Source organism: Pseudomonas sp. HAR-UPW-AIA-41, from assembly GCF_002304225.1.
Classification (GTDB): Bacteria; Pseudomonadota; Gammaproteobacteria; order Pseudomonadales; family Pseudomonadaceae; genus Aquipseudomonas.
Window position 1 is genome coordinate 55,931 of sequence record NZ_NSLB01000008.1, and the last position, 56,746, is coordinate 112,676.

48 protein-coding genes and 3 pseudogenes (2 of these 51 cut by a window edge) are annotated in these 56,746 nt (G+C 61.7%); 28 read left to right on the plus strand and 23 right to left on the minus strand.

Features of this window, described 5'->3' with window-relative positions; genetic code table 11:
* Nucleotides 1-31 carry the 3' end of a hypothetical protein gene (locus CK486_RS18110; protein ID WP_176481722.1) on the plus strand. It extends 143 nt beyond the left edge of the window, so 31 of the gene's 174 nt are visible here — the last part of the coding sequence; its start codon lies off the left edge, out of view; it ends in the stop codon at nt 29-31.
* Nucleotides 32-110: 79 nt separating this feature from the next.
* Entirely contained in the window at nt 111-1,847 is a 1,737-nt protein-coding gene (gene cptA, locus CK486_RS14700) for a phosphoethanolamine transferase CptA (RefSeq protein ID WP_095941064.1), read from the plus strand.
* A gap of 55 nt (nt 1,848-1,902) precedes the next feature.
* Here the strand turns inward: cptA and CK486_RS14705 are convergent, their stop codons facing one another.
* Entirely contained in the window at nt 1,903-2,298 is a 396-nt protein-coding gene (locus CK486_RS14705; protein WP_095941128.1) for a YkgJ family cysteine cluster protein, read from the minus strand.
* 214 nt (nt 2,299-2,512) lie between these two features.
* Here CK486_RS14705 and CK486_RS14710 point away from each other — a divergent pair.
* From CK486_RS14710 to CK486_RS14740, 7 genes and pseudogenes are all read left to right on the plus strand, one after another.
* Nucleotides 2,513-6,162, plus strand: a pseudogene (locus CK486_RS14710) (DUF2339 domain-containing protein).
* The gene (locus CK486_RS14715) at nt 6,159-7,514 is read left to right on the plus strand and encodes a DUF3999 domain-containing protein (protein ID WP_095941065.1); all 1,356 of its coding nucleotides are present in this window, start codon (nt 6,159-6,161) and stop codon (nt 7,512-7,514) included. Before CK486_RS14710 ends, CK486_RS14715 begins: the two are co-directional and overlap by 4 nt.
* A 137-nt stretch (nt 7,515-7,651) precedes the next feature.
* Nucleotides 7,652-9,319, plus strand: coding sequence for a histidine kinase N-terminal 7TM domain-containing protein (locus CK486_RS14720; protein ID WP_095941066.1), 1,668 nt, complete (start codon nt 7,652-7,654; stop codon nt 9,317-9,319).
* Nucleotides 9,320-9,402: 83 nt separating this feature from the next.
* Nucleotides 9,403-10,410: a class 1 fructose-bisphosphatase gene (locus CK486_RS14725; RefSeq protein WP_095941067.1), complete on the plus strand. Its 1,008-nt coding sequence runs from the start codon at nt 9,403-9,405 to the stop codon at nt 10,408-10,410.
* Between the two features lie 100 nt (nt 10,411-10,510).
* Complete coding sequence (locus CK486_RS14730) at nt 10,511-12,433, plus strand: autotransporter domain-containing protein (protein WP_095941068.1); 1,923 nt, start codon at nt 10,511-10,513, stop codon at nt 12,431-12,433.
* A 65-nt stretch (nt 12,434-12,498) separates the two neighbouring features.
* Nucleotides 12,499-12,750 (plus strand): outer membrane protein assembly factor BamE, encoded by a 252-nt coding sequence (bamE, locus tag CK486_RS14735; RefSeq protein ID WP_095941069.1) that lies wholly within the window; start codon nt 12,499-12,501, stop codon nt 12,748-12,750.
* On the plus strand, nt 12,750-13,283 hold the full coding sequence (locus CK486_RS14740; protein ID WP_095941129.1) for a lipocalin family protein: 534 nt from the start codon (nt 12,750-12,752) through the stop codon (nt 13,281-13,283). Before bamE ends, CK486_RS14740 begins: the two co-directional genes overlap by 1 nt.
* 13 nt (nt 13,284-13,296) lie before the next feature.
* On the opposite strand, the gene CK486_RS14745 is transcribed toward CK486_RS14740, so the two are convergent.
* Entirely contained in the window at nt 13,297-13,728 is a 432-nt protein-coding gene (locus CK486_RS14745; protein WP_256574433.1) for a hypothetical protein, read from the minus strand.
* Nucleotides 13,729-13,805: 77 nt separating this feature from the next.
* On the opposite strand from CK486_RS14745, the gene pip reads away from it, so the two are divergent.
* Nucleotides 13,806-14,777: a prolyl aminopeptidase gene (gene pip, locus CK486_RS14750; RefSeq protein ID WP_095941070.1), complete on the plus strand. Its 972-nt coding sequence runs from the start codon at nt 13,806-13,808 to the stop codon at nt 14,775-14,777.
* Nucleotides 14,774-15,211: a D-aminoacyl-tRNA deacylase gene (gene dtd / locus CK486_RS14755; RefSeq protein ID WP_095941071.1), complete on the plus strand. Its 438-nt coding sequence runs from the start codon at nt 14,774-14,776 to the stop codon at nt 15,209-15,211. Before pip ends, dtd begins: the two co-directional genes overlap by 4 nt.
* Before the next feature lie 21 nt (nt 15,212-15,232).
* Here the strand turns inward: dtd and CK486_RS14760 are convergent, their stop codons facing one another.
* From CK486_RS14760 to ubiE, 10 genes are all read right to left on the minus strand, one after another.
* Nucleotides 15,233-17,038: a diguanylate cyclase gene (locus CK486_RS14760; protein ID WP_095941072.1), complete on the minus strand. Its 1,806-nt coding sequence runs from the start codon at nt 17,036-17,038 to the stop codon at nt 15,233-15,235.
* A gap of 158 nt (nt 17,039-17,196) precedes the next feature.
* Nucleotides 17,197-17,904 carry a 16S rRNA (uracil(1498)-N(3))-methyltransferase gene (locus CK486_RS14765; RefSeq protein ID WP_095941073.1) on the minus strand — a complete coding sequence of 236 codons (708 nt, stop codon included), beginning with the start codon at nt 17,902-17,904 and terminating at the stop codon, nt 17,197-17,199.
* On the minus strand, nt 17,901-18,686 hold the full coding sequence (gene tatC / locus CK486_RS14770; protein ID WP_095941074.1) for a twin-arginine translocase subunit TatC: 786 nt from the start codon (nt 18,684-18,686) through the stop codon (nt 17,901-17,903). The genes CK486_RS14765 and tatC overlap by 4 nt, the downstream gene beginning before the upstream one ends.
* Nucleotides 18,683-19,003, minus strand: a complete 321-nt coding sequence (gene tatB / locus CK486_RS14775; protein ID WP_095941075.1) for a Sec-independent protein translocase protein TatB — start codon at nt 19,001-19,003, stop codon at nt 18,683-18,685. The genes tatC and tatB overlap by 4 nt, the downstream gene beginning before the upstream one ends.
* A 9-nt stretch (nt 19,004-19,012) precedes the next feature.
* Complete coding sequence (locus tag CK486_RS14780; RefSeq protein WP_095941076.1) at nt 19,013-19,279, minus strand: twin-arginine translocase TatA/TatE family subunit; 267 nt, start codon at nt 19,277-19,279, stop codon at nt 19,013-19,015.
* Between the two features lie 22 nt (nt 19,280-19,301).
* The gene (locus CK486_RS14785; protein WP_095941131.1) at nt 19,302-19,634 is read right to left on the minus strand and encodes a phosphoribosyl-ATP diphosphatase; all 333 of its coding nucleotides are present in this window, start codon (nt 19,632-19,634) and stop codon (nt 19,302-19,304) included.
* A 7-nt stretch (nt 19,635-19,641) separates the two neighbouring features.
* Nucleotides 19,642-20,043 (minus strand): phosphoribosyl-AMP cyclohydrolase, encoded by a 402-nt coding sequence (hisI, locus tag CK486_RS14790; protein ID WP_095941077.1) that lies wholly within the window; start codon nt 20,041-20,043, stop codon nt 19,642-19,644.
* Nucleotides 20,044-20,119: 76 nt separating this feature from the next.
* Nucleotides 20,120-21,709 (minus strand): ubiquinone biosynthesis regulatory protein kinase UbiB, encoded by a 1,590-nt coding sequence (gene ubiB, locus CK486_RS14795; protein ID WP_095941078.1) that lies wholly within the window; start codon nt 21,707-21,709, stop codon nt 20,120-20,122.
* Nucleotides 21,706-22,323, minus strand: coding sequence for an SCP2 domain-containing protein (locus CK486_RS14800; RefSeq protein WP_095941079.1), 618 nt, complete (start codon nt 22,321-22,323; stop codon nt 21,706-21,708). The genes ubiB and CK486_RS14800 overlap by 4 nt, the downstream gene beginning before the upstream one ends.
* A gap of 10 nt (nt 22,324-22,333) precedes the next feature.
* Nucleotides 22,334-23,104 carry a bifunctional demethylmenaquinone methyltransferase/2-methoxy-6-polyprenyl-1,4-benzoquinol methylase UbiE gene (gene ubiE / locus CK486_RS14805; RefSeq protein ID WP_095941080.1) on the minus strand — a complete coding sequence of 257 codons (771 nt, stop codon included), beginning with the start codon at nt 23,102-23,104 and terminating at the stop codon, nt 22,334-22,336.
* A 136-nt stretch (nt 23,105-23,240) separates the two neighbouring features.
* Here ubiE and CK486_RS14810 point away from each other — a divergent pair, with 136 nt between their 5' ends.
* The 3 genes and pseudogenes from CK486_RS14810 to CK486_RS14820 form a co-directional block, all read left to right on the plus strand.
* Nucleotides 23,241-23,519 carry a polyhydroxyalkanoic acid system family protein gene (locus tag CK486_RS14810; RefSeq protein WP_073624939.1) on the plus strand — a complete coding sequence of 93 codons (279 nt, stop codon included), beginning with the start codon at nt 23,241-23,243 and terminating at the stop codon, nt 23,517-23,519.
* A gap of 108 nt (nt 23,520-23,627) precedes the next feature.
* Nucleotides 23,628-24,038, plus strand: a complete 411-nt coding sequence (locus CK486_RS14815) for a phasin family protein (protein WP_095941081.1) — start codon at nt 23,628-23,630, stop codon at nt 24,036-24,038.
* A gap of 10 nt (nt 24,039-24,048) precedes the next feature.
* Nucleotides 24,049-24,735: pseudogene (locus CK486_RS14820) on the plus strand (phasin family protein); the annotation flags it as partial.
* 64 nt (nt 24,736-24,799) lie between these two features.
* On the opposite strand, the pseudogene CK486_RS14825 reads toward CK486_RS14820, so the two are convergent.
* From CK486_RS14825 to hslV, 7 genes and pseudogenes are all read right to left on the minus strand, one after another.
* Nucleotides 24,800-25,413: pseudogene (locus CK486_RS14825) on the minus strand (TetR/AcrR family transcriptional regulator).
* 74 nt (nt 25,414-25,487) lie between these two features.
* On the minus strand, nt 25,488-27,170 hold the full coding sequence (gene phaC, locus CK486_RS14830; protein ID WP_095941083.1) for a class II poly(R)-hydroxyalkanoic acid synthase: 1,683 nt from the start codon (nt 27,168-27,170) through the stop codon (nt 25,488-25,490).
* A gap of 192 nt (nt 27,171-27,362) precedes the next feature.
* Nucleotides 27,363-28,220: a poly(3-hydroxyalkanoate) depolymerase gene (gene phaZ / locus CK486_RS14835; protein ID WP_095941084.1), complete on the minus strand. Its 858-nt coding sequence runs from the start codon at nt 28,218-28,220 to the stop codon at nt 27,363-27,365.
* A gap of 152 nt (nt 28,221-28,372) precedes the next feature.
* On the minus strand, nt 28,373-30,049 hold the full coding sequence (phaC, locus tag CK486_RS14840; RefSeq protein ID WP_095941085.1) for a class II poly(R)-hydroxyalkanoic acid synthase: 1,677 nt from the start codon (nt 30,047-30,049) through the stop codon (nt 28,373-28,375).
* Nucleotides 30,050-30,339: 290 nt separating this feature from the next.
* Nucleotides 30,340-30,714 carry a gamma-butyrobetaine hydroxylase-like domain-containing protein gene (locus CK486_RS14845; protein ID WP_095941086.1) on the minus strand — a complete coding sequence of 125 codons (375 nt, stop codon included), beginning with the start codon at nt 30,712-30,714 and terminating at the stop codon, nt 30,340-30,342.
* A 40-nt stretch (nt 30,715-30,754) separates the two neighbouring features.
* Complete coding sequence (gene hslU, locus CK486_RS14850) at nt 30,755-32,092, minus strand: ATP-dependent protease ATPase subunit HslU (protein WP_095941087.1); 1,338 nt, start codon at nt 32,090-32,092, stop codon at nt 30,755-30,757.
* 23 nt (nt 32,093-32,115) lie between these two features.
* Nucleotides 32,116-32,652 carry an ATP-dependent protease subunit HslV gene (hslV, locus tag CK486_RS14855; RefSeq protein ID WP_095941088.1) on the minus strand — a complete coding sequence of 179 codons (537 nt, stop codon included), beginning with the start codon at nt 32,650-32,652 and terminating at the stop codon, nt 32,116-32,118.
* 212 nt (nt 32,653-32,864) lie between these two features.
* Between hslV and CK486_RS14860 the strand changes: the two genes are divergently transcribed.
* Nucleotides 32,865-33,824, plus strand: a complete 960-nt coding sequence (locus tag CK486_RS14860) for an NYN domain-containing protein (RefSeq protein ID WP_095941132.1) — start codon at nt 32,865-32,867, stop codon at nt 33,822-33,824.
* 34 nt (nt 33,825-33,858) lie between these two features.
* Here CK486_RS14860 and CK486_RS14865 read toward each other — a convergent pair whose 3' ends face one another.
* The 3 genes from CK486_RS14865 to CK486_RS14875 form a co-directional block, all read right to left on the minus strand.
* Nucleotides 33,859-34,593, minus strand: a complete 735-nt coding sequence (locus CK486_RS14865) for an SPOR domain-containing protein (RefSeq protein ID WP_095941089.1) — start codon at nt 34,591-34,593, stop codon at nt 33,859-33,861.
* Entirely contained in the window at nt 34,594-36,333 is a 1,740-nt protein-coding gene (gene argS, locus CK486_RS14870; RefSeq protein ID WP_095941090.1) for an arginine--tRNA ligase, read from the minus strand.
* A gap of 91 nt (nt 36,334-36,424) precedes the next feature.
* Complete coding sequence (locus tag CK486_RS14875; protein WP_095941091.1) at nt 36,425-38,644, minus strand: primosomal protein N'; 2,220 nt, start codon at nt 38,642-38,644, stop codon at nt 36,425-36,427.
* A 165-nt stretch (nt 38,645-38,809) separates the two neighbouring features.
* Here CK486_RS14875 and rpmE point away from each other — a divergent pair, with 165 nt between their 5' ends.
* From rpmE to CK486_RS14895, 4 genes are all read left to right on the plus strand, one after another.
* Nucleotides 38,810-39,022: a 50S ribosomal protein L31 gene (gene rpmE, locus CK486_RS14880; protein WP_095941092.1), complete on the plus strand. Its 213-nt coding sequence runs from the start codon at nt 38,810-38,812 to the stop codon at nt 39,020-39,022.
* Between the two features lie 22 nt (nt 39,023-39,044).
* Nucleotides 39,045-39,845 carry a thermonuclease family protein gene (locus tag CK486_RS14885; protein ID WP_095941093.1) on the plus strand — a complete coding sequence of 267 codons (801 nt, stop codon included), beginning with the start codon at nt 39,045-39,047 and terminating at the stop codon, nt 39,843-39,845.
* Nucleotides 39,842-41,269, plus strand: a complete 1,428-nt coding sequence (locus CK486_RS14890) for a M48 family metalloprotease (RefSeq protein WP_371915506.1) — start codon at nt 39,842-39,844, stop codon at nt 41,267-41,269. Before CK486_RS14885 ends, CK486_RS14890 begins: the two co-directional genes overlap by 4 nt.
* A gap of 87 nt (nt 41,270-41,356) precedes the next feature.
* Entirely contained in the window at nt 41,357-42,625 is a 1,269-nt protein-coding gene (locus CK486_RS14895) for a malic enzyme-like NAD(P)-binding protein (protein ID WP_095941094.1), read from the plus strand.
* A gap of 58 nt (nt 42,626-42,683) precedes the next feature.
* Here CK486_RS14895 and CK486_RS14900 read toward each other — a convergent pair whose 3' ends face one another.
* Nucleotides 42,684-45,098, minus strand: coding sequence for a penicillin-binding protein 1A (locus CK486_RS14900; protein WP_095941095.1), 2,415 nt, complete (start codon nt 45,096-45,098; stop codon nt 42,684-42,686).
* Between the two features lie 181 nt (nt 45,099-45,279).
* Here CK486_RS14900 and CK486_RS14905 point away from each other — a divergent pair, with 181 nt between their 5' ends.
* From CK486_RS14905 to gltB, 9 genes are all read left to right on the plus strand, one after another.
* Nucleotides 45,280-46,341, plus strand: coding sequence for a pilus assembly protein PilM (locus CK486_RS14905; protein ID WP_095941096.1), 1,062 nt, complete (start codon nt 45,280-45,282; stop codon nt 46,339-46,341).
* The gene (locus CK486_RS14910; RefSeq protein ID WP_095941097.1) at nt 46,341-46,925 is read left to right on the plus strand and encodes a PilN domain-containing protein; all 585 of its coding nucleotides are present in this window, start codon (nt 46,341-46,343) and stop codon (nt 46,923-46,925) included. The genes CK486_RS14905 and CK486_RS14910 overlap by 1 nt, the downstream gene beginning before the upstream one ends.
* A complete protein-coding gene (pilO, locus tag CK486_RS14915; RefSeq protein WP_095941098.1) occupies nt 46,922-47,551 on the plus strand; it encodes a type 4a pilus biogenesis protein PilO in 630 nt (209 codons plus the stop codon). Before CK486_RS14910 ends, pilO begins: the two co-directional genes overlap by 4 nt.
* On the plus strand, nt 47,548-48,069 hold the full coding sequence (gene pilP, locus CK486_RS14920) for a type 4a pilus biogenesis lipoprotein PilP (RefSeq protein ID WP_095941099.1): 522 nt from the start codon (nt 47,548-47,550) through the stop codon (nt 48,067-48,069). The genes pilO and pilP overlap by 4 nt, the downstream gene beginning before the upstream one ends.
* Before the next feature lie 54 nt (nt 48,070-48,123).
* Nucleotides 48,124-50,217: a type IV pilus secretin PilQ gene (pilQ, locus tag CK486_RS14925; RefSeq protein ID WP_095941134.1), complete on the plus strand. Its 2,094-nt coding sequence runs from the start codon at nt 48,124-48,126 to the stop codon at nt 50,215-50,217.
* Between the two features lie 4 nt (nt 50,218-50,221).
* On the plus strand, nt 50,222-50,740 hold the full coding sequence (gene aroK / locus CK486_RS14930) for a shikimate kinase AroK (protein WP_095941100.1): 519 nt from the start codon (nt 50,222-50,224) through the stop codon (nt 50,738-50,740).
* Between the two features lie 52 nt (nt 50,741-50,792).
* Complete coding sequence (aroB, locus tag CK486_RS14935; RefSeq protein WP_095941101.1) at nt 50,793-51,890, plus strand: 3-dehydroquinate synthase; 1,098 nt, start codon at nt 50,793-50,795, stop codon at nt 51,888-51,890.
* A gap of 14 nt (nt 51,891-51,904) precedes the next feature.
* Entirely contained in the window at nt 51,905-53,527 is a 1,623-nt protein-coding gene (locus CK486_RS14940) for an AAA family ATPase (protein ID WP_095941102.1), read from the plus strand.
* Nucleotides 53,528-53,733: 206 nt separating this feature from the next.
* Nucleotides 53,734-56,746: the 5' portion of a glutamate synthase large subunit gene (gene gltB, locus CK486_RS14945; protein ID WP_095941103.1), read on the plus strand. Its footprint extends 1,433 nt past the window's final position; 3,013 of the gene's 4,446 nt are visible here — the first part of the coding sequence; the start codon lies at nt 53,734-53,736; its stop codon lies beyond the right edge, outside the window.

A 56,746-nucleotide genomic window follows, 5' to 3' on the forward strand; every position in this document is an offset into this window, starting at 1 on the left:
GGCCCATGAGGCGTTATGTCGCACCTGTTAAGAATGGCTTAATGCGGCCTTGACGAAGATTTCACAGGTACTTGGGCATAAAGCATTCATCTACTTCAGGTGAAATCGTTATGTCGGCAGTACAAGCGCGTGAGGCGGGCAAGAAAATCGACTGGGCCGGTATCGGCTGGATGTTCCTGTTCTTCTGGTATTTCTCCGGTGTGACCCACCTGATGATCAAGCTCAGCGACAGCGCCGGCTTCAGCGGCCTGCGCCAGTCGATCATCATGAGCCTGATCTGGCTGGCGCCGCTGCTGCTGTTCCCGGCCCGCACCCGCCTGCTCGGCGGCGTGCTCGGGGTTGTCTTGTGGCTGGCCTCGTTGCCGGCCTTCGGTTATTTCCTGGTGTACGGTCAGGAATTCTCGCAAAGCGTGATCTTCATTCTCTTCGAGTCCAATGTGGCCGAGGGCAGTGAATACCTGGCGCAATACTTCAGCTGGTGGATGCCTCTGGCCTATCTGGCCTATGCCTTTGGTGCCTGGTGGCTGTGGCGCAGGCTGCGCCCGGTGTACCTGGGTGAGCGGGCCCGTGTGCTGGTGCCGGCGGTGCTGGTGCTGAGTGTGCTGGGTTATCCGCTGGGCAAGGAGTATGTGCAGAAGGACAGCTGGGGTGAGGCTGTCGAGCACCTGCAGACGCGTATGGAGCCGGCAGTGCCCTGGCAGCTGGTGATGGGCTATGAAAAGTATCAGCAGCAACTGAGCGAAATGCAGCGGTTGCTGGCCAGCAACGCCGCGGTCGCCCCGTTGCGCAATCTGCAGGATCTGGCGGGAGACAAGCCAAGGACGCTGGTGCTGGTCATCGGTGAGTCGACCAACCGTCAGCGCATGAGCCTGTACGGCTATCAGCGGCCGACCACTCCGGAGCTGGATACCCTGCGCGACCAGCTGGATATCTTCGACAACGTGGTGACGCCACGGCCTTACACCATCGAAGCGTTGCAGCAGGTGCTGACCTTTGCCGATCAGCAGAGCCCGGATGCCTACCTGACCACGCCATCCCTGCTGAACATGATGAAGCAGGCCGGTTACAAGACCTTCTGGATCACCAACCAGCAGACCCTGACCGAGCGCAACACCATGCTCACCACCTTCTCCAAGCAGGCGGATGAGCAGGTCTATCTCAATCAGAACCGCAACCAGAATGCCCGTCAGTACGACGGGGATGTGCTGGAGCCGTTCGCCAGGGCGCTGGCCGACAATGCGCCGCGCAAGCTGATCGTGGTGCACCTGCTGGGCACCCATATGAGCTATCGCTTCCGCTATCCGGAGGAGTTCGAGCGCTTCACCACGGCGGAAGGGGCTCCGCAAAACGTCACCCGCCATCAGCTGCCGACCTACAACAGCTATGACAATGCCGTGCTGTACAACGATTTTGTGGTGGGCAGTCTGATCAAGACCTATGCAGAGACCGACCCCAATGGCTTCCTGGTCTACCTGGCCGATCATGGTGAAGCCGTGTTCGATGCGCCGGCAGCAACGGTGCTGGGGCGTAACGAGGCCAGCCCGACCTCGCCGATGTACACCGTGCCGTTCATCGTCTGGCGTTCGCCGCAGTGGCGTGCCGATGATCCCCGTGAACTGCAGGGCGCGCGCAGTCGCCCCTACAGCAGCGAGCACTTCATTCACACCTTTGCTGATCTGGCGCGCATCCGCTTCGATGAGCTGGACCTGAGCAAGAGCCTGACCAGCCAGCAGTTCGAGCCGCGCCCGTTGCTGATCGGTAATCCGACGGTGCCCAGAAGCATGATCGATTTCAGCCTGATCCAGCCGAAGAAGGCGGTGGACGACAAGAAGGTTGCGCAGAACTAGGGCGTCTTGAACCGCGCAGGTGGGGGAGGCCGCAGGGCTGACCCCGCCGGCGGCCTCAGGCTTTTGGCTTGTAGGCGCAGTAGCCGGGGCGCGGGCCGACGCGCGGATGGTTGCGACAGGTATCCGGGCGCTGGTCGTAGATGGTGCACAGGCGTGTCTTGCGGTCCAGGTACAGGCAATCGTTGTTGCTCAGGCGGGTGAGCGTGAAAATGCCCGTCTTCTGATTGAAGCGCTCGACTATCCCGTCTTTTTGCAGGCGCTTGGCGATGTTCTTCGCCGGCTCGTCCTTCTCGAACGCATCCACCACGCCGATGCGGATCAGGTCGCTCAGACGCACCTCCACCGGCAGGGTGCAGCAGGTGGAGTGGCAGCTGTAGCACATGTCCTTGTTGTAGCGCGCCCAGGTATCGAGTCGGTCGATATCGGCGGCGGGGATCAGGTTGTTCTTCATCATCGGTCTTTTCTCGGCGCGGCCCGCAGCGCGTGGCGGGCGCGCGATGATAGCGGCTGGCGGGCATTTGTGAACCGCTGGGCGCTGTGTGGTAGGGATATGTGCCGCACGGATCTGTTGCCGGCGTCTCTGTTGACAGAGGCCGGGCTGGATATACTCGGCGTGGGTATGACTGTCACGGATGCAATCGCCCCCGGGCGCGAGGGAAGCACGCATGCAATGGATCTTCATGGTGGTGGGTCTGCTGGTCGGGGGTGTGGCCGGTGAGTCGCTCACCGGCGCCCTGCTCGGCGGGGTCTGTGGCCTGGCGCTGGGGCAGGCTCTGCGTCTGCAGATGCTGGCGGCAGACAATCAGCGCCTGCAAGATGAGCTCAAAGGCTTTGCCGAACGCTTCGAGCGCGGCACCCAGGCCATTCATGCGCGCCTGGTCAAGGTTGAACAGCAGGTGGCATCCGAGGCGTTCTCTGCGCCGCCAGCCGCTCCCGTGGCCGAGCCTGAACCCGAGCCAGCTCCCGAGTCCGCCGATTTTTCGACGCTGGCAGCCCATGCCGAGCAGGCGGAGACGGCCATGCCGGTGGCTGCGGCGGATGACAGTGAGCTGGTCTGGGAACTGCCGGCCGATTTGCCAGCACCGACAGTCGCCGCGGCGACCGCTGCCCAGCCGAGCGCACCGCTGGCGACGCCAGCAGAGCCCGTGCGTGCTGCGTCGCCTGTACGTCCGCAAACACCGCCACCGCCGGCCCCGCCGGGGCTGATCGATCAGGCTATCGATGCGGTGCGCAACTGGCTGTTCGGCGGCAATCCGGTGCTGCGCATCGGTGCGGTGCTGCTGTTCCTCGGCCTGGCCTTCCTCCTGCGTTACGCCACCGAGGGCATGGTGGTGCCGGTCGAGCTGCGTTATGCCGGCGTTGCCGCCGCCGCTGTTGCCCTGCTGGGACTGGGCTGGTGGCTGCGTCACCGGCGAGAGGGCTATGCCCTGATTCTGCAGGGCACCGGGATTGCCGTGCTGTACCTGACGGTCTTCGCCGCCATGCGCCTGCACCCGCTGATCGATCCCAAGGCGGCGCTGGCTTTGCTGGTGCTGGTCACCCTGTTCTCGGCGATTCTCGCGGTGACCCAGAATGCGCTGGGTCTGGCGGCGGCTGCCGCGTTGGGCGGGTTTGCCGCGCCGATTCTCACGTCGACGGGCAGCGGCAACCATGTGGCGCTGTTTTCCTATTTCATTCTGCTCAACAGCGGCATCCTGGCCATCGCCTGGTTCAAGGCCTGGCGTCTGCTCAATCTGATCGGCTTCCTCGGCACCTTCGGCATCGGTTTCGCCTGGGGCATGCGTTCCTATACGCCGGAGCTGCTGGCCTCCACCGAGCCGTTCCTGGTGGTGTTCTTCCTCATGTACGTGGCCATCGGTCTGCTGTTTGCGCGCCGCACATTGCGCGATGCGGATGACGCCCCGCAGGGCGCCGAGCGCGGCGAGTGGCTGCGCTGGGCGGCGGGCAAGGGCGATTACGTTGATGCCACGGCGCTGTTCGGCCCGCCGCTGGTGGGTTTTGGCCTGCAGTTCGCTCTGGTTCGTCATCTTGAGTTCGGAGCGGCTTTCAGCGCACTGGCATTGGGCCTGTTCTACCTGCTGCTGGCGCGACTGCTGGCCGGGCGTGTCGGTCAGCGGGCGCAACTGCTGGTGGAGACCTGCCTGGCGCTGGGTGTGGTGTTTGGCTCGCTGGCCATCCCGCTGGGGCTGGATGCGCGCTGGACGTCGGCGGCCTGGGCGGTCGAAGGTGCCGGTATATTCTGGATGGCCCTGCGTCAGCAGCGCCGGCTGGCACGCGGATTTGCCCTGTTGCTGCAGTTCGGCGCCGGCGTGGCGTTTCTGCTCGATCTGCAGCACGGCGGCGACACCCTGCTCACCGGCGCGCCACTGGGCGCGGCGATGCTGGCGGTGGCGTTGCTGTTCAGCTTCTGGCAGCTGCGTCAGCACCGGGCGCTGGTCAGCGACGGCGAAGCGCGGCTGTTGCCATGGCTGGCCGTCAGCGGCCTTGCTTTCGCCTACCTGATCGCCCCGCTGTGCTTCGCCGTGGATGGCACCGCGATCAGTTGGGCGGTGGCCGGTCTGCTGACCCTGCTGGCCGGCTTGCGCCTGCAGTCGCGCAGTTTCCTGTTCAGTGCCTTTGCCGTGCAGCTGCTCGGCGGCGCGCTGTTCCTGTTCGATATGGACGGCAGTCAGCTGGGCTCCGGCCTTGGTGCAAGCTGGCGCAGTCTGCTGGCCGCCTCGCTGATTGGTCTGCTGCTGATTGGCGGCATGCTGCTGGCCGGGCGGCACGCGATGGTGCGCGAGGACCGCCGCCTGCTGCGCGGACTGACGCTGGTGCTGCTGGTCGGTCTGGTGTTCATCAACCTGGCGGTGCTGTTTGTCCTGCCATGGCTCAGCGCCAGCGGGGTGTGGGCGGCCACGGGGCTGCTGATCGTCTGGCTCAGCCTGCACCTGCAGCAGCGCGCCAGTTTCATCTTCGGCCTGTTGCTGCAACTGCTCGGTGGCCTGACTTTCTTCACCGTCAGCCCGCTGCTGCTGGGGCAAGTGAGTGGCGAAGAACTGACGCCGCTGGCCCATGCCGGCTTCTGGACGCCGATGGCGCTGGCGCTGGCGGCGCTGCTTGGCAGCTGGCGCCTGCGTCTGGCGGAACAGGGTGACGGTCTGGGTGCACTGAATCTGCAGCGCCTGGCCCAGCTGTTGCTGGTGTGGGGCGCCGCCTGGTGGGCGCTGACGCTGGCCAGTGAGGTACTGCGCTTTGTCGATGCACCGCTGCAGAGTGCTGCTCTGCTGTTGGTGGCAGCGGCCAGTGTGCTGCTGGCGACGCTGCTGGCAGTACGCCTGCGCTGGGTGACCTTGGCACTACTGTGCAGTCTGCTGATGCCTGTGGCGGGCGTGATCCTGCTGTGGGCCTGGCACAGTCAGTACCATCCGCTGGCGAACCTCGGCTGGCTGGCCTGGGCGGCGGTGTTTGCCGTGCATGCGCTCAGCCTGCGTCGTCTGGCGGCGCTGCTGCCGGCCGGGCCGCAGTCGGCCGCCCATGTGCTGGGACTGTGGCTGCTGCTCGGTGTGCTGGCGCTGGAGCTGCGCTACCTGCTGATGCTGCTGGCCGAGGCCTACAACGCCTGGCGCTGGCTGGGCTGGAGCGTGCTGCCGAGCCTGTGGTTGCTGCTGGTCTGCCGGGTGCAGCGCCTGCCCTGGCCGGTCGCCGCCTTCCCGCGTGAATACCGGCTGTGGGCGTCCCTGCCGCTGGCACTGCTGATGCTCTTGTGGTTCTGGCTGGCCAATGCCTTCAGCGCCGGCGATGCCGCGCCGTTGCCTTACGTTCCGCTGCTCAATCCGCTGGAAATCGGTCTGCTGCTGGCGCTGCTGGGTGCCGGCCTTTGGCTGCACGAAGGACTGCCGGAGCTGGGTATCGAGGCCGAACGCAGCCGCCAGGTGGTCGCAGTGGTGGTCGGTGCCTCACTGTTTGCGCTGGCCACGGCTATGGTCTTCCGCACGGCGTTCCACTGGGCCGGCGTGCCGTATCAGTTGTCGCTGCAGCTGGATTCGATGCTGGTACAGGCGGCCTGTCGATTGTCTGGACCCTGATCGCCCTGGCGCTGATGATCGTCGGCCATCTGCGTGTGCGCCGCGAGCTGTGGGTGGTTGGTGCGCTGCTGATTGCGGTGGTGGTGGCCAAGCTGTTCTTTGTCGAACTGGGCAATCGTGGTGGTCTGGAGCGCATCATTTCGTTTATCGGTGTGGGCGTGCTGTTGCTGGTGGTGGGCTACTTTGCCCCGCTGCCGCCGCGTCAGGAGGAGGCCTGTGAGCAACAGGCTGGTGAGGAGTTGAAATGAAGTCCTTGATGGCCCTGTTGCTGGTGCTGGCCACACCTGTTCTGGCGGTCGAAAAGGCCGAGGACTTCGCCTGGCAGGCGACCTTGCAGACGCCGGTCGCCGGCCCCTGGTTCCAGCTGGACCTGCCGCTGCCGGCGCTGCTCGCTGCACGGCATAACGATCTGCGCGACCTGCGCGTGCAGAACGCTCAGGGCCAGTTTCTGGCCTACAGCCTGTTGCAGCCCGCAGCGGAATATCGTCAGGCCGAGCAGAGCCATGGCGTGCGCTGGTTCCCCCTGCAGGCCGAGCAGGCCACCACCGGCCTGCCGCCGGGATTGCGCATCGAGAGCCGCAGCACGGGCACGCTGGTCGAGGTGCAGCCTGCGACGACATCAGGCAACCAGCCGTTGCCGCGTCAGGGCTGGTTGCTGGATGCCAGTGCCATTCAGGCGCCTCTGGTGCGTCTGAGTCTCGACTGGGACGGTGCCGAAGGCTTCCAGCGTTTTGCCGTGGAGAGCAGCGATGATCTGCAGCACTGGCAGGCGGTGGGGGACTATCAGGTGGCGCGCCTGAGTTTTGCAGGCGATCGCATCGAGCAGCGCGAGGTCAGGCTGCCGGCGCTGCGCAGCCGCTACCTGCGACTGCTCTGGCGCTCGCCGGCGGTGGCCCCGGAGCTGAGGGCGGTGCAGCTGGTCAGTGTTCAGGAGGGCTATGTGGAACCGCCGCTGCTGTGGTCCGAGCCGTTGCCGGCGCAGCCGCTGGATGCGCAGTCCTACCAGTGGAAGTTGCCGCGGGCATTGCCGGTGCAGGCTTTGCGTCTGCCGCTGAGCGATGCCAACAGCTTGGTGCCGGTACGGGTGCAGGGACGCGTCGACACCACCCGGCCGTGGGCGGCAGTGACGCAGGGTGTGCTCTACCGCTTGCCGCAGCAGGGGCGCGAAGTGCGCGAGGAGGAACTGCGCCTGCCGGGCTGGCCGCTCAGCGAGCTGCGTGTGCAGGTGGATGCGCGTGGTGGCGGCTTTTCCAGCGCGCCGCAGTTGCAGTACGCCCTGAGTGGTCAGCGTCTGGTGTTCCTGGCCCGTGGCGAGGGGCCTTATCGTCTGCTGCTGGGCAATGCGAAGGCTGCCTCCGTCGAATTGCCGCTGGCGACGCTGATGCCCGGCTACAGCAGCGAGCAACTGCGTGAGCTGCCCAAGGCCACGCTGCTGCTTCCCGCCGCGCAGGCTGCGCCGGAGCAGACTCAGTCGGGTGCGGTGGCCGGTGATGCTCAGGCGGATTGGCAGCGCCTGGCCCTGTGGGCGGTACTCCTGGTCGGGGTTTTGTTGCTGGGGGGGATGGCTTACAGCCTCCTGCGTCCGCGCAAGTCTGTGTGAGTTACTTCACATTGTTCGGTCTGCTGGCTAGGCTAGCTGCCTGGTGACTGGGTGAGTGACAGCCGCAGCGGAGAGCGGATCAGGATGAGTGCGGTTCTAGGGTATAAGGTAAACGCAACCTTGGTTCGGGGGCGGGCATGAGCGCCTGTTCGATCAACCAATGGCAGTTAACCCCTCCGGTGGTTTTGTGTATCTGTCTGAGCGTAGGGGTTATTTTGCTGGCTCGCTGGGTCAGTCGGCAGCAGGCCTTTCCCGGGCGTAACAGCTTTGTCCTGCTGCAATTGACCGTGCTCTGGTGGATGGGGGCTGCCGCTCTGGAAATGGCTGCCCTGGCGCCAGACTGCAAGGTGCTCTGGGCGCAAATGGCCTGGCCGGGTATCGCTGGCGTGCCCAGTTTCTGGGCGGTTTTCCTTTGGCAGTATGTCAATAGTAGTCAGCGTCCACTGCGCGCCGGCAGCATTGCATTGTTACTGCTCGGGCCGGTACTGATCTGGCTTTTAGCCCTCAGCAATCCCTGGCATCAGTTGTTCTACGGCCCCGGAACACAGCCGCTGTCAGCCGAGCAGGGTGCTCCCATTCACTATGACCACGGCGTGCTGTTCATGGCCGCCGCTGCTTACATGTATGTGCTGATGCTTTACTGCCTTTGGCTGGTCCTGCGAGCTGCCTGGTTCAGTGAGGGAGTGCATCGCCGACATTACCTGGCGTTTGTGCTGGTGACCTGTGTGCCCTGGGTGGCCAACATCAGTTACGTGGTTTTTGGCGTTACCCTCTTTGGTTTTGATCCAACGCCTTTTTGCTTTGCGTTCACCGTAGTGGCTTTTGCCTGGCTGATTTTGGGCGTTCGCCTATTTGATCTGTTGCCGGTGGCGCGCCATCTTCTGGTCGAAGTACTGCCGGACCCAGTCCTGGTGGTTGATGGGCAGGGGCGGGTAGTCGAGGCCAATCCGGTGGCTCTGCAGCTGGCGGGCTTGCGTGGTTCCTGGAGGGGATTGTCGCTGCAACATTGGCCGGTGTTTGGGGACCCGCTGTGCAAGGCCATGGGCACTTCCACTGATTCTCTGGCGCAACTGGAGCTGGCCTGTGGCACTGCGTTCTTCGAGGTGCGTTTGCGTAACATTGAGCGCCCTGTTAAGGGAGGCATGCAACGTCTTGGGCAGATGATCTATCTGCGCGACGTGACCGCCCGTCACCAGAGTGAAGTGAATCTGGCCGCCGCGCTGGCACTTAGTGAAGAACGTTTGAGCACCATTTCCGAGTTGCATGAGCAGCTACGCGAGCAGGCTCTGCATGATCCGCTTACCGGTTTGTACAACCGCCGTTACCTTGCTGAGTTTTTCGAGCGTGAGCAGTCGCGTGCCTTGCGTGATCGCTTACCGCTGGCGCTAGCGTTGATCGACCTGGACCACTTCAAACAACTCAATGACAGCTATGGTCATTTGGCTGGTGATGAGGTGTTGCGTGCGGTGGCGCAGCATCTGGAGATGAACCTGCGCAGTACCGATGCGGTGTTTCGTATCGGTGGCGAGGAGTTCCTGCTGATTCTTCCTGGGGTGGATGCCGCCGAAGCTACTCAGCGCGTGGAAAGCCTGCGTGAGCAGCTCGCCAGCGTGCGTCTGCCAACCCGAGCGGGTGCGCTACAGGTCACCCTGTCCGCCGGTCTGGCGCTGTGGCCTGAGCATGGCCATGCTCTGGACGAACTGCTGCAGGCCGCCGATGCAGCGCTGTATCAGGCCAAGCATGCCGGGCGTAACCGTGTACAGACAGCCTCATGTGATACCAGTCGACCTGCTGCGGAGCTGTAATGCAGCAGGTCAGGTGCGTGAGGCGCGTCTGGCGCTAAAGGAGTAAACTGCGCGCCAGTTTTCCCTTCTCTCCGGAGCCTTCCATGTCCCGCGTTACCCTGAGCCGTTATCTGATCGAGCAGACCCGCAGTCACAACACCCCGGCCGATCTGCGTTTCCTGATTGAGGTGGTGGCGCGTGCCTGCAAGGAAATCAGCCACGCCGTGTCCAAAGGCGCGCTGGGTGGTGTACTCGGTAGCATGGGCACCGAGAACGTGCAGGGCGAGGTGCAGAAGAAGCTGGATGTGATCTCCAACGAGATTCTGCTTGAGGCCAACGAGTGGGGCGGCCACCTGGCCGGCATGGCGTCCGAGGAAATGGACAATGCCTATCAGATTCCCGGCAAGTACCCGAAAGGCGCCTATCTGCTGGTATTCGACCCGCTGGACGGCTCCTCCAATATCGACGTCAACGTTTCGGTTGGCACCATCTTCTCCGTGCTGCGCTGTCCGGACCGCAATGGTGCCGAGGGTGATCTGGGCGAAGAAGCCTTCCTCCAGCCAGGCACCGAGCAGGTGGCCGCCGGTTATGCCATTTACGGCCCGCAGACCATGCTGATGCTGACTCTCGGCGACGGTGTCAAGGGCTTCACCCTGGACCGCGAGATGGGCAGTTTCGTGCTCACCCACGACAACATCCGCGTGCCGGAAAGCACCGCCGAGTTTGCCATCAACATGTCCAACCAGCGTCACTGGGAAGCCCCGGTAAAGCGCTATGTCTCCGAGCTGCTGGCCGGCAAGGAAGGCCCGCTGGGCAAGAACTACAACATGCGCTGGATTGCCTCGATGGTTGCAGACGTGCACCGCATCCTCACCCGTGGCGGCCTGTTCATGTACCCGCGCGATGCCCGCGAGCCGGAGAAGCCGGGCAAGCTGCGCCTGATGTATGAAGCCAACCCGATGTCGATGCTGATCGAGCAGGCGGGTGGCGCCGCCACCAACGGCACCCAGCGCATTCTCGATATCCAGCCGACTTCGTTGCACCAGCGCGTGGCGGTGTTCCTCGGCTCCAAGGAAGAAGTCGAGCGCGTTACCGCCTACCATCAGGACTAAAGCTCCATTCGTCATACGCTCACCCATCTGGGGGAGCGCCAGTGATCCCAGTCTACTTTAGGCTCCGCGGCTCTTATAAGAACAAGAGTCCGGAGCCTTTATGCTCAAACCGTACAAATCCTTGGCAGCCGCCATCGCCCTAGCCAGCCTGCCGGTTACCAGCTCAGCAATGCCCTACTCCCAGTTCATCGTCTTTGGTGATTCGTTGAGTGATAGCGGGCAATTCCCCGATGCCGGCAGTCCCCTGCTCGTCGGCAACCCGACGGGAGGGACGCGCTTCACCAACCGTACGGGGCCCAACTACCTGAGCAACAATACTGAGTATTTTGATTTGGTGGGCACGCAGCGCCTGGCTGCCCAACTGGGATTGCAAGCGCTGGCTTCCACGCCCGTACTTCCTCAAGCGCTGACGGGAAATCCTGACGGTACTAACTATGCGGTAGGCGGGTATCGAACGGAGCAGGTGCTTGCGTCCATTACAACGACATCTCAGACGGTGATTCCTGTTGGTCAGCCAGGTGCCGGTACGGTATTGCGTTCCAGGCAGGGCTATCTCGCACAATTTAGTGCGGCTGATCCGAATGCCCTGTTTTACGTCAATGGTGGTGGTAACGATGTCTTGCAGTTTGTCGTCACTGATCAGGCCACGGCGGCTGCTGCCGCCGCCAACTTGGTTGCAGGGGTTGCGGCATTGCAGGCGGCCGGTGCGCGCACCATCATCGTCTCTGATCTGCCCGATGTAGGAATGACACCGGCTGGCTTTGCCAGTGGCTTCAGGGCCGCATGGTCCACGGCGTCCGGTTTGTTCAACGACGAACTGGGTCGTCAGTTGACGGCGCTGGGCGGCAATGTCATTCGCCTTAATTACCGTGGCCTGCTGTCCGAGGTGCAAGGTGATTTGGCTTTGTTTGGCTTCGACCCACTCGTTGCACAAACCAATGTTTGCTTTAGCGGATCGAGTTGCCTGGCTGATCCCACTTGGGGAATCGGTGGTACAACGCCCAACCCCAACCGCCTGATGTTTAATGATGGCGTGCATCCTACCGGCGCTGTGCAGCAAATCAGCGCGGACTATATCTACTCCCTTCTCTCCGCCCCTTGGGAAGTCGGCCTGTTGCCGGAGATGGCGCTGTCCAGCCTGATCGGTCATCAGCAACAATTGCAAAGTCAGGTGCAAGAGCAGTGGCAGGCCGGAGGGCAGTGGCGCAGTTTTGTGGTGGCCAACGGCATGCGTCGAGAGTTCGAGCAGAATACTGCTGTTGCCGAGGGGGACAGTGATGCGCTTGGGCTGACTTTGGGCGGCAGCTACCGCCTGAATGATCAATGGCGTGTAGGTCTGGCGCTGGGGCTGCAATCGCAGCAACTGGAGACGCAGACCGATTCCGAATACGACCTGAGCAGCTACCTGCTCAGTGGATTTGCTCAGTTCCAGCAGGATCGGCTATGGGCTAACGGCAGCGTTAGCGTGGGGCATTTGGATTATCAGAATCTCGAGCGTCAGTTCGCGCTGGGTATAACCGAGCGTACCGAGAAGGGTGACAGCGATGGTCAGCTTTACGCATTGTCGGCTCGTATTGGCTATGACCTGGCCAATGCAGGAACCGGCTGGCAGGTGAGTCCGTTTATCAGTGCCGACTTTGCGCGCATCGATGTGGATGGCTATCGCGAAAGTGGTAACCGTTCCACGGCGCTTAACTTTGCCGATCAACAGCGTGACAGTCAGCGCCTGGGTTTAGGTCTGCAACTCAGCCATCAACTGACATCCAGCAGTCAGCTGTTCGCTGAGATATCCCGTGAGCGTGAGTTCAAGGATGACCCGCAGCAATTGCGTATGGGCCTTAACAGTGTGGCCAACAACAGCTTCGAACTGCAGGGTTATACGCCTCAGGGTGGTCAGACCTTGGCGAGCTTTGGTGTGAGCCATCGCGTGGGTAGCGAGCTTGGTTTGTCTGCCAGCTACAACTTCCGCGGCACAGAGGACCGCCAGCATGGGCTCAATCTTTCTTTGAGCTGGGACTGGTAGCAGCGCCGCGATTAAAAACGGGGTAGGCTTGCAAAGCCCCCCGTTTCTTGGCCCGAGGTCTTGTCATGGTTCGTTCATTCACTGTCGCCCTCTTAATGCTCCTGCTGGCGGCCTGCAGCAAGGTCAATCAGGAAAACTACGCCAAGCTCAAGGCCGGTATGACCAAGGCCGAGGTCGAGGCGCTCATTGGTGAGCCGAAGGAGTGTGCCGGTGCCATTGGCCTGACCAGTTGTACCTGGGGCGATGAGAAGGCTTCGATCAGCGTGCAGTACGCTGGCGACAAGGTGATGATGTTTTCCGGTAACGGCCTGAAATGATGCGCCTGAGTGCTTGTCTGCTGGCCCTGCTGCTGACGGGCTGCGCGAGTCAGGTGGCGCCGCCGGCCACGGTCGGTTCGGTTGATCTGCAGCGCTATCAGGGCACCTGGTACGAGCAGGCGCGGCTGCCGATGTTCTTTCAGCGTAACTGCGCAGAGTCCGAGGCCCACTACCGTTTGCAGGACGACGGCAGCGTAGCGGTGCGCAACCGCTGCCTGACGTACGACGGCGAATGGCAGCAGGCTGAGGGCCGCGCAGAACCACAGCAGGCGGGGCAGACCGACAAGCTGTGGGTGCGCTTCGATAACTGGTTCGCCCAGCTGTTTCCCAATGTCGCCCGTGGCGACTACTGGGTGCTCTATCTGGATGAAGGCTACCAGCTGGCCCTGGTCGGCAACCCCAATCGCGAATATCTCTGGCTGTTGTCACGGGAACAGCAGATCAGTCCCGCGCAGCGTCAGCTGCTGTTGGACCAGGCCCATGCCCGTGGCTTCGTCACGGATGAGCTGATCTGGCGCGGCGACAAACCCTGATCACCGGGCGCGCCTACTTCCACTCCAGGCGCGCTAGTTGCCAATCGCCTTCGACCAGCCACCACTCCAGCTTCAGGTCATAGGGCCGGGCGCTGTCCGGCAGCAGGTTGTCGGCGCCTGTCAGCAGCACTTGTGCGGTGCTGTAGGCGCGGTCGCTGTAGCTGCTGTCCAGGTGGCTGTCCTGATTCAGGATGCTGACGCCGATTTTCTTGTGCCGTAAAAAATACAGGGCCATGCTGCGCTGCGCCCAGTCGCGGCGGTACTGGTTCTGGGCCAGGAAATCAGCATGCAGCAGATCCATCACCGCGCCGGCATCCTTATTCTGCAGGGCCTCCTGCAGAAGCGCGGCGTTCTGTTGAACCCGCTGCAGTGGGCCTTCCTGGCGGCAGCCACCGAGCACCAGCAGAAGGCTGAACAGCAGTAGCGTGCGGCGTGACATGCTCATTGGTGCAATCCTCGTTATGATGCGCGGATGGACTGGGGCGTGGTTGCGCGCCCCACGCAGTGACTGGAGTGTTCACCATGCTGACCGTGTTTCCGGAAATCAAACCCTACGCCCGTCATGAGCTGCCCGTCGAGGCTCCGCATGTGCTGTACGTGGATGAGAGTGGCTCGGCAGACGGACTGCCGGTGGTGTTCATTCACGGTGGTCCGGGTGCCGGCTGCGACGCCCTGAGCCGGCGCTTCTTCGACCCCAGCCTGTACCGCATTGTCACCTTCGATCAGCGTGGCTGCGGCCGTTCAACCCCGCACGCCAGTCTGGAAAACAATACCACCTGGGATCTGGTCGCCGATCTGGAACGCATCCGTGAGCACCTTGGCATCGAGAAATGGGTGCTGTTCGGTGGTTCCTGGGGCTCGACGCTCAGCCTCGCTTACGCGCAGACCCACCCCGAGCGGGTACATGCCCTGATTCTGCGCGGCATCTTTCTCTGCCGCCCGCAGGACTTCCACTGGTTCTATCAGGAAGGCGCCAGCCGCCTCTTTCCGGATTACTGGGAGGATTACCTGGCGCCGATCCCGGCAGAGGAGCATGGCGACCTCATGCAGGCCTTCTACAAGCGTCTGACCGGCGCCGACCAGATTGCCCAGATGCACGCGGCCAAGGCCTGGTCGACCTGGGAAGGCCGCACCGCCACCCTGCGTCCCAACCCGCAGGTGGTCGATCGCTTCAGCGAGGCGCACCGTGCCTTGTCGATTGCCCGCATCGAATGCCACTACTTCGTCAACAATGCCTTCCTCGAGAACGATCAGCTGCTGCGCGACATGCATAAGATCGCGCACCTGCCGGGTGTCATCGTGCATGGCCGCTATGACGCCATCTGCCCGCTGGACAATGCTTGGGCGCTGCACAAGGCCTGGCCGAACAGCGAGTTGCAGATCATCCGCGATGCCGGTCACTCGGCTGCCGAGGCCGGGATCACCGATGCGCTGGTACGGGCGACCAGCCAGATTGCCCGGCGCCTGCTCGATCTGCCGCCGGAAGAAGCATGAAGGCGCTGATTCAACGGGTGCGCAAGGCTCATGTCGAGGTAGCCGGCGAAGTCGTCGGTGCCATCGATCAGGGGCTGCTGGTGCTGGTCGGCGTCGAACCGCAGGACAGCGAAGCCAGTGCCGCCAAACTGCTGCACAAGCTGCTCAATTACCGGGTGTTCAGTGACAGCGACGGCAAGATGAACCTGTCGCTGACCGAGGTGTCTGGCGGTCTGCTGCTGGTCTCCCAGTTCACTCTGGCGGCCGATACGCGCAAGGGGCTGCGGCCAGGCTTCTCCACCGCAGCGCCGCCGGCGCTGGGTGAGGCATTGTTCGATCATCTGGTTGGTCTGGCGCGCCAGCAGCACGACCCGGTCGCCACCGGGCGCTTTGGCGCCGACATGCAGGTGCACCTGATCAATGACGGGCCGGTGACCTTTCTGCTGGAAAGCTGAGTTTCTTCCGAAACGAACTGGTCAGGCGCTGATGCTGTCTAGGGTGACGCCACAGATGCGGTTGCGCCCCTGCTGCTTGGCCAGGTACAGCTGCTGGTCGGCGGCTTCGATCAACTGCTCTGGCGTGATACTGCTCGGGCTGCCGGGCCAGCTTGCACAACCACCGCTCACGGTGATCGGCACGCGCTGACCGTCGACATAGAAATCGATGGCCGCGATCGCCTCGCGTAATTCTTCCAGAAGCTGCAGGGCGCCTTCGAATTGGGTGGCCGGCAGCAGCAGGACAAACTCCTCACCACCGTAGCGGGCCAACAGGTCGTCAGGCCGTTGCAGGTGCTCCTGCAGTGTCTGTGCGACCTGGCGCAGGCAGTCGTCGCCGACCAGATGGCCATAGCGGTCGTTGAACGACTTGAAGTGGTCGATATCGAACAGCGCCAGGCACAGGCTCGACTGTTCACGGCTGGCGCGGGCCAATGCCTTGGGCAGGACTTCGTCGAACTGGCGGCGGTTGGCAATGCCGGTCAGCGGATCGGTGAGGCTGCGGGTGGTCAGGCTGGCATTGGCCAGACGCAGCTCGGCCATAGCCAGATTGAGCGCACGGGTCTTCTCTTCCACCTCGCGCTGTAGGCGCTGGTTGGCTTCCTGCTTCATGGTCAGCAATTCGTTGGCCATCAGCGCGCGCTCACGCTGCAGGTCATTCATGCGCGCACCCAGAACAAAGGACAGCAGCAGTGCTTCTATCGACAGCCCAACCAATTGGCCGTAGGTGGAAATCCAGCTCATGCCGATAAGGCCGACCAGATTCAGGTTGAGCACCAGAGTACCGAGAATCAGCAGTCCCCAGGCCAGGCTGTAGAGCTTGAGGTAGCGCTGCGCACTGCGGGTATAGAGCACGGCCATGACAACCGGGACCAGAGCGCCAAAGGTGGCAATCGGCATGGCAATGCCAATCACCGGAGCAGACCAGGGAGTGGCTAGCAGCAGTACATACAGCCCCAGAACGGCCATCACCCAGCGGAAAGCTTGCCAGTGGCGTGGGGCGATCTGCTCGATCTCCAACAGCTTGATGGCAAACAGGTTGCCGCAAAGGAAAGCCAGGCCTGCGCTGAAAACAAAAGCACGGCCGTGACTGGCTTCACCCAGATAGGGCACGTAGATACCGAAGCGCACGGCTTCGAAGCTGTATACGGCAATCTGGAACAGCACATACCAGAAAAATGCCGGCGTACGAGTGCTAAGCCAGAGGAAGAAGTTGAACATGATCACCGCCATGCCCAGACCGAAGAACAGGCCGAGCCAGAGGTTGCTCTGTTCGCGCCAGTGCTGGAGCTCCTCATCGGTGAGTAGGCGCAGCGGTACCAGGGATATGTCGGAATAGGCCACCGCCACATACAGCGTGGCCGGTGCGTCGCTCCGAGTTGCGGGCAGCTCGAACGTCGGGTAGCGCTCGTGCGGCCGCTGCCGCAGGGCTTGCAGTTGGCTGTCCTGCTGGACAAACGCATGGATACGCCCCATCTGCGGCCACTCGCTCTGCAGCAGCCAGCGACGAGTGCTGGTATCGAGGGTCAGAGGAATGCGCAGCCAGAGCTGGCGTGACTCGCCGATCAGGTGCAGGGTTTTGCTTGGCCAGAGCTGCCACGGGGCGTCGTCAAGCTGGGCCGGGCTGTCGAGGTGCTGTTCGCTGAAACGGTACTCCAGCGCCGCCGGCAGTTGTACGCTGGCCGGGCTGTTACGCAGGTCGATAGGCGCCGCTGAGCAGACATTCAGGGTCGCCAAGGTCAGGATGGCCAGCCACAGCTGGCTGAGGACAAGGACGAGTCTGTGCATATTCTTGTAGTTATCAGCCGTGCCCGGAACAGCAGGGGCGGGGTTTCGCGCCAGCCGCAGCACAGTTTCAGCGTAGCAGCCGAAAGCCTGGCGTGCAGCAGGTTGCGGCCAACTGGTTGTGGTGAGCCCTGGCTTGAGTTCTGAAACGCAGTTGTGCGTTAGAACAGGCGGGCCAACAGGGCCGGCACGGCGGTTTCCACGCGCAGGATGCGCTCGCCGAGCTGCACCGGCTGCAGGCCGGCCAGGCGCAGCAGCTCCACCTCATAGGGGATCCAGCCGCCTTCCGGGCCGATGGCCAGGGTCACCGGGCCATCTACCGCGCGCGGGCAGGCCGGGTACTCGCCGGGGTGCCCGGTAAGGCCCAGGGTGCCTTCTGCGAGTGCCGGCAGACGGTCTTCGACGAAGGGCTTGAAGCGTTTCTCCAGCGTCACTTCCGGCAGCACCGTGTCGCGGGCCTGCTCCAGACCGAGAATCAGCTGCTCGCGGATGGAGGCCGGCTCAAGAAAAGGCGTCTGCCAGAAGCTTTTCTCCACCCGGTAGCTGTTGAGCAGCACCAGCCGTGCGACACCCATGGCGCTGACGGTCTGCAGCACGCGTTTGAGCATCTTCGGGCGAGGTACCGCAAGCACCAGGGTCAGCGGCAGCTTGGCCGGTGGCGGGGTGTCGAGGCTGATCTGCAGCTCGGCCTGCGCGGCGTCGAGGCTGAGCAGCTCGCCACGGCCCATCATGCCGCCCAGGCGACCGACCCGCAGGCTGTCGCCGCATTCGGCGCGGTGTACTTCGCGCAGGTGCTGCAGGCGCCGGCCCTGCAGGCGCACGCGGTCAGGCGCGACGAAGTCGCCGTCTTCCAGTAGCAGCAGGTTCACGGGCGGGGAGCGGGGGGCTGGTCGCCGCGGAAGTTGTCTTCGTCATCCGGGGCGGGGCGCCGAACCATGCCGCCGAACAGCAGGCCGACTTCGAACAGCAGCCACATCGGCACCGCCAGCATGGTCTGCGAGAACACATCCGGCGGGGTGAGGATCATGCCGACCACGAAGCAGCCAACGATGACGTAGGGGCGGCTGCGCTTGAGGGTTTCCACATCGACGATGCCGACCCAGAGCACGAGGAAGGTCGCCACCGGAATCTCGAAGGCCACACCGAAGGCAAAAAACAGGGTGAGAACGAAGTCCAGGTACTCGTTGATGTCGGTCATCATCGCCACGCCGTCCGGCGTCACGCTGGCGAAGAAGTGGAAGATCATCGGGAACACCAGGAAGTAGGCGAAGGCCATCCCGGCGTAGAACAGCAGAATGCTGGAGAGTAGCAGCGGCACGGCGATGCGCTTTTCGTGCTTGTACAGGCCGGGGGCAATGAAGCCCCAGACCTGGTGCAGCAGCACCGGAATGCTGAGGAACAGCGCGACCCAGGCGGTCAGCTTGAACGGCGTGAGGAAGGGTGAGGCCACGCCCGTGGCGATCATCGTCGCACCTTCCGGCAGGTAGGCGCGCAAGGGCGCCGAGACGAAGGTGTAGATGTCCTGGGCAAAGTAGAACAGCCCGGCAAACATCAGCAAAACCGCGATCACGCAGCGCAGCAGACGAGTACGCAGTTCGGTGAGGTGGGCGACCAGAGGCATTTCCTGGTCCTGGCTCGGCTCGCTGCTCATGGCTGCTCAGGTTTGGACGGGTTGACGGGCGTTGGGCTCTCGCTCACAACGGGGGTGTTTTCCAGTGGTTTGGGCGGCTGGATGCTCTGCTGCATCTCGCGCTCAAGCTGGAGAATCTGCTCGTTGTGCAGCTGGCGCCGAATCTCGTCGGCGCCAAGTTCGCGTTCGACTTCGGTCTTGATGGCATTGAAGCTGCGCTTCAGGCGGCCAACCCACAGGCCTGCCATGCGCGCGGCGCCTGGCAGGCGGTCAGGGCCGAACACCAGCAGGGCGACCAGGCCGACCAGCAACAGTTCGGAGAAGCCGATATCGAACATGGGTCAGGCTCAGTCCTTGCGCAGCGGGTCTTCGACCTTCTGCGCCTGGCCGTCGATGGTGTGCGGCTGCAGCGGTGCGGTGCTCTGGTTCGCTGGTTGTACGGTGGGCTGCACCTGGGGCTTGTTGCTTTCTTCCTCTTCGGTGTTCATCGCCTTGCGGAAACCCTTGATGGTTTCACCCAGGTCGGAGCCGAGATTTTTCAGACGCTTGGTGCCAAACACCAGGACCACCACGATGAGGATGACCAGCCAGTGTTTCCAATCAAAAATACCCATGAGCAAGGCTCCCTAGAGCTAATTATTGTTCGCTGCGCGCGGCTTTTTCCGCGTGTCCGGACAGCCCGAAGCGGCGGTCCAGTTCATTCATTACGGCCTGCGGATGCTGACCGAGGGCGGCGAGCATGACAAGGCTGTGGAACCACAGATCGGCGGTTTCGTAGATCAGGTCACTGCAGTCGCCGCTGACGGCGGCATCCTTGGCGGCGAGAATGGTTTCCACCGACTCCTCACCGACCTTTTCGAGAATCTTGTTCAGGCCCTTGTGGTACAGGCTGGCCACGTAGGAGCTGTCCGGCGCTGCGCCCTTGCGCGCCTCGAGAACTTCGGCCAGGCGGCTCAGGGTGTCGGTCATGGCGGCGTCACTCATGGGCATGTCCTGTGTGATAGATGGCGTCGGGGTCCTTGAGTACCGGGTCGACCGTCTTCCACGCGCCGTTCTCGTAGACGCGGTAGAAGCAGCTCTCACGGCCGGTATGGCAGGCGATGCCGCCCAGCTGTTCGACGATCAGGATCAGTACGTCGGCATCGCAGTCCAGACGCAGCTCGTGCAGCTTCTGTACATGGCCGGACTCTTCGCCCTTGCGCCACAGCTTGCCGCGCGAACGTGACCAGTAGATGGCACGTTGCTCGTCCACGGTCAGTTGCAGGGATTCGCGGTTCATCCAGGCCATCATCAGCACGCGGCCGGTCTTATGGTCCTGGGCGATGGCCGGGATCAGGCCGTCTTCGTCCCACTTGAGTTGTTCCAGCCAGTTGCTCATTGCACTTCCACATCAGGCAGCCTGGGCTGCCGCAATCAAGGTAGATGACTAGTCTGCCAGTCCGCTTGCGGGCTGGCTATCGACGCACGATCAGGTACAGGCCGCCGCCAAGCATCAGCCAGGCCGGCCAAGCCAGCAAGCTGAGGGTTATGCCCTGTGAGACGCCGCCCGCGATCAGTGCGGCACCTAACAGGCGCAGCGACCTATGGCCGTTGGCCGTTGTCGGTGCGGCTGGCGCACTGACCGGCAGGCTGAGGCGCTCCAGCGTGTCGCGCGCCATCTGCGACAGGTGCGGTACCTGCTCGGCCTGGCTCTGCAGGTTGCGCAGCAGCTGCAGCGGGCTGATGCGCTCGCGCATCCAGCGTTCGAGGAAGGGTTGGGCCGTGCTCCACAGATCGAGGTCCGGGTACAGCTGGCGGCCAAGGCCTTCGATGTTGAGCAGGGTCTTCTGCAGCAGCACCAGTTGCGGCTGGATTTCCATGTTGAAGCGGCGCGCGGTCTGGAACAGGCGCAGCAGCAGCTGGCCGAAGGAGATGTCCTTCAGCGGCTTCTCGAAGATCGGTTCGCACACGGTGCGAATCGCGGCTTCGAAGTCGTTGACCTTGGTGTCGGCCGGTACCCAGCCAGAATCGATGTGTAGCTGGGCAACTTTGCGGTAGTCGCGCTTGAAGAAGGCGATCAGGTTGCGCGCCAGGTAGTCCTGATCTTCCGGCGTCAGGCTGCCGATGATGCCGCAGTCGATGGCAATGTACTGCGGGTTCCACGGTGTGCGGGTGCTGACGAAGATGTTGCCGGGGTGCATGTCGGCGTGGAAGAAGCTGTCGCGGAACACCTGGGTGAAGAAGATTTCCACGCCGCGTTCGGCCAGCAGTTTCATGTCGGTGCGCTGGTCGGCCAGGGTCGCCAGGTCGGTGACCTGAATGCCGTAGATGCGCTCCATCACCAGCACCTTGGGGCGGCACAGGTCCCAGTGCACCTGCGGCACGTAGAGCAGCGGCGAGCCGTCGAAGTTGCGTCGCAGCTGACTGGCATTGGCGGCTTCGCGCAGCAGATCGAGCTCGTCGAAGATGGTCTTCTCGTAGTCGCTGACCACCTCCACCGGGCGCAGGCGGCGGGCCTCGGCGGAGGCTTTCTCGGCCAGTCGGGCGAGCATAAACAGCCAGGCGAGATCCTGGCGGATGGTCGGGCGCAGGTTCGGGCGGATCACCTTGACCACCACTTCCTCGCCGCTTTTGAGCGTGGCGGCGTGCACCTGGGCGATCGAGGCCGAGGCCATGGGCTCGGTTTCGAAGCGGGCGAAGAGGTCACCAACCTTGGCGCCCAGTTGCTGCTCGATGCGCGCCACCGACTCGGCTGCAGGGAAGGGCGGCACCTGATCCTGCAGTCTGGCCAGTTCGTCGGCGATATCCGGTGGCAGCAGGTCGCGGCGGGTGGAGAGCAGTTGGCCGAACTTGATGAAGATCGGGCCCAGATCCTCCAGCGCCAGACGAAGGCGTTCGCCGCGGCTCAGGGTCAGGGCCTTGCGTGGCAGCCAGCGCCACGGCAACAGGGCGCCGAGCACGCGCATCCACAGGGGCAGGTGCAGGGCGAACAGCAGCTCATCGAGCTGATAACGGATGACCACGCGCTGGATGCGCAGCAGGCGGCGGGCGGCGAGCAGCTTCATGCTTTCGGTGTGCTTCTGTGAACGAGGCGCTCAATGCGCGCGTCGAGACGGTCGAGGGCCAGCTTGAGCTGGTCGAGTTCGGCAAAGCGGGCTTCGGCTTCACGCTGGCCGACCAGGCTGCGGGCTTCTTCACTGAGGTAGTCGGCCAGGTTCTGGCGCAGGCTGCCGGCGCTCTGGCTGGCCCAGTTGAGACGGCTGCGCACATGGCTGCCGACCAGCTGACTGGCCACCGGGCCGAGCCAGCGGCTCAGCTCGTACTCCCAGTCCAGCTCCAGATCCTGAAGAATGCCGGCCAGGGCCATCAGGGCGGCGCTGTCGCCGCTCAGTTCGACGTCCGGCTGGTGCAGGATGGCGGTCTTGTTCTGACTCAGGGCCAGGCGCACCAGACTGCTGGCCGGTGCCTGCAGGCTGCAGCTGATTTCGCCGTGCCACTGGCTGGCCAGGTGCAGTCCGTCAACATCCGGCAGCAGGTAGAGGCTGATGGCCGGGCTGCTGCAGTGTACCGCCAGCACCTTGCCGCTCAGCGGTGCCAGACGCGGCAGCGCTGTGGCATCCAGTGCCAGCACGCGGTTGATGCCGCTTTCCACTCCCGCCAGCAGAGCCTGGGTCAGCATGGGCGTGGCCTCAGGGCTTGATGCCGCGGTGCAGGGCGACGATTCCGCCAGTCATGTTGTGGTAGGTCACACGCTCGAAGCCGGCCTCGCTCATCATGCCCTTGAGGGTTTCCTGATCCGGGTGCATGCGGATCGATTCGGCCAGGTAGCGGTAGCTGTCGGCGTCGTTGGTGATCAGTTTGCCGGCCAGCGGCATGAAGGAGAACGAGTAGGTGTCGTAGGCCTTGGCCAGCAGCTTGTTACCCGGTTTGGAGAACTCCAGCACCAGCAGGCGGCCGCCCGGTTTGAGCACGCGCAGCATGGAGCGAATGGCGTCTTCCTTGTGGGTAACGTTGCGCAGGCCGAAGGCGATGGTGACCACGTCGAAGTGGTTGTCGGGGAACGGCAGTTTCTCGGCATCGGCCTGAACGAACTGCACATTGCCGGCCACGCCCTTGTCGAGCAGGCGGTCACGGCCGACCTTGAGCATCGACTCGTTGATGTCCGCCAGCACCACCTCGCCGGTCGGGCCGACCAGGCGGGCGAACTGGCGGGCCAGGTCGCCGGTACCGCCGGCGATATCCAGCACGCGGTTGCCTGGACGCACGCCGGACAGCTCGATGGTGAAACGCTTCCACAGACGGTGCATGCCGCCGGACAGCACGTCATTCATCAGGTCGTACTTGGCGGCGACGGAATGGAACACCTCGGCCACTTTCTGTGCCTTCTGGCTTTCCGGGACGTTCTGGAAACCGAAGTGGGTAGTGGGTTCCTGCTCTGGGGCCTTGCGCGGGTCGCTCATGTCGCTCTCACCGGATAAAGATCGCGCGCCATTCTAAACCTGCGCCGTGGCTTTGTCTTGGCGGGTGCTGCTCGGGGTGCCCGCCTGGCGCCGGGCTGGTAGAGTGGGGCGACTCAATGCCGCAGTTGGAGCAGACATGGCACGCATCACCGTTGAACGCCCGCACAACCTGGGACTGGAGGCCGCACGGGCCAAGGCCGAACAGCTCGCCGAGCGCCTGGCCAGCGAGTACGACGTGCGTTATCGCTGGGCCGGCAACACGCTGGAGTTCAAGCGCAGCGGTGCCGATGGCAGTATCGAAGTGGCGGCCGATCAGGTGCGGGTGCGCCTCAATCTGGGGCTGCTCCTCTCCGCGCTGGGTGGATCGATCAAGGCGGAAATCGAGCGCACGCTGGATCAGTCGCTCAAGGGTTGAGCGGCATTTGCGCATCCTAGTATGCGGTTTCTAATTTTCCTCGCTAACTTGCCTACAACTCCCCACTCCGGGGGCGTTTATCCCGCCACTTAGAACGTGAGGTGAATCATGGCTAAAGTTGCAGCGAAGAAAGTTGAAGAGAAAGCCACCCTGCTGACCGACGTGAAGCATGCTGCACGTCAAATCTGGCTCGCGGGTCTGGGCGCATACTCCAAAGCAGGTCAGGAAGGTGCTGATTACCTGAAAGACCTGATCAAGTCCGGCGAAAGCGTCGAGAAGCAAGGCAAGAAACTGGTGACCGAGCAGGTCGAAGCGGCCAACGATACCGTCAAGACCAGCGTTTCCAGCGTGAAGGAAAAGGTTGAAGTACAACTCGACAAGGTCGAGAAAGCCTTCGACGCACGTGTGGCCAGCGCCCTCAATCGTCTGGGCATTCCGTCCAAAAAGGACGTTGCCGCACTGTCTGCTAAGCTCGATGAGTTGAGCGCATTGCTCGAGCACGCCTCGCGTAACAAATAAGGAGAGCAGGATGGCTGGCAAGAAGAAAGTCGAGAAAGAAAACACTTCCTGGGTCGGCGAGATCGAGAAGTACTCGCGCCAGATCTGGTTGGCAGGTCTGGGTGCCTACTCCAAGGTCAGCAAGGACGGCACCAAGCTGTTCGATGGTCTGGTCAAGGACGGCGAAAAGGCCGAGAAGCAGGCCAAGAGCGAAGTTGGCAAGCAGGTAGAAGTGGTCAAGTCTTCCGTAGACAGCGCCAAGTCCAAGGTCGAAGAGGTCAAGGACAAGGCTCTGGGCAAGTGGAGCGAGCTGGAAGAGGCTTTTGACAAGCGTCTGAACAGTGCCATTTCCCGCCTCGGTGTACCGAGCCGCAATGAAGTGAAATCGCTGCAGGCCAAGGTGGATAGCCTGACCAAGCAGATCGAGAAGCTGACGGGCGTATCGGCCAAGGACGTCAAGCCTGCGCCGAAGAAAGTCGCTGCCAAGCCTGCTGCTAAGGCTCCTGCCAAAGCACCGGTAAAAGCTGCAGCCAAACCGGCTGCCAAGGCTCCGGTCAAGGCAGCTGCCAAGCCGGCCGCCAAGCCTGCTGCTGCCAAGCCCGCTGCCAAACCGGCAGTGAAAAAGGCTGCTCCGGCTGCCGCTGCCAAGCCTGCTGTGGCTCCGGCTGCTGCCCCGGCCGCAGCTGCTCCGGCTGCCCCGGCCACGCCGAGCAGCGCTTCCTAAGCGCTCGCGGTAGCCAAGAAAAAGCCCGGCTTCGGCCGGGCTTTTTTGTGTCTGCCATTCAGGCTTCCAGATAACGCTGGGCCAGGCTTTCTGCCGCCGCTCTTGGCTCAGGTTTGAGGTGCGGTGCGACCAGCATCATCACCTGATAAACCACCAGCTGGCTCTCGCCGGGCGCGCCGATGATGCGTTGGTAATCCAGTGAGAACAGCAGGGTCAGGGTGATCTGTTCGACCAGTTGGCCGAGGGCCTGTGTGTTGCTGTTGAGCTGGTTGTCGGCCTGCAGGCGGGCGAGCAGTGAGGCAAGAGTACGCTTGAGTACGTTTAGCCACAGGCGGATGCCGTGCGCCAGCTTGGGCAGTCGCCGGCCAGGTTGGACAGGTCCTGAAAGAGGAAACGGTACTGAGCCAGGCGCTCGACGATCAGGTGCAGAAACAGCCAGTAGTCCTCGACATCCAGGCGGGCCTCGGCGGGTGGATTGAGCAGCGGCGCCAGCTCGTTGTGAAAGCGCTCGAACAGGGCAAGGATCAGCGGTTCCTTGCCGTGGAAGTGGTAGTAGAGATTGCCGGGGCTGATGCCCATCTCGGTGGCAATCTCCAGCGTGGTGACGTTGGGTTCGCCCTGCTCGTTGAACAGCTGCAGGGCGCATTCGAGGATGCGGTCGCGTGTCTTCATTGCTTGTTCTTATGGTGCCGCAGGAGGCCTGCACGATAACCTGTGTGGCCTCGCTGCGGAATACGGCGCAGGGATTAGCGTACGTGCACGTAAGTGCCGGGCGCTTGCTCCATCGGTGGGTACTGGGCGTTGCCGAGCTGGGTATTTGTAGGTCTGGCTTCGCCGGAACGCTGCTGGATCCAGGCCAGCCATTGCGGCCACCAGCTGCCCGCGTGGCGATTGGCCTGGGACTGCCAGTCCTGCGGCTCGGTGCCCCGTGGGCCGCCTTCGAAATAGGTGGCCTTGGGATTGCCCGGTGGATTGAGGATGCTCTGGATATGCCCGCTGTTGGACAACACGAACTGCGCCTCGCCGCCCAGTAGCTGCATGGAGCGGTAGACCGCCGGCCAGGGCGTGATGTGGTCATTGATGCCGGCCACCGTGAAGCTGTCGACATTGACCTTGCGCAGATCGACAGGGGTGCCGCAAACCTCCAGGCCGCCGGCATGGTTGAGCGGGTTGTACTTGAAGATATCCAGCAGGTCGCCATGCAGGGCCGCCGGCAGGCGGGTGTTGTCGTTGTTCCAGTAGAGAATGTCGAAGGCCGGTGGCTGCTTGCCCAGCAGGTAGTTGTTGATCCAGTAGTTCCACACCAGATCGTTGGGGCGCATCCAGGCAAACACCCGGCTCATGTCGCGTCCATCCAGCACGCCGCGCTGATAGGAGCGGCGCTTGGCCGATTCCAGGGTCTGCTCATCCACCAGCAGGCTGGCCGGGGAGTCCATCTGTGCATCCAGCAGGCTGACCAGGTAGGTGCAGCTGGCAATCTTGCGCAGCTGACGCTTGGCCTGCAGGTGGCCCTGCAGTGCTGCCACGGTGAGGCCGCCGGCGCAGGCACCGACCAGGTTGACCTCCTTGCTGCCGGTGATGGCGCGGCAGGCATCGCTGGCTTCTTCGATCGCCTGTACGTAGGTTGAAAGCCCCCACTCGCGGTGCCGGGCATCCGGATTACGCCAGGAAATGGCAAAGACCTGCAGGCCGTTTTTCAGGGCGTACTGAATGAAGCTCTTTTCCGGGCTGAGGTCGAAGATATAGAACTTGTTGATCTGCGGCGGCACGATCAGTAGGGGGCGTGGGTACTGCTTTTCGCTCATCGGCTTGTACTGGATCAGCTCCAGCAGCTCGTTGCGAAACACCACATTGCCTGGTGTGCAGGCCAGATTGCGGCCGACCTCGAAGGCATGCTTGCTGACCTGGCTGGGCATGCCGTCGTTGTTCAGCCAGTCGTCGTACAGGTGCTGCAGGCCATTGAGCAGGTTCATGCCGCCGGTATTGAAGACTTCCTTGACCACCAGCGGGTTGAGCAGGGTATTGCTCGGCGCCAGGGCATCAGTCAGTACGGAGAGGATGAAGCGCGCACGGCTGCGGTCGTCGCTATCGAGATTGCTGCCATCCACCCAGGCGGCCAGCTCGTTCTGCCAGGCCAGATAGGCCTGCAGCGAACGGCGGTAAAAGGGGTTCAGGCGCCAGGAAGGGTCCTGAAAGCGCGTATCGTGCGGGTCGACGGCAAACGGGGTATCGCCCAGCAGCACTTTGCCCAGTTGTCGACCCAGGCGAAGACTGTGACGGGCGCTGTGCAGTGGCTGGCGAACGCCCTGCAGGGCCAGCAGCTTGAGGGTCGACAGTAGGTCGCGGCGATGCAGGCCGGCCACGGCGTCGTGGGTCGTCAGGTAACTTTGCGTAGCAGCAGCTCGGGGCTCTGCTGATATGTCGTGCATGGGGGCAACACTCCGTTGTCAAACCGGGCAGACAGGTCGTTACAGCAAGGTTCATACCCGTCGCGCTGGAAGTGCATTCCAGACAACCGCGCGCGGGTGGCAAGGCAGGCTTAGTGTGCCGAAGCGGAGCCAGCCGGAACAGCCTGCCCAAGGATAGGGCAGGCAGGTTGGCTAGCGTAGATCAATTGACGATCAGTGGTTGGGCAGGCTGTGCGGCTGAGGGTGCATTACTGCACGTTTTCGCTCTTCAGCGAGGAATTTCATGATGATCGGCGCCACGATCTCGGCGCGAGTGACCAGGAACAAGTGGCCGTCATCGATGATATGCAGTTCCGAGTTGGGAATGCGCCAGGCCAGCATGCGCATGTTGATCAGCGGAATGATCGGATCGTCATCGCCCGCCAGCACCAGGGTCGGCTGCTTGATCCGGTGCAGCCAGTGGAAGCTGGTCCAGCCGAGGCCGGCGAACAGCTGCCAGTAGTAGCCCAGCTTGCCCGAGGAGCGCACCTTGCTGGCGTGTGCCAGAGCCAGGCCTGGGTCACGGCGGAAGGCGCCGCCGTAGATATCGCCGGCAATGTGCACACCGTAGGACGGCTGGATGTAGCGTCGCGGGCTGGCCATGCGCAGCAGCACCTTGGGTTTACCCGGCACCATCACGGCACCGGCGGCTGTGGCGGCGAGAATCAGCTTCTTGCAACGCTCCGGGTAGTCGTAGGCAAACTGCTGGGCCAGGGCCCCGCCCCAGGACACGCCGATGGCGTTGACCTGACCGTAGTCCAGGTAATCGAGCATGCGCGCGGCCAGTTTGGCCAGGCCGGGAAAGCGGAATGGCGTGGCCGGTGTCGAGGAGCCGCCGACGCCGGGAACGTCAAAGGCAATCACCTCGAGGTCCGGGTCGAGTGCCTTGACGAACGGCATGACCAGCTCCAGGTTGGCGCCGATGCCGTTGAAAATCAGCAGTGGCGTCATGCTGCCATTGCCCGGTCGAACGGCGGTGCGGATGGTCTGATCGCCCAGTTCGATGGTGCGGAAAACAAATGGTTGCGGCATACGCTTGGCCTATCCAGTAAATCGTGGGGTCACGATCATCCGGACCGCTTCCCGTGAACGCCGGCATCGAATCCGGCGCAGCACTGCCCGACCTCAGGTCGGACAGTGAGCGAGGCGGCACGTCCGGGTACCGCAGTGACCGGCACGAGTGCTTAGCGCTCGTGCACGTAGGTACCGGGCGCAGCTTCGCCGGCCGGGTACTTCTTGTTGCCCAGACTGCTGGGCGTTTTCTTGCTTTCGCCGGAGCGAGCGGTGATCCACTTCTGCCAGTGCAGCCACCAGGAGTCGGCATGCTTGGTGGCGCGCTCCTGCCACAGCTTCGGATCGCTGGGCATGTCCTCGCCGGTCATGAAGCGTGCCTTGGGGTTGCCCGGCGGGTTGAGGATGCTCTGGATATGCCCGCTGTTGGACAGTACGAACTCGACCTTGCCACCGACCAGCAGGGCTGACTTGTAGCAGGCCTCCCAGGGGGTGATGTGGTCGGTGGTGCCGGCTACGCAGTACAGGTCACAGGTGACCTTGGACAGGTCGATCGGCGTGTCGCATACCTCAAGGGCATTGGGGCGCAGCAGCGGGTTGGTTTTGAACATTTCCACCAGTTCGCCATGGAAGGCGGCCGGCAGGCGCGTGGTGTCGTTGTTCCAGTAGAGGATGTCGAACACCGGCGGCTCGTTGCCGAGGAGGTAGTTGTTGACCCAGTAGTTCCAGATCAGATCGTTCGGGCGCATCCAGGCGAACACCTTGGCCATGTCCTTGCCTTCGAGAACGCCGGACTGGTAGGAGCGGCGCTTGGCGGCTTCCAGGGTCTTCTCGTCGGCAAACAGGGCGACCTGGGTGTCCAGGGTGAAGTCGAGAACGCTGACCATCTGCGTAACCGCATTGATCTTGTTCACGCCGCTGGCGGCATAGTGCCCCAGCAGCGCGGCGGTGGTGATGCCGCCCGAGCAGGCGCCGAGCGTGTTGACGTCCGGGCTGCCGGTGATGGCGCAGACCACGTCGATGGCTTCCTTGAGCGCTTCGATGTAGGTCGACAGGCCCCACTCGCGGTGAGCCTTGGTCGGGTTGCGCCAGCTGACGATGAAAGTCTGCAGGCCGTTGCGCAGGCAGAATCGCGCCAGGCTCTTCTCCGGCGACAGGTCAAAGACGTAGAACTTGTTGATCTGCGGCGGCACCACCAGCAGCGGTCGGCTCAGTACCTGCTCGGTGACCGGCTTGTACTGGATCAGTTCGAGCACGTCATTGCGGAACACCACGGCGCCTTCGGTGGTGGCCAGGCTCTTGCCCACTTCGAACGCGGTCATGTCGGTCTGGCTGGGCATGCCGCCGTTGTTGACCAGATCCTTGGCCAGGTGCGACAGGCCGTCGAGCAGGCTCTTGCCGCCGGTCTCGAAGAAGCGTTTGACCGCGGCCGGGTTGGCCAGGGTGTTGGTTGGCGACATGGCTTCGGTCATCAGGCTGATGACGAAGTGCGCGCGGCTGGTGTCCTGCTCGGACAGTGCGCTCTCTTCAATCCACTCGTGCAGTTCCTTGCGCCAGGCCAGGTAGGTCTGCATGTAGCGCTTGTACAGGGGGTTCTGGCTCCAGGCCGGGTCGGTGAAGCGACGGTCATCGCTTTCCGGTTTCAGCTCGGAGCTGCCCAGTACCACGTCCTTCAGCTGCAGGCCGAAGCGGGCGACGTGTTTGGTGCTGTGAATAGGTTGCTTTAGCGCCTGCATGAGCACCATGCGCGCCGAGGTGAGGATGTCCTTGCCGCGAAATCCGATTACCGGGTTGAGGCCAAGGGTGCTTTCAGCCGCCTGTTGTGGCAGGTCATTATTCTTGTTGGTCATCTACGACGCTCCATTGTCCAGAGACTGATACCGGCGTTCGACTGTGTCGCGGACACAGCGCTCAGGGACCTGGTACTGCTCGGGTTGACGTGTGACGGAGCAGGCTCCGCCTTGCGGTGGCATTGGTTGTACCAATGCATGGAGCCTGCCACCTTCTGGTTACCCGAGTTTTACAGTTCACGCAAGCGTTTACGCCGGTGTTTGTTTGGCGGCGAGTATTGCAAGGGACTTTAGAAAATGCGCCCTAACCTTGGGCAGGGAGGGTGCGGCAAGCAGCCGCAGGCACTGCTTCAGAGCATCAGCTTTACCACGGACTCGTCCGGGTGACGCGACTTGCCGGCCGCTTCCAGCTGGGCCAGGTAATCGTTCCACAGCTCTGTCTGACGGGTGGCCAGCTGGTACAGGTAGTCCCAGGTATACAGACCGCTGTCGTGGCCGTCGTCGAAGGTCAGCTTGAGCGCATAGTTGCCGGCCGGCTCTATCTTCAGCAGGGCAACGTTCTGCTTGCCGAACTGCAGGATCGGCTGGCCATGCCCCTGCACCTCGGCTGAAGGGGAGTGCACACGCAACAGCTCGGCACTGAGTGAGTAGTGCTCACTGCCGTAGCTCAGGTCGAGGGTGCGTGAGGCCTTGTGCAGCTGGATGGCGCTGGGGATCTTGGGCATGGGCCGGCGGGGCGGTTGCCCGCCCCGGTCTCGCAGAAGGTCAGAGGATGTAACGCGACAGGTCTTCGTCCTGAGCCAGCTCGCCGAGGTGGCTGTTGACGTAGGCTGCGTCGATGCGGATCGGCGCCTCGAGGTGCTGGCTGGCCAGGTCGGCGGCGCTGAACGACACCTCTTCCAGCAGGCGCTCGAGCAGGGTGTGCAGGCGGCGGGCACCGATGTTCTCGGTCTTCTCGTTGACCTGCCAGGCGATCTGCGCCAGGCGCTGGATGCCGTCGGCGGCGAACTCGATGTTCAGCCCTTCGGTCTTCAGCAGCTCGCGGTACTGCTCGGTCAGCGCGGCGTGCGGCTCGGTGAGGATGCGCTCGAAGTCCTGCGGCGACAGGGCCTTGAGTTCGACGCGGATCGGCAGGCGACCCTGCAGCTCGGGCACCAGATCGCTGGGCTTGGACAGGTGGAAGGCGCCGGAGGCGATGAACAGGATGTGGTCGGTCTTGACCATGCCCAGCTTGGTGTTGACCGTGCAGCCTTCGATCAGCGGCAGCAGATCGCGCTGCACGCCCTCGCGGGACACGTCGGCGCCGCCGACATTGCCGCGCTTGGCGACCTTGTCGATCTCGTCGATGAACACGATGCCGTGTTGCTCTACGGCCTCCAGAGCCTTGGTCTTGAGTTCTTCCTCGTTGACCAGACGCGCGGCTTCCTCGTCGCGGATCAGCTTGAAGGCTTCCTTGACCTTGAGCTTGCGGCTCTTTTTCTTGCCCTTGGCCATGCCGGAGAACAGGTTCTGCAGCTGGCTGGTCATTTCCTCCATGCCCGGTGGCGACATGATTTCCACGCCCATGGGTGAGTCGGCCACTTCGATGTCGATTTCCTTGTCGTCCAGTTGGCCTTCGCGCAGGCGCTTGCGGAACAGCTGGCGGGTGTTGCTGTCCTCACGCACCGGCTCCTCACCGAAACCGGTGCGGGCCGGTGGCAGCAGGGCGTCGAGGATGCGCTCTTCGGCGGCGTCCTCGGCGCGGAAGCTGACTTTCTGCATTTCCTGCTCGCGCAGCATCTTCAGCGCGGCATCGGCCAGGTCGCGGATGATCGATTCGACATCACGGCCGACATAGCCGACCTCGGTGAACTTGGTGGCCTCGACCTTGAGGAACGGCGCGTTGGCCAGTTTGGCCAGGCGTCGGGCGATTTCGGTCTTGCCGACGCCGGTGGGGCCGATCATCAGAATGTTCTTCGGCGTGACTTCCTGGCGCAGCTCGGCGGGCAGCTGCATGCGCCGCCAGCGGTTGCGCAGGGCAATGGCCACGGCGCGCTTGGCGTCGTCCTGGCCGATGATGTGGCGATCCAGTTCGGAAACGATTTCGCGGGGTGTCATGGACATGGCGGGGCTCCGGCGGAGACGGCTCAGACGGCCGAATCCAGCTCCTCAAGCGTCAGATTCTGGTTGGTGAACACGCAGATGGAGCCGGCGATGTTCAGGGCGGTTTCGGCAATCTCGCGGGCGGACAGTTCGTCGCCGCCTTTCTGCAGCAGGGCCAGGGCGGCGGCCTGGGCGAAACCGCCGCCGGAGCCCATGGCGATCAGGCCGTGCTCGGGCTCGACCACGTCACCGTTGCCGGTGATGATCAGCGAGGCATCCTTGTTGGCCACTGCCAGCATGGCTTCCAGCCGGCTCAGGCTACGGTCGGTGCGCCAGTCCTTGGCCAGCTCGACGGCAGCGCGCACCAGATGGCCCTGGTGTTTTTCCAGCTGCCCTTCGAAGCGCTCGAACAGGGTGAAGGCGTCTGCCGTGGCGCCGGCGAATCCGGCAATCACCTGGCCGTGATAGAGGCGGCGCACCTTTTTGGCGTTGCCTTTCATCACGGTGTTGCCGAGGGATACCTGGCCGTCGCCGCCCATGACGACTTTGCCATGGCGCCGCACTGAAACGATGGTGGTCAAGGGGAGAGTCTCCGCGCTACTGGGCCGGTTGGCCCGAATAGAGACTCAGATGGGGGAGGCGCCCGGGCTTTTCAACCGGGGCGCCGGAAAAACCTGCTCAGCGGCTATGGAAGGACTCGCTGTCTATCTGCTCAGTGCGGATGGCTGTGGGTATCGTTAATATCCTCAGCAAGAGGGCTGTCGGGCCCTTTTTTATGGAGAGGTTTGTTTGGATGAGTGCCTATCAAACTACAAGTGAGGCTCGGGTTGCGGTCTTGGTCGATTGTGACAACGTTTCGCCAGACATCCTGGAGCATGCCTTGCTTGTGGTCGCTCAGTTTGGACGAGTGGTTTTGCGGCGAGGATATGGCAATCACGCTACCTTGGGGAATCGTTGGCAAGAGGCTTTGGTGCGTCAGGCGTTCACGCCATGCCTGCAATATCAGTATGCATCTGGTAAGAACACCGCTGATATTGCGTTGGCCCTCGATGCGCTGGAGGCGCTGTTTGATGAACGAGCCGATACCTTTTGCCTGGTGACCTCCGACTCCGACTTTGCCTACCTGTGTCGCAAGTTGCGCGAGCGCGGGGCGACTGTCTGTATCGTCGGTGAGGCCAAGACGCCTGACGCCTTGCGCAATGCCAGCGATCAGTTCTTCGAATGGGCGCGTCCGGCTCCCGAGCCGCTTGATCTCAATGTCGATGCAGGGAAAGTTGACAATAAGGCTGACCCAGCGAGCAGGGTTGAAAAGGCAAAACCCGAGTCACCCAAAGCGCCAGTCAAACGGCGGCCTCGTTTCGTGGTGGATGCAGTTGCCTTGCTGACTAGGGATACCGGCGAGGGAAAGGTGAGTCTGGGTGCGTTGGGGCAGTACCTTAAGCGGACTGATCCGGCCTTTTCTCCGCAGACCTACGGCCATACAGGCCTCTTAGACATGCTCAAGACCTACGATCTGCTTGCGCCGATTCAGGAGCTGGGAGGTCATTGGAATGTGTCTCTGGCATCTAGGGCGGATCTAGATGTCACTTTGGAGGCGCCCAGTTCAGAGAAGGCTGCAGAGCGCTGTCCTCAGTGTGGCTGCGATAATCTTTTGGAGCATCACGGTGTGGCTTGGTGTCCCCGTTGCTGCAAAAAAATCTCGCGACAGCTAGATCCAGCACTGCTGCCATCCCCTAACCCTCGTCAGTGCTGAGGCTTCAAGGAGCCTTATCTCTCTGGTTTCTCGCTCAGCGGCTCTGACGCTGCTGTAACAGCAGATTGCTGAAGCCGTTGCCGGCCAGCTGCTTCTGCGCGCTCGCCAGTTGCTCGCGGCTGGCGTAGGGGCCAACCAGCACGCGGTGCCAGGTTTCCTCGCGGACCTTGCCGGATTCGATCTGCACGTTCTGGCCGAGCAGGATGATCTGTGCGCGCAGCTTGTCGGCATCGTTCTGGTTGCGGAACGAGCCGGCCTGCAGGAAGAACTGCGTGCTCGGTGCGGCCTTGGCCGCTTCTGCTTTAGCGGCAGTCTTGTCGGTGGCGGCTTTGTCGGCCTCGGGCGTGGCGGCCGGTGGCGTGATCTTCGGCGGCTCGCGGCCTTCCAGCAGGGCCAAGGCACGCTCGGCTTCCTGCTCGGGCGTCAGCGGAACGGGGGCTGTGCCGGGCTTCTGCTCTTCGGGAATGGCGCCCTCCGGGACTTCAACCTGGGATTCCGGCAGCAGGGTATAGAAGTCGTACTTGGGCTTGACCGGCTGCGGCGCGGTAGCCGGCGTATTCGGCTGCGGGTGCTCGCTGGCGGCCTTCTTGTTCTCGGCGGTTTCGCGCTGGATATCCTTGCGGCCGGGCTCCAGCTGCATGAGGAAGGCGATGAAGCCGCCGATCACCAGGCCGCAGACCATCCACACCCAGCCCGGTACCGGCTTCTTCGGCGGTGCCTGATAGCGGCTGGCGCCGCGCTTGGGCGCCGGTTTCTTCTTTGCGCTCACTTACATGCGCTCCAGCGGCTGCAGGCCGAGCAGTTCCAGACCCTGCTTGAGGGTACGGCCGGTCAGTGCGGCCAGGCGCAGACGGCTGTTGCGCACAGCTTCGTCTTCACTGGAGAGGATCGGGCAGTTCTCGTAGAAGCTGGAGAACAGGCCGGCGAGGTCATACAGGTAGTTGCACAGCAGGTGCGGCGTGCCCTTGTCGGCCACGCTGTTGAGCAGCTCGCCGAACTGCGCAAGCTTGCCGCCCAGGGCCTGCTCCTGCTCGGCCTGCAGGCTGATCTGGCCGCCGATGCTTTCGATGCCCTGGCCCAGCTTGCGGAACACGCTGGCCACGCGGGTGTAGGCGTACAGCAGGTAGGGCGCGGTATTGCCCTCGAAGCTCAGCATCAGCTCGAAGTTGAAGCTGTAGTCGCTGGTGCGGTGCTTGGACAGGTCGGCGTACTTCACCGCGCCGATCCCGACGGCGCGGGCGATGCTGCGCAGTTCGTCCTCGGCGAGGTCCGGGTTCTTGCTCTTGACCAGGCTGTAAGCGCGCTCTTCGGCTTCGTCGAGCAGGTCGATCAGCTTCACCGTGCCACCGTCGCGGGTCTTGAACGGGCGGCCGTCGGCGCCGTTCATGGTGCCGAAGCCCATGTGCTCCAGCTGCATGCCTTCATGCACGAAGCCCGCGCGGCGGGCGACCTCGAAGGCCATCTGGAAGTGCAGGGCCTGACGCTGGTCGACGAAGTACAGGGCGCGGTCGGCCTGCAGCTGCTGGCTGCGGTAGCGCATGGCGGCGAGGTCGGTGGTGGCGTACAGGTAACCGCCGCCGGCCTTTTGCACGATGACCGGCAGCGGGTTGCCTTCGGCGTTCTTGAACTCGTCCATGAACACGCACTGGGCGCCTTCGCTCTCGCTGAGCAGGCCTTTTGCCCGCAGGGCATCGACGATGCCCGGCAGGTCGGCGTTGTAGGCGCTCTCGCCCTTGACGTCGGCCATCGACAGCTTGACGCCCAAGCGGTCGTAGACCTTCTGGCAGTGCGACAGGGAGATGTCGTTGAAGCGGTTCCACAGGCGCAGGCAGTTCTCGTCGCCGGCCTGCAGCTGCACCACCAGCTCGCGGGCGCGGTCGGCAAACTCGACCGAGTCGTCGAAGCGCTTCTTGGCGGCGCGGTAGAACTGTTCGAGGTCGGACAGCTCGCTTTCGGCCGCTGCCGGATTTTCCTCCAGGTAGGCCAGCAGCATGCCGAACTGAGTGCCCCAGTCGCCCACGTGGTTCTGGCGGATGACTGTGTCGCCGAGGAACTCCAGTACGCGGGCGACGCCGTCGCCGATGATGGTCGAGCGCAGGTGGCCGACGTGCATCTCCTTGGCCAGGTTGGGCGAGGAGAGATCGACCACCACGCGCTGCGCCGGGGTGCTTTTGCGCACGGCGAGTTTGTCGTCGGCCAGCGCGGCCTCCAGACGCTGGGCCAGGGCGTCGCTGTTCTGGAAGAAGTTGAGAAAGCCCGGGCCGGCGATTTCGATCTTGCTGATCTGGCTGTCGGCCGGCAGGGCGGCGACCAGCTTCTCGGCCAGATCGCGCGGCTTCATGGCGGCAGGTTTGGCCAGCATCATGGCGATGTTGCTGGCGAAGTCGCCGTTGCTCTTGTCCTTGGTGTTCTCCACCTGAATCACCGGGCTCAGGCCTTCGGGCAGTACGCCGTCGGCGGTGAGGCGGGTCAGGGCTTGCTGGATCAGGTGGCGAATGCTGTCTTTCATGGTCTGCTCGGTCGGCCGTGCGGGTCGCAAACCGGGCATTATCCGCGGCAGTCGAGGCCTTGCCAACCGCTCAGGGGTGAATGGTGGCGACTCAGAACAGGTCGAGCGGGTCGACGTCGATCGACCAGCGCACACTGCGGCTGCCCGGCAACTGCTCCAGAGCCTGCAGCCAGGGCGTCAGCAGGCGGTGCAGGGTGGCGCGGTTGCCTGCCTGCAGCAGCAGCTGGGCGCGGTGGCGGCCGGCGCGGCGCTCCATCGGTGCGGGTACCGGGCCGAGTAGTTCGACCGCTTCCAGTTGCAGCTCATCGCGCATCTGTTCGGCCAGGCTGCAGGCGTGGTCGAGGAAGGCTTCGGCCTGGCCCGGCTGATGGGCATCGGCGCGCAGCAGGGCGAGGTGGGCGAAGGGCGGCAGGCCCGCGCCGCGCCGCTCGCTCAGGGCCTGCTCGGCGAAGGCGAAGTAGCCCTGCTCGGTCAGTTGCACCAGCAGAGGGTGGTCGGCCAGATGGGTCTGCACCACCACCTTGCCGGGCATCTCGGCGCGGCCGGCGCGGCCGGCGACCTGAATGATCTGCTGGGCCATGCGTTCGCTGGCGCGGAAGTCGGCCGAGAACAGGCCACCATCGGCATCCAGTACCGCCACCAGGGTGACGCGCGGGAAGTGGTGGCCCTTGGCGAGCATCTGGGTGCCGATGAGGATGCACGGTTCGCCATGCTGGATGCGCTGGAACAGGCGGTCCATGCTGCCCTTGCGCGAGGTGCTGTCGCGGTCGATGCGCAGTACCTCGGTGTCCGGGAACAGGGTGCTCAGCCGTTCCTCGGCGCGTTCGGTGCCGGCGCCGACCGGGCGCAGGTCGAGGTGATTGCACTTCGGGCACTGGGTTGGCGGGCGTTCGCGGTGATCGCAATGGTGGCAGCGCAGCTCGCGGCTGCGCTGGTGGTAGGTCATGCGCGCGTCGCAGCGCGGGCACTGGCTCATCCAGCCGCAGTCGTGGCACAGCAGCGTGGGGGCAAAGCCGCGGCGGTTGAGGAAGACCAGCACCTGCTGGCCGGCTTCCAGGGTCTGGCGGATGGCCTGTTGCAGCGGGCCGGAGATGCCCGAGTCGAGCGGCAGGCTCTTGATGTCGAGGCGAATTAAGCGCGGAGGCTGGGCATGGCCGGCGCGCTGGTTCAGACGCAGTAATGCATAGCGGCCGCTCTGGGCATTGTGCAGCGACTCCAGAGCCGGGGTGGCTGAGCCAAGCAGTAGCGGGATGTTCTCCAGCCGCGCACGCACAGCGGCCAGGTCGCGGGCGTGGTAGCGCAGGCCTTCCTGCTGTTTATAGGAAGCGTCGTGCTCCTCGTCGACGATGATCAGGCCCGGGTTCTTCAGCGGGGTGAATAGCGCAGATCTTGTGCCGATAACGATGTCGGCGGCGCCATCGCGGGCGGCCAGCCAGGCATCCAGGCGTTCGCGGTCGGTCAGGGCCGAGTGCAGCAGGACGATGCGTGCATTGAAGCGGCGGGCGAACCGTTCCAGGGTCTGCGGCCCCAGATTGATCTCCGGGATCAGTACCAGCGCCTGCTTGCCGGCCTCAAGGGTTTCGCGGATCAGCTGCAGGTAGACCTCGGTCTTGCCGCTGCCGGTGACGCCGGCCAGCAGGGCGCAGTGGAACTGGCCAAAGCCGGCGCGAACCGCCTCGAAGGCGCGGCGCTGCTCGTCATTGAGTGGCAGCTCGGCCTGAGCCAGCCAGGCACCGTGCCGCTCGGCCGGTGCCTGGCGGCGCTCTTCGATATGGATCAAGCCTTTGTCGAGCAGCAGCTTGAGGCTGTCGCGGTTGAGCTGCAGGCGCTCCAGCAAGGCCTGGGGCACACCATGGGGGTGCTGGCTGAGGGCGCGTAGGGCTTCGAGCTGACGCGGGGCGCGACTCAGGCGCGGATCGTCCAGCTGCGCGTCGGGGCTGACGTGCCAGATGCGCTCGATGCGCGTCTCGGCCGGCTCGCCCTGGCGCAGCAGGGTTGGCAGAGCCCAGGCGAAGGTGTCGCCGAGGCTGTGCTGGTAGTACTGCGCGGCCCATAGGCTGAGCTTGAACAGGCTGGCCGGTAGTGGTGGCTGGCGATCCAGTAACTCCAGGGCCGGGCGCAGTTTGTCAGCGGGTACTTCGGAGTGTGTTGTCAGTTCGACGAGGATGCCGATGATCTCGCGCCGGCCAAAAGGAACGCGCAGGCGCATGCCGGGCTGCAGGGTGGTCGCAGGCACGCCGGCAGGAGGCAGGTAGTCGAACAGCCGACGCAGTGGCGAGGGCAGGGCAAGGCGCAGGATCACGGGTGGCACGGCAGGCTCCGAACAGGCCGTGGATGCTAGCATGTCCGCCTATCGCGCAGTATTTGCCCATTGCTTGCAACGACGGGGTGGTCTGGTATCATCCGCTGCCCGATTTTCCGTGCGGTGCCTGGAAATGGCTCCAGGTGGCGGCACACCACGCCCTGAGGAATCATCATGAAAGCGGACATCCATCCGAAGTACGAAGAAGTTACCGCGACTTGCAGCTGCGGCAACGTGGTCAAGACCCGTTCCACCCTGTGCAAGGACCTGAGCCTCGACGTTTGCGCCGAGTGCCACCCGTTCTACACCGGTAAGCAGAAAGTGCTGGATACCGGCGGCCGTATCGATCGCTTCAAGCAGCGTTTCGGCGTGTTCGGCACCAAGTAATTGGGCTGAGGGCCGCAACCTTATGGGTTGTCGCGTACTGCTGAAAAAGGCGTCCCTGGTGGGCGCCTTTTTCGTTTCTGCGATTTGGCTGGGGGCGGCGGGCGCCACCTGTATGGCGCCTTCTGCCGGTCAGGAAGTGCGTGTCGAGCGCGCGGTGGATGGCGACACGCTCAAGCTAGCCGATGGTCGCAGCGTGCGCCTGATCGGGGTGAATGCCCCGGAGCTGGCGCATCATGGTCGTCCGGCCGAACCTCTGGGGCAGAAGGCGCAGCAGCGTCTGGCCGAGCTGGTCAGGCAAAGTGAGCAGCGCGTGCGTCTGGTCAGTGGCCGGCAGGCGCGCGATCACTACGGGCGGGTGCTGGCGCATGCGTTCGACGCCCGTGGGCGCAATCTTGAAGAACAGCTGCTCGCCGAGGGGCTGGGGTTTATGGTGGCGCTGGCGCCCAACGTGGCGCTCGCTGACTGTCAGGCGCAGGCCGAGCAGCAGGCCCGCGCGGCACGCCTTGGCGTGTGGCAGCGCAGTCCGGTACGGGCAGCCGATGACCTGTCGCAAGGTGGTTTTTCCTTGCTACGTGCCCGGGTTGAGCGCGTCGAGCGCAATCGCGGAGGCATCTGGCTGGAAATGGTCGGGCCGCTGGTGGTGCAGGTGCCGGGCAAGCACGTGAAGAATTTTTCTGTCGATGAGTTGGAGGCGCTGACCGGACGAGAGCTTGAGGTCCGGGGCTGGGTCATCGATCGGGCACGTCGCGGCGGTCTCAAACCGAATCAGGCGCGTTGGCTGCTGCAGGTATCGCATCCGCGGATGCTGGAGGTGAAACCATGATGAGGCTCGTTGCTCTGCTGATGTTGCTGCAGGCGCTGGCGGGGTGTGCGGTCAATCCGGCCACCGGGCGCAGTGACTTCGTGATGATGAGCGAGCAGCAGGAGCTCGCCATGGGGCGCCAGTACAACCAGGAGATTGCCAGGCAATATCCGCGCTACCCCGACGAGGCGCTGCAGGCCTATGTGCAGCAGGTGGGTGAGCGAGTGGCCAGTCACAGTCACCGCAGCAACCTGGCCTACCACTTCACCGTGATTGACTCACCGGACATCAACGCCTTCGCCTTGCCGGGCGGCTATATCTACATTCACCGGGGTTTGATGGCTTATCTTAACTCCGAAGCGGAGCTGGCCGCCGTGCTGGGCCACGAAGTCGGGCATGTCACGGCACGCCACAGCGTGCGCCAGCAGAGTCAGTCGGCCGCCTGGGGCATCCTCGGGCAGGCCGTGGCGGTCGGCACCGGAGTTGGTGCGGCTGCGGATATCACCAATGTGCTGGGTGGCGCGGTGGTCAGCGGTTATGGCCGTGATATGGAGCTGGAGGCTGATGGGTTGGGCGCCCAGTATCTGGCACGCAGCGGCTATGACCCGCGGGCGATGATCGAGGTGGTCAAGGTGCTCAAGGCGCAGAGTGACTTCGCCCGCGATCAGGCGCGCGCCAAGGGGCAGGCCGAGCCGCCGTCCAGCTATCACGGTCTGTTTGATACCCACCCAGATCACGACACGCGCCTGCAGCAGGTGGTCGGGCCGGCCAGCGCGCTGGCTTCCGGCAGCGGGCAGGAGGACCGGCGCGATGAATACCTGCAGCGCATTCAGGGCCTGCCTTTTGGTGATTCCGCAGAGACCGGTGTGCGGCGCGGGTCAGCGTTCTATCATCGGGATCTCAACTTCACGCTGCGCTATCCGCAGGGCTGGGCGCTGGATAATCGCCCCGATGTGCTGATCGGTCAGTCACCCGATGAGCGGGCGGTGCTTGCCATGACGCTGGGCGAGGCGCGTCAGGGCGAGTCCGCTGCCGATTTTCTGCGGCGCAAGGCGGGTGGGCAGGTGCGCGAGCAGCTGCCTTTGCCGGGAGAGGATGGTGTCGTCGGTATTCTCCCCGGCAGGCCAGCGCGCCGTGTGGCGGTGGTGATGCGTGGTGGGCATGCCTATCAGTTCGTTGGTGTGGTGCGCGAGGGTTCGCTGCAGTCCTGGGATGATGCTTTTATGCAGGTCATCAAGAGCTTCCGGCCGCTGCAAGCCGATGAGCGCAAGCTGGCCGAGCCAAGGCGGCTGAAACTGGTCAGGCTGAAGCCCGGGCAGCAGTTGCAGGACTTCATTGGTAAAGGTGGTAAGCCCGAAGAGTCGCTGGCGCGTTTGCGTCTGCTCAATGGCCTGTACCCGAGCGGAGAGGCCAAAAACGGCGAATGGCTGAAGATTCTCGACTAGCCTTTATGGGGATTGACCTTGAGGCTGCGGGCGGCTTTGCCGTATGCTCCCTGCCCCTGTTGTACATCACCTTGCGGAATAGCGAACATGTCCGATCTGAAAAACGCCGCGCTTGAATACCACGCCAATCCTCGCCCCGGAAAGCTCAGCGTCGAACTGACCAAGCCGACGGCGACTGCCCGCGACCTGTCGCTGGCCTACAGCCCTGGCGTGGCCGAGCCTGTGCGTGAGATCGCGCGTGATCCGGAACTGGCCTATCGCTACACCGGCAAAGGCAATCTGGTAGCGGTCATCTCCGACGGCACGGCCATTCTCGGTCTGGGTGATCTCGGCCCGCTGGCCTCCAAGCCGGTGATGGAAGGCAAGGGTGTACTGTTCAAGCGTTTTGCCGGTATCGACGTGTTCGACATCGAAGTCGACTCCGAAAGCCCGCAGGCGTTCATCGACACGGTCAAGCGTATCTCCATCACTTTCGGCGGCATCAACCTCGAGGACATCAAGGCACCCGAGTGCTTCGAGATCGAGCGTGCACTGATCGAGCAGTGCGACATTCCGGTGTTTCATGACGATCAGCACGGTACCGCCATCGTGACGGCGGCAGGCATGCTCAACGCGCTGGAAATCGCCGGCAAGACGCTGCCCGAAGCCAAGATTGTCTGCCTCGGCGCGGGTGCTGCCGCCATCTCCTGCATGAAGCTGCTGGTGAGCATGGGTGCCAAGGTCGAGAACATCTTCATGATCGACCGCAAGGGCGTGATTCACTCCAAGCGTGACGATCTCAATCAGTACAAGGCCGTGTTCGCGCTCGAGACCGACAAGCGCACTCTGTCCGAAGCGCTGGATGGCGCCGACGTATTCGTTGGTCTGTCGGGTGCCAACCTGCTCAGTGCCGATGATCTCAAGCGCATGGCTCGCGACCCGATCGTCTTTGCCTGCTCCAACCCTGATCCGGAGATCAAGCCGGAGCTGGCGCGCGAGGCGCGTCCGGATGTGATCATGGCGACCGGTCGTTCGGACTACCCGAACCAGGTCAACAACGTGCTGGGCTTCCCCTTCATCTTCCGTGGCGCGCTCGACGTGCGCGCCACGCGCATCAACGAAGAAATGAAGATCGCCGCTGCTCACGCGCTGCGCGAACTGGCCAAGCTGCCGGTGCCGCAGGAAGTCTGTGATGCCTATGGTGGCATCGCGCTGAGCTTCGGCCGCGAGTACATCATTCCGAAGCCGATGGATGCGCGTCTGATCACCGTGGTTTGCGATGCGGTGGCCAAGGCTGCAATCGACAGCGGCGTGGCGACCCTGCCGTATCCAAAGCACTATCCGCTGCAGTCTGTAAGCGATGTGTTCAGTGGCTGATTGAGCTTAGAAATAAAAAAGCCCCGCAGACGCGGGGCTTTTTTATTTCGGCCGGTGATCAGAACAGATCCATTGGTGCGCTGCCGCTTTCGTCCTCAGGCAGGGGGCTGCCGGGAATGCTGCCGAAACCCTCCACCTCGCTGGTCGGCGGCGGTGTGTCTTCGCTTTTGAATACCTCAAAGTAAGCGTCACTGGCGCCTGGGGCAGCTGCACGACCACTTCGTGGGTCAATGCGCAGGCTGAGTATGCCAGCGGGCTCGGGCTGAAGGTGCTCCGGCTTGTCCTTGAGGGCCACGCTCATGAAGCTCATCCAGATCGGCAAGGCAACCGTGCCGCCATATTCGGTGCGGCCGAGGCTCTCCGGTTGATCAAAGCCGGCCCACACAGTCGTGACATAGTCGGCGTTGTAGCCGGAGAACCAGCTGTCCTTGGACTCGTTGGTGGTGCCAGTTTTGCCGGCCAGGTCATTGCGCCCCATGGCTAATGCTCGGCGCCCTGTGCCGCGCCGAATAACATCCTGCAGCATGGAGGTCATGATGTACGTCGTGCGTTCATCAACAACCCGCTCTGCTGGTTTGATTTCGGTAGCTGTATTGCTCGCAGTCGCTAAGTCGCTCTGGTTTTCTGTGGAGGCGCTATCAGCGGATGGCGCGCTGGCTGGATTAGCGCGAAACACCACGTTGCCAGTGCGATCAGTGATCTGCTCAATCAGGTAGGGCGAAACGCTGTAGCCGCCGTTGGCAAGAACGCTCCAGCCTGTAGCAATTTCCAATGGCGTGAGCGTTGCCGTGCCTAGGGCGAGTGAGAGATTGCGTGGCAGCTCGTCGCGTTTGAATCCAAAGCGGGTCGCATAGTTAAGCGCATAGTCGATGCCAATGGTTTGCAGCAGGCGAATCGACACTAGGTTGCGTGACTTGTACAGCGCTTCACGCAGGCGAATCGGCCCTAGGAAGGTGTTGTTGTCATTCTTCGGACGCCAGGCTTCTTCCATGCCTGCTTCCTGAAACACTATGGGAGCATCATTGACCAGGCTGGCTGCAGTGAAACCATTGTCCAGTGCCGCTGCATAAATGAAGGGCTTGAAGCTGGAGCCGGGTTGGCGTTTGGCTTGGGCTGCACGGTTGTAGTTGCTCTGTTCGAAGGAGAAACCGCCTACCAAGGCTCGGATGGCCCCATTTTTAGGGTCGAGCGACACTAGGGCGCTCTGCGCCGCGGGAAGCTGACGGAAAGCCAGGCTACCCTCCGGCATGCGCTCGACGCGAATCAGGTCGCCAATGGTGGCAACGTTGCTCGGGTTTTGCGGGCGTGGGCCCAGGCTGTTGGTATTAAGGAAGGGGCGTGCCCATTTCATGCTGTCCCAGCTGACGCTTTCTTCCTGCCCTGATCGGGTCAGTACCAGCAGTCCGCTTTTCTCCACCTGGGTGACGATTGCGGGTTCCAGCACGCCGAGTGTCTTCTGCTTGACGAGCTCCTGCTTCCAGCTCGGTATAGTCATGCCGGGAAAGCGAGCTTCGGGACCTCTATAGCCATGGCGTTGATCATATTCCATCAGACCGGACTGAACCGCCTGAGTGGCTGCTGTCTGCAGCTGGCTGGGCGTGGTGGTGATTACTGAGAAGCCTTCGGTGTAGGCTTCGCTGCCGTAGCGGCCAACCATTTCGGCGCGTGCCATCTCGGCAATATAAGGCGCTTGCAGTTCGGGAACTGTCACGTGTTGGACGACTTCGATCGGCTCAGCGAGTGCTGCCTGGTAACGAGCTTGGTCGATCTTGCCGAGCTTCAGCATGCGACCAAGAATCCAGTCGCGACGCTCTTTGCTCCGTTGAGGGTTTACCAGTGGGTTGAAGCGAGAAGGTGCTTTGGGCAAGCCGGCGATCATGGCTAGCTGGGCGAGGCTGAGCTGGTTGATGCTCTTTCCGTAGTACACCTGTGCTGCGGCTTCAATGCCGTAGGCGCGGTTGCCCAGGTAGATCTTGTTGATGTAAAGCTCAAGGATTTCGTCTTTGCTCAGCTCGCGCTCGATTTGCAAGGCAAGCAGGATTTCGTTGATCTTGCGTGAAAAGCTACGCTCGCTGGTCAGAAAGAAATTCTTGGCGACCTGCATGGTGATGGTACTTCCGCCACTCTGGATCTGCCCGCTTTGCAAAATTTGCGTGGCAGCGCGCATCAGGCTGCTTGGGTCGACACCATAATGATTGGCGAAATTGTCGTCTTCAGCTGCCAGGATGGCATTGATGAAGTCGCTAGGGATTTGTTGGAAGCTGATGGGGGAGCGGCGCATTTCACCAAACTCGGCAATCAGCTTTCCGTCCTGGCTGTACACCCTGAGAGGAATCTGAAGTTTGATCGTGCGCAGCGACTCGACGGATGGCAGGCCGGGGCTAAGATAAAGATAGGTGCCGCTCAAACTGAGTAGCAAGCCACAAAAAATGGCAACGCCGGACCACCAGAAAAGCTTCAACAAGCGCATCAAGGCTATTGGATTTCCAGTTAAAAGAATGAGTTATGAAAGGGGTGGGGCTGAAAGGGAAAGGCTGGTCACATTATAAGCGTTTTTTTTCCTGGGTAGCCATTTGCGCTTCTGTCAAGACTGTTATTTAATGTGGAAAAACATAAATCGTCCGTAAGTTACGGATGCTGATAGGAAATCGGTCGTGCTAGGGCTCAATAAGAAAGCGAACACGCTGCTGGGGATCGATATCAGTTCGACCTCGGTCAAGCTCCTTGAACTGAGTCGCTCAGGTAGCCGCTACAAGGTGGAGGCCTACGCTGTTGAGCCGCTCCCACCTAATGCTGTTGTTGAGAAGAACATCGCCGAGCTCGAGGGGGTGGGGCAGGCCTTGGCGCGTGTGCTCGCCAAGGCGAAAACCAGCGCGCGCTCAGTTGCAGTTGCTGTTGCTGGTTCTGCGGTTATTACCAAAACGATCGAAATGGAAGCAGGGCTCTCCGATGATGAATTGGAGAATCAGCTGAAGATAGAAGCTGATCAGTACATCCCATATCCGCTAGAAGAAGTTGCCATCGATTTTGAGGTTCAGGGTGTTTCTGCAAGAAATCCTGAGCGCGTCGAGGTGCTTCTGGCTGCTTGCCGCAAGGAGAATGTCGAGGTCCGCGAGGCTGCCCTGGCCTTGGCTGGACTTACTGCCAAAGTCGTCGATGTTGAGGCGTACGCTCTAGAGCGAGCTTACTCATTGATGTTGCCGCAGTTGAGTGGTGGGCAGGATGATCTGACAGTCGCCTTGGTTGATGTGGGTGCGACCATGACCACGCTGAGTGTTTTGCATGGCGGCAAAACCATCTACACGCGCGAGCAACTGTTTGGTGGTCGTCAACTGACTGAAGAGATTCAGCGCCGCTATGGGCTTTCCGTGGAGGAGGCTGGTCTGGCGAAGAAGCAAGGCGGCCTTCCGGATGATTACGAGTCCGAGGTGCTGCAGCCGTTCAAGGATGCGGTGGTGCAACAGGTTTCCCGCTCTTTGCAGTTCTTCTTTGCTGCTGGCCAGTTCAATGAAGTCGATTACATACTTCTCGCCGGTGGCACTGCCTCCATTGCTGATTTGGATCGACTCATTCAGCAGAAAATCGGTACTCCTACCTTGGTGGCTAATCCTTTTGCCGACATGGCATTGAGTGGCAAGGTGAATGCGGGGGCGTTGGCCAGTGATGCTCCGTCCCTGATGATTGCCTGTGGTCTGGCAATGAGGAGTTTCGACTAATGGCACGGATCAACCTCTTACCTTGGCGGGAGCAACTGCGCGAGGAGCGTAAACAGCGATTCCTTGTGGCTATGGTGGCTTTTATTGGCTTGGGTGCTGGCTTGGTTTTTCTTGCTGCACAGTATCTGAATTCACAGATTGAAAATCAGATGGCGCGCAATGAGTTTGTGCGTAAGGAGATCGCTGTTCTGGATGCGCGCATCAAGGAAATCAGTGAGCTGAAAACCAAGAAAGAACAGCTGCTGGAACGGATGAAAATCATCCAGGACTTGCAGGGCAATCGACCTGTTATTGGGCGTGTATTTGATCAGTTGGTACGCACGCTGCCCGATGGTGTTTATTTCTCAAGTGTGAAAATGGCTGGGAAAGCCATCACCATTGCGGGGGCGGCTGAGTCGAATAATCGTGTCTCTAATTTGATGCGCAATCTGGATGCTTCTGAATGGCTGGAGGCGCCGAACCTGTCTGAGGTTAAGGCGGTGACCGCAGGGGCCGTAGATCAGGCAAATGTCTTTTTGCTGACGGTTCAGCAGACACAGCCTGCCGTCGAAGGTCAGTCTACTGACGGGGGGGCGAAGAAATGAGTTTTGCAGATTCTCTTGAGGCGCTGCGCAAGATTGATATTAATGATCTGGATGTTAACAACTTAGGATCGTGGCCGGCTCCGGTAAAGTTTATAACCTGCATTATTCTCTTGGTTGCGGTGCTGGGTCTGGGGTACTACTTGCATCTGAACGATTTGCAGCTGCAGCTCGATAACGAACGAGGACAAGAGGAAACATTAAAGCAACAATTTTCGACTAAGGCCTTTCAGGCAGCAAATCTTGAAGCCTACAAAGTGCAAATGGCTGAGATGGAGGAGTCATTCGGTGCTTTGTTGCGGCAATTGCCGAGTGATACTGAAGTGCCCGGTTTGCTTGAGGATATAACTCGCACGGGGCTTGGTAGTGGCTTGGAGTTTTCTGAGATCAAGTTGCAGCCTGAGGTTGCTCAGCAGTTCTATATAGAGTTGCCTATAAAGATTTCTGTGGTCGGTAGTTATCACGATTTGGCTACCTTTGTCAGTGGGGTGGCCAGTCTTCCCCGTATTGTCACTCTGCATGATTTTGAGGTTCAGCCTGTGACTTCTGAGGCGGGAAGCTCGCGCCTGGCTATGTCAATCTTGGCTAGAACCTATCGTTATAACGATAAGGGGCTTGGGAATAAATGAGGCTCTCATGGTTTTCACTCGTTTTTTTCGTCCTGCTGACCGGGTGTGACTCCGGCGGTGATTTCGCAGATCTTCAATCATTCATGGATGAGGTTAAGACGAAGCCGAAGGGGGCAATTGAGCCTCTGCCTAAGTTCCAAGCTTACGAGGCATTTACCTATAATGCGGCATCTCTTCGAAGCCCTTTTCAGCCTCCAATCAAGATTGATTTGATTCGGCGTGAAAAAGGCTCAAAGGAAATAAAGCCTGACGAGGCAAGAGTTAAGCAGTTCTTGGAAGGGTTCAATATAGAGACCTTTGAGATGGTCGGCACTCTCAAAAATGAGACAGGTGCTTTTGCCTTGGTTAAAGGTGCGGGTGGCGTGCATCGGGTACGTGCAGGGGACTATCTTGGGCGCAATCACGGAAGAATTATGACGATCGATGAATCGAAAATCGAAGTCATGGAAATTGTCCCTGATGGCGAGGGTGGGTGGCTGGAACGCCCAAGAACTTTGCCGTTGAAGGAGCGCGCTTAAATGACCAAGCCAGAAATTAAAAACAATTATTTGTCTGCCAAGTGGAATAAGTCCATGAACAGCTCACTGTCACGCTTCGGAGTTTCTCTTCTGGCCCTGTTGGTCAGTCCCGCTGTTCTTGCGACTACCTTGCAGGGGTTGGATGTCGCCTCGCTGCCCGGTGATCGAGTGGAGTTAAAGCTCACATTTGACGAACCGGTTGCGGCTCCGCGTGGATACACCATTGAGCAACCTGCTCGTATTGCGCTTGATTTGCCGGGCGTTGATAGTGCATTGGCGGCCAAGAATCGTGAGTTGGGGGTTGGTAATGCGCGAAGCGTCACTGTTGTTGAGGCCAAGGATCGTACGCGCTTAATCATCAATCTGACTAACTTGGCGCCCTACAGCACTCGTGTAGAAGGCAATAGCTTGTTCGTTATGGTTGGTGGTAGCCCATTAGTTGCGGCTGTACCCAAACCAGCGTCAAGCGCCTTAAACTCAGCGCCGACCTCCAAGTCTTATGCGCCGGTCGGCCGGTCGATTAGTAATATTGACTTTCAGCGTGGAGAGCAGGGGGAGGGGAATGTTGTTATTCAGCTCTCTGATCCTTCTGTGAGTCCGGACATCCAAGAGCAGGGTGGCAAGATTCGTCTGGACTTTGCAAAAACTCAGCTGCCAGAGTCGCTGCGTGTTCGCTTGGATGTTAAGGATTTCGCCACTCCTGTTCAGTTTGTAAATGCGAGTACTTCTGCAGATAAGGCCAGTGTGGTCATTGAGCCAAGTGGCTATTACGACTACCTCGCCTATCAGGCTGAGGATAAGTTGACTATCAGTGTCAAGCCGCTTAGCCAGGGGGATGTCGAGAAAAAGAAAGCTGAGCGATTCGCCTACTCTGGAGAGAAGCTTTCTCTTAACTTCCAGGATATCGATGTTCGCTCCGTGCTCCAGTTGATTGCCGATTTTACCGATCTAAACTTGGTGGCGAGCGACACAGTTCAAGGCAATATCACTCTGCGCCTGCAGAATGTCCCGTGGGATCAGGCGCTTGATCTTGTTTTGAAAACTAAGGGACTGGATAAGCGCAAAGTTGGTAACGTGCTTTTGGTTGCGCCTGCTGACGAAATTGCCGCTCGTGAGCGTCAAGAACTGGAGTCGCAGAAGCAGATTGCGGAGTTGGCCCCCCTCAAGCGTGAGCTTATTCAGGTCAACTACGCTAAAGCTGCCGATATCGCCAAGCTTTTTCAGTCGGTGACGAGTGCAGATGGAAGTTCTGAATCGGCTACGGCTGAGCGCGGTTCGGTTACTGTGGATGATCGTACGAACAGCATCATTGCCTATCAAACCGAAGAGAAACTTGAAGAATTGCGGCGCATTGTGGCTCAGCTCGATATTCCAGTGCGTCAGGTAATGATTGAGGCGCGAATTGTTGAGGCTAATGTCGGCTTCGATAAGGAGGTCGGTGTACGATGGGGGGGGACCTTCAATCGTGCTGGTGATCAGGGAAACTTTGTCGGCTATGGCAATGATGATCGTGGCGATGAAAATGGGGATGAGGGTGCAGATTCCAATGGTAACTTCCCATTTGTTGACATGGGTTCTCTGAAACGCACCTCGGGTTTCGGTATTGGTTTCATTACTGATAACACCATTCTTGATCTAGAGCTGTCGGCAATGGAGAAAACCGGTAACGGTGAGGTTGTCTCTCAACCCAAAGTCATGACATCGGATAAAGAAACGGCCAAGATTCTCAAGGGGCAGGAAGTTCCCTATCAGGAGGCCAGTTCCAGTGGTGCGACGACCACAGCTTTCAAGGAGGCGGCGCTGGCGCTGGAGGTTACTCCGCAGATCACTCCGGATAGCCGAATTATTATGGAGGTAAAGGTTACTAAAGATGCTCCTGACTTTAGTCGCTCGGTGAATGGTGTTCCGCCGATTGATAAGAATGAGGTAAATGCCAAGGTTCTGGTTTCGGATGGTGAAACGATTGTGATCGGCGGTGTGTTCACGAACAAACAGTCCAAGACTGTTGATAAGGTTCCGTTCCTTGGCGACCTCCCTTATCTCGGGCGTCTGTTCAAGCGTGATGTGGTTGAGGATTCCAAGACCGAGCTCCTTGTCTTCCTGACACCGCGCATCATGAATAATCAGGCTATCGCGGTAACCCGCTGACCTCGTGAATAACATAGTTCTGATTGGCCCGATGGGTGCTGGCAAAAGCACCATCGGGCGTCTTCTTTCTAAAGAGCTGCGTTTGCCGTTCAAGGACTCCGATAAGGAAATTGAACAGCGCACTGGCGCGGATATTCCCTGGATTTTCGATGTGGAGGGTGAGCAGGGCTTTCGTGAGCGTGAGCAGGCGGTTATTGCTGATCTGAGCGCGGGCGAGGCTCTGGTTCTGGCAACCGGTGGTGGTGCCGTATTGCGCGAGGTCAATCGGCGTAGCCTGCGTGATGGCGGTCGCGTCGTGTATCTGCATGCCTCTGTGGATCAGCAGATTGAGCGAACTGCCCGCGATCGCAATCGTCCGCTGCTGCAGCGTGATGATCCGGCAAAGGTTCTCCGTGAGCTGATGGCTATTCGCGATCCGCTTTATCGCGAAATCGCCGACATTATTATTGAAACCGATGAGCGGCCGCCGCGCCTGGTGGTACAGGAAATCATCGAGCGGCTTCGCGCGCTTCCTCCCCGTTAATGCCGGCTTCAAACTGGAGTATCCTATGCGGCTTCGTTTTCTAGGGGGCGTCATGCGGACACTTCAGGTTGATCTTGGCGATCGCAGTTATCCCATTCATATCGGTTCAGGCCTTCTGGCGGCGCGTGATTTGATCGCTCCGCATGTTGCAGGTCAGCAGGTTGCCATTGTGACCAATGAGACCGTGGCGCCTCTTTATCTGCAGCAGCTGATCAATGCGCTTGATGGATTCTCGGTTTTGCCGATTGTTCTGCCCGATGGCGAGGAATTTAAAAACTGGGAAGTGCTGCAGCGCATATTTGATGCATTGCTTGAAGCCAGGCATGACCGTAAAACCACGCTCATAGCGCTTGGCGGTGGTGTGATTGGCGACATGACAGGTTTTGCTGCGGCCAGCTATCAGCGTGGGGTCGACTTTATTCAGATTCCTACCACGCTTTTGTCTCAGGTCGATTCGTCGGTAGGCGGAAAGACCGGGATCAACCACCCGCTGGGCAAGAATATGATCGGGGCGTTCTATCAGCCCAAGGCGGTGATCATTGATATTGCCACGCTGAAAACTTTGCCGGAGCGTGAGTTGTCGGCAGGTTTGGCTGAAGTGATCAAGTATGGCTTGATCTGTGATGAGCCATTTCTAGCCTGGCTAGAGCAGCATATGGCCGGACTGCTGGCGCTTGATGAGGCACTTCTGAGTGAGGCTATCGAGCGCTCCTGTGCCGCCAAGGCCCGGGTGGTGTCCGCTGATGAGCGCGAAGGTGGGGTGCGGGCGATTCTGAACCTCGGTCATACCTTTGGTCATGCCATCGAGACTCATCAGGGATATGGTGTCTGGCTGCATGGCGAGGCCGTATCGGCAGGGACTGTTATGGCGCTGGAAATGTCCTGCCAGCTCGGCAGCATCACGCAGGAACAGCGCGATCGTTCCGTTCGTCTGCTGCGCAGTGCCCGGCTGCCTATTGTTCCTCCTGAGGATATGACGCCTGCCGACTTTGCGCGGCATATGGCCGTTGACAAGAAAGTACTGAATGGCAAGTTGCGCCTGGTTCTGTTGTCTGCGCTGGGAGAAGCGGTCGTCACAGGCGACTTTCCGCGCGCCGTGCTCGACAGTGTTCTGGAAGCTGACTATTCGCGCATTGCCGCCCAAATCTAAGAGATTGCAGTCTGATGACCAACTTGCATGCCGATGAGGCTTTCCTCGGCCACTATCAGTTCAGCCACGATCCTTTTGCTCCGCGCGTACCCGGTTTCAAGTTTTTCCCGGCACAGCGCAAGCCTGTTCTTGGGCAGTTGCATCATCTGGCCCGTTACAGTCAGTTGCTGCTGGCTGTAACGGGGCCGCGCGGCAGTGGGAAAACCCTGCTGCGCCAGGCGCTGGTAGCCAGCACCAACAAGCAGTCTGTGCAGAGCGTGGTGATTGCAGCTCGCAGCGGCGGCGTCGATGCGGCGGCGGTGCTGCGCCAGATCGCTCAGGGGCTGGCTGTTGCTCAGGCGGATCTTCGCTCAATCCTGGCTCAGGTGGCGCAATTGTCTCTGACTGGGCAGGAGGTCTACCTGCTGGTAGATGACGCTGAGCTGCTGGATGACTCTGCTCTGCAGGCGCTGCTCGCTCTGGCGGCAGGAGATGGACCGGGGCATCCACATGTCTTCCTGTTTGCCAGTTCTGCGGTCGTACCGCGTCTCGAGTCGCTGGCCAATGGTGAAGAGTGCGTGCATGCCATTGAGTTGCAGCCTTATTCGCTGGATGAGATGCGTGATTATCTTGCTCAGCGCCTTGAGGGGGCTGGTCAGGGCATTGAGTTGCTGAGTGACGAGCAGTTGGAAGATATCCACGAGCAGTCCTCGGGTTGGCCAGGACTGGTCAATCAGGTCGCTCGTGATGTGATGATCGAGTCAATGCTGGCCGAGCGCGCAGGCAGTCGTGCTGGTGGCGCCGGGTTGAAGTTGCCGGTCAAGCATCTGGTGGCGCTAGTGGTTGTGGCGCTTGGTGTTACGGCTGCGTGGTTCATGCAAAGTCATAGCGAACAGCCGGCATCGTCACCCGAAGTGGCTCTGCAACAGCCGGCCGCTATTCCTGCTGCCCCGTCAGCTCCATCGGACGGTGTGGCGCCGGCCGTCGAGTTTGCGGGGGGGAATCAGCCTCTGCCTTTGCCTTTGGTGGGTGAGGCGCAGCCGGTGATTCGTCAGCCGCTGGCACAGGCGGCGGGTGAAGGTGAGGCAGAGGAGCCGGCTGCTGATCTGTCTCAAATGGCACCGCCAGTTGCACCTGCTTCGCAGCCAAGCTTGCCTGCGGCCACTCAAACCGCTCAGATTGCTCCGGCTCCGGCTCCGGCTCCGGCTCCGGCTCCGGCTCCGGCTCCGGCTCCGGCTCCGGCTCCGGCTGTAGCGCCGGTCGCGAAGCCGGTAGCTGCCGCGCCAGCTCCGGTAAAGCCAGCGGCGCCGGTTGCCAAGCCTGTCGCTTCCGCGCCGGTCAAACCTGCTCCTGTTGCAGCCAAGCCGGCTTCGCAGGGGGTTACCTGGTATACCGGTCAGCCGGCTGCGCATTTTGCCCTGCAGGTATTCGGAACCCGTTCTGAGTCGGCGGCAAAAAGCTTTGTCGGGCAGCAGGGGAGTCAGTATCACTACTACCGCAAGTCTCACCAGGGGCAGGCGCTGTACGTGGTTACCTATGGCAGCTTTGCCTCGCGGGCCGCGGCCCAGGCGGCGGTCAAGTCCATGCCTGCCAAGCTTCAGGCTGGCAAGCCTTTCCCCAAGAGCTTTGCCAGCATCAAGCAAGAAATCGCTAGGTAACAGCGACCCGCAAGCCATAGCATGGCTTGCGGGTCGCGTTGTTCCGGAAAAGCGACATTTGGTTTCTTTTTTGCGCGACGAAAAATTGTAACGCACGCTGCGTGGTGTGTATTATGCCCTCCCTTTTGCCTGCGCAAAGCTGGCGCTTCGACCTGCGCGCTTGGTAAGTTTTTGAAATATTTGGAATTTTTCTGGTGGGAGTTCCTATGAGAGCAGGTTTGTACCGTCCTGATGAGTTCAAGGATAACTGCGGCTTTGGCCTGATCGCCCACATGGAAGGTGAGGCCAGTCACCATTTGCTGAACACGGCCATTGAAGCGCTGACCTGCATGACCCACCGCGGCGGTATCAACGCCGACGGCAAAACCGGTGACGGTTGCGGTCTGTTGATCCAGAAGCCGGATCTTTTCCTGCGTGCCGTTGCTCAAGAACAGTTTGGCTGCGAACTGCCGCAGCAGTACGCCGTAGGCATGGTCTTCCTCAATCAGGACGCGGCCAAGGCTGACGCTGCACGCGCGAACATGAACCGCGAAATCGAGCGCGAAGGCCTCAAGCTGGTTGGCTGGCGCAAGGTGCCGGTCGATACCAGCGTACTTGGCCGTCTGGCGCTTGAGCGCCTGCCGCAGATCGAGCAGGTATTCATCGGCGGTGAAGGCCTGAGCGATCAGGAATTTGCCATCAAGCTGTTCTGCGCCCGTCGCCGCTCCTCGGTAGCCAACGCGGCCGACACCGAGCACTACATCTGCAGCTTCTCGCACAAGACAATCATCTATAAAGGTCTGATGATGCCGGCGGACCTGCAGCAGTTCTACCCGGATCTGGGTGATGAGCGCCTGCAGACAGCGATCTGCGTCTTCCATCAGCGCTTCTCCACCAACACCCTGCCGAAGTGGCCGCTGGCTCAGCCGTTCCGCTTCCTGGCGCACAACGGTGAAATCAACACCATCACCGGTAACCGCAACTGGGCGCAGGCGCGTCGCACCAAGTTCACCAATGACCGGCTGCCGGCTCTGGAAGAGCTGGGCCCGCTGGTCAACCGCGTGGGTTCGGACTCCTCGAGCATGGACAACATGCTGGAGCTGATGGTCACCGGCGGTATCGACCTGTTCCGTGGCGTGCGCATGATCATTCCGCCGGCCTGGCAGAACGTCGAGACCATGGACGCCGATCTGCGCGCGTTCTACGAATACAACTCCATGCACATGGAGCCCTGGGACGGTCCGGCCGGTGTCGTGCTGACCGATGGCCGCTATGCCGTCTGCCTGCTCGACCGTAACGGTCTGCGTCCGGCGCGCTGGGTCACCACTAAGAACGGCTATATCACCCTGGCGTCGGAAATCGGCGTATGGGACTACAAGCCGGAAGACGTGATCGCCAAGGGCCGTGTCGGCCCGGGTCAGATCCTGGCCGTGGACACCGAAACCGGTCAGGTGCTGAGCACCGACGACATCGACAACCGCCTGAAGTCGCGCCACCCCTACAAGCAGTGGCTGCGTCAGGGCGCGGTGCGTATTCAGGCCGCGCTGGACGACGATCAGGGCGTGGCCAGCTACGATGCTGACCAGCTCAAGCAGTTCATGAAGATGTTCCAGGTCACCTTCGAAGAGCGTGACCAGGTTCTGCGTCCGCTGGCCGAGCAGGGTCAGGAAGCGGTCGGTTCGATGGGTGACGACACGCCGATGGCGGTGCTGTCGCAGCGCGTGCGTTCGCCATACGACTATTTCCGTCAGCAGTTCGCCCAGGTGACCAACCCGCCGATCGACCCGCTGCGCGAAGCGATCGTGATGTCCCTGGAAATCTGCCTGGGCGCCGAGCGCAACATCTTTGAAGAGTCGCCAGCTCATGCCAGCCGCGTGATCCTCACCAGCCCGGTGATCTCGCCGGCCAAGTGGCGCGCGCTGATGAATCTGCAGACCCCGGGCTTCGAACGTCATGTCATCGACATGAACTACGACGAGTCGCTGGGTCTGGAGGCTGCCGTGCGCAGCATGGCCGATCAGGCCGAAGAGGCCGTGCGTGCGGGCAAGACTCTGCTGGTGCTGACCGACCGCAATATCGCTCCGGGCAAGCTGCCGGCGCATGCATCGCTGGTGACCGGTGCCGTGCACCATCGCCTGACCGAGCAGGGCTTGCGTTGCGACTGCAACATCCTGGTCGAGACCGCTACCGCCCGTGACCCGCACCACTTTGCTGTGCTGGTGGGCTTCGGTGCGTCCGCGGTGTACCCGTACCTGGCCTACGAAGTGCTGGCTGACCTGATCCGTACCGGCGAAGTGCTGGGCGATCTGGACGAAGTGTTCAAACACTACCGCAAGGGCATCGCCAAGGGCCTGCTGAAGATCCTGTCGAAGATGGGTATCTCCACCATCGCCTCCTACCGTGGCGCCCAGCTGTTCGAGGCCGTCGGCCTGTCCGAAGAAGTGGTCGAGCTTAGCTTCCGTGGCGTTGCCAGCCGCATCAAGGGTGCGCGTTTCGTCGATATCGAAAGCGAGCAGAAGCTGCTGGCTGCCGAAGCCTGGAGTGCGCGCAAGCCGATCCAGCAGGGCGGTCTGCTCAAGTTCGTCTACGGTGGCGAATACCACGCCTACAACCCGGACGTGGTCAACACCCTGCAGGCCGCCGTGCAGCAGGGCGACTATGCCAAGTACAAGGAATACTCCGCGCTGGTCGATACCCGTCCGGTGTCGATGATCCGCGACCTTCTCAAGGTCAAGCTGGCGGACAAGCCGCTGCCGCTGGACGAGGTTGAGCCGTTCGAGGAAATCCTCAAACGCTTCGACTCCGCCGGTATTTCCCTCGGCGCCCTGTCTCCGGAAGCCCACGAGGCCATTGCCGAGGCGATGAACCGCCTGGGCGCGCGCTCCAACTCCGGTGAGGGCGGTGAAGACCCGGCCCGTTACGGCACGGTGAAGAGCTCGAAGATCAAGCAGGTGGCCACCGGTCGTTTCGGCGTCACGCCGGAATACCTGGTCAATGCCGAAGTGCTGCAGATCAAGGTGGCCCAGGGCGCCAAGCCCGGTGAGGGTGGCCAGCTGCCGGGAGGCAAGGTCAATCCGCTGATCGCGCGTCTGCGTTACGCGGTGCCGGGCGTGACCCTGATTTCGCCGCCGCCGCACCACGATATCTACTCGATCGAAGACCTGGCGCAGCTGATCTATGACCTCAAGCAGGTCAATCCGCAGGCGCTGGTGTCGGTCAAGCTGGTGGCCGAGGCCGGTG

What these genes read in the sequence shown, in the direction of transcription:
- CK486_RS14890 (WP_371915506.1), top strand. Translation starts at nt 39,842, where the DNA reads ATGATGAGGCTCGTTGCTCTGCTGATGTTGCTGCAGGCGCTGGCGGGG.
- CK486_RS14745 (WP_256574433.1), bottom strand. Translation starts at nt 13,728, where the DNA reads ATGAGCATGTCACGCCGCACGCTACTGCTGTTCAGCCTTCTGCTGGTG.
- pilQ (WP_095941134.1), top strand. Translation starts at nt 48,124, where the DNA reads ATGAACAGCTCACTGTCACGCTTCGGAGTTTCTCTTCTGGCCCTGTTG.
- CK486_RS14810 (WP_073624939.1), top strand. Translation starts at nt 23,241, where the DNA reads ATGGCACGCATCACCGTTGAACGCCCGCACAACCTGGGACTGGAGGCC.
- argS (WP_095941090.1), bottom strand. Translation starts at nt 36,333, where the DNA reads ATGAAAGACAGCATTCGCCACCTGATCCAGCAAGCCCTGACCCGCCTC.
- CK486_RS14720 (WP_095941066.1), top strand. Translation starts at nt 7,652, where the DNA reads ATGAGCGCCTGTTCGATCAACCAATGGCAGTTAACCCCTCCGGTGGTT.
- CK486_RS14860 (WP_095941132.1), top strand. Translation starts at nt 32,865, where the DNA reads ATGAGTGCCTATCAAACTACAAGTGAGGCTCGGGTTGCGGTCTTGGTC.
- phaZ (WP_095941084.1), bottom strand. Translation starts at nt 28,220, where the DNA reads ATGCCGCAACCATTTGTTTTCCGCACCATCGAACTGGGCGATCAGACC.
- CK486_RS14715 (WP_095941065.1), top strand. Translation starts at nt 6,159, where the DNA reads ATGAAGTCCTTGATGGCCCTGTTGCTGGTGCTGGCCACACCTGTTCTG.
- CK486_RS14760 (WP_095941072.1), bottom strand. Translation starts at nt 17,038, where the DNA reads ATGCACAGACTCGTCCTTGTCCTCAGCCAGCTGTGGCTGGCCATCCTG.
- dtd (WP_095941071.1), top strand. Translation starts at nt 14,774, where the DNA reads ATGAAGGCGCTGATTCAACGGGTGCGCAAGGCTCATGTCGAGGTAGCC.
- CK486_RS14800 (WP_095941079.1), bottom strand. Translation starts at nt 22,323, where the DNA reads ATGCTGACCCAGGCTCTGCTGGCGGGAGTGGAAAGCGGCATCAACCGC.
- ubiE (WP_095941080.1), bottom strand. Translation starts at nt 23,104, where the DNA reads ATGAGCGACCCGCGCAAGGCCCCAGAGCAGGAACCCACTACCCACTTC.
- phaC (WP_095941083.1), bottom strand. Translation starts at nt 27,170, where the DNA reads ATGCACGACATATCAGCAGAGCCCCGAGCTGCTGCTACGCAAAGTTAC.
- CK486_RS14815 (WP_095941081.1), top strand. Translation starts at nt 23,628, where the DNA reads ATGGCTAAAGTTGCAGCGAAGAAAGTTGAAGAGAAAGCCACCCTGCTG.
- CK486_RS14885 (WP_095941093.1), top strand. Translation starts at nt 39,045, where the DNA reads ATGGGTTGTCGCGTACTGCTGAAAAAGGCGTCCCTGGTGGGCGCCTTT.
- pilP (WP_095941099.1), top strand. Translation starts at nt 47,548, where the DNA reads ATGAGGCTCTCATGGTTTTCACTCGTTTTTTTCGTCCTGCTGACCGGG.
- CK486_RS14780 (WP_095941076.1), bottom strand. Translation starts at nt 19,279, where the DNA reads ATGGGTATTTTTGATTGGAAACACTGGCTGGTCATCCTCATCGTGGTG.
- hisI (WP_095941077.1), bottom strand. Translation starts at nt 20,043, where the DNA reads ATGAGCAACTGGCTGGAACAACTCAAGTGGGACGAAGACGGCCTGATC.
- CK486_RS14895 (WP_095941094.1), top strand. Translation starts at nt 41,357, where the DNA reads ATGTCCGATCTGAAAAACGCCGCGCTTGAATACCACGCCAATCCTCGC.
- CK486_RS14730 (WP_095941068.1), top strand. Translation starts at nt 10,511, where the DNA reads ATGCTCAAACCGTACAAATCCTTGGCAGCCGCCATCGCCCTAGCCAGC.
- ubiB (WP_095941078.1), bottom strand. Translation starts at nt 21,709, where the DNA reads ATGAAGCTGCTCGCCGCCCGCCGCCTGCTGCGCATCCAGCGCGTGGTC.
- CK486_RS14725 (WP_095941067.1), top strand. Translation starts at nt 9,403, where the DNA reads ATGTCCCGCGTTACCCTGAGCCGTTATCTGATCGAGCAGACCCGCAGT.
- CK486_RS14910 (WP_095941097.1), top strand. Translation starts at nt 46,341, where the DNA reads ATGGCACGGATCAACCTCTTACCTTGGCGGGAGCAACTGCGCGAGGAG.
- tatC (WP_095941074.1), bottom strand. Translation starts at nt 18,686, where the DNA reads ATGAGCAGCGAGCCGAGCCAGGACCAGGAAATGCCTCTGGTCGCCCAC.
- phaC (WP_095941085.1), bottom strand. Translation starts at nt 30,049, where the DNA reads ATGACCAACAAGAATAATGACCTGCCACAACAGGCGGCTGAAAGCACC.
- pip (WP_095941070.1), top strand. Translation starts at nt 13,806, where the DNA reads ATGCTGACCGTGTTTCCGGAAATCAAACCCTACGCCCGTCATGAGCTG.
- CK486_RS14740 (WP_095941129.1), top strand. Translation starts at nt 12,750, where the DNA reads ATGCGCCTGAGTGCTTGTCTGCTGGCCCTGCTGCTGACGGGCTGCGCG.
- CK486_RS14785 (WP_095941131.1), bottom strand. Translation starts at nt 19,634, where the DNA reads ATGACCGACACCCTGAGCCGCCTGGCCGAAGTTCTCGAGGCGCGCAAG.
- tatB (WP_095941075.1), bottom strand. Translation starts at nt 19,003, where the DNA reads ATGTTCGATATCGGCTTCTCCGAACTGTTGCTGGTCGGCCTGGTCGCC.
- cptA (WP_095941064.1), top strand. Translation starts at nt 111, where the DNA reads ATGTCGGCAGTACAAGCGCGTGAGGCGGGCAAGAAAATCGACTGGGCC.
- rpmE (WP_095941092.1), top strand. Translation starts at nt 38,810, where the DNA reads ATGAAAGCGGACATCCATCCGAAGTACGAAGAAGTTACCGCGACTTGC.
- CK486_RS14845 (WP_095941086.1), bottom strand. Translation starts at nt 30,714, where the DNA reads ATGCCCAAGATCCCCAGCGCCATCCAGCTGCACAAGGCCTCACGCACC.
- hslU (WP_095941087.1), bottom strand. Translation starts at nt 32,092, where the DNA reads ATGTCCATGACACCCCGCGAAATCGTTTCCGAACTGGATCGCCACATC.
- CK486_RS14940 (WP_095941102.1), top strand. Translation starts at nt 51,905, where the DNA reads ATGACCAACTTGCATGCCGATGAGGCTTTCCTCGGCCACTATCAGTTC.
- pilO (WP_095941098.1), top strand. Translation starts at nt 46,922, where the DNA reads ATGAGTTTTGCAGATTCTCTTGAGGCGCTGCGCAAGATTGATATTAAT.
- aroB (WP_095941101.1), top strand. Translation starts at nt 50,793, where the DNA reads ATGCGGACACTTCAGGTTGATCTTGGCGATCGCAGTTATCCCATTCAT.
- bamE (WP_095941069.1), top strand. Translation starts at nt 12,499, where the DNA reads ATGGTTCGTTCATTCACTGTCGCCCTCTTAATGCTCCTGCTGGCGGCC.
- CK486_RS14705 (WP_095941128.1), bottom strand. Translation starts at nt 2,298, where the DNA reads ATGAAGAACAACCTGATCCCCGCCGCCGATATCGACCGACTCGATACC.